The organism is Pelosinus baikalensis, from assembly GCF_020819555.1.
Taxonomy (GTDB): Bacteria; Bacillota; Negativicutes; order DSM-13327; family DSM-13327; genus Pelosinus; species Pelosinus baikalensis.
Genome location: NZ_JAJHJB010000021.1, coordinates 57672 through 100336, shown reverse-complemented (window position 1 = coordinate 100336; position 42665 = coordinate 57672). Strand labels below are relative to the sequence as shown.

The 42665-nt window shown below is 39.8% G+C and carries 15 protein-coding genes (1 of these 15 only partly in view); 13 read left to right on the top strand and 2 right to left on the bottom strand.

Annotation, left to right across the window (positions count from 1 at the left end; genetic code table 11):
* From LMF89_RS15125 to LMF89_RS15095, 6 genes are all read left to right on the top strand, one after another.
* A partial coding sequence (locus LMF89_RS15125) for a beta-ketoacyl synthase N-terminal-like domain-containing protein (RefSeq protein WP_229535825.1) occupies nucleotides 1–4382 on the top strand: 4382 nt, incomplete at its 5' end.
* A 6-nt stretch (nucleotides 4383–4388) separates the two neighbouring features.
* Nucleotides 4389–19922 carry an SDR family NAD(P)-dependent oxidoreductase gene (locus tag LMF89_RS15120; RefSeq protein WP_229535824.1) on the top strand — a complete coding sequence of 5178 codons (15534 nt, stop codon included), beginning with the start codon at nucleotides 4389–4391 and terminating at the stop codon, nucleotides 19920–19922.
* Between the two features lie 78 nt (nucleotides 19923–20000).
* The gene (locus tag LMF89_RS15115) at nucleotides 20001–20750 is read left to right on the top strand and encodes a polyketide synthase (protein ID WP_229535823.1); all 750 of its coding nucleotides are present in this window, start codon (nucleotides 20001–20003) and stop codon (nucleotides 20748–20750) included.
* A gap of 81 nt (nucleotides 20751–20831) precedes the next feature.
* Nucleotides 20832–32258 carry an SDR family NAD(P)-dependent oxidoreductase gene (locus LMF89_RS15105; RefSeq protein WP_304622608.1) on the top strand — a complete coding sequence of 3809 codons (11427 nt, stop codon included), beginning with the start codon at nucleotides 20832–20834 and terminating at the stop codon, nucleotides 32256–32258.
* A 282-nt stretch (nucleotides 32259–32540) separates the two neighbouring features.
* Nucleotides 32541–33398, top strand: coding sequence for an SDR family NAD(P)-dependent oxidoreductase (locus LMF89_RS15100; RefSeq protein ID WP_229535822.1), 858 nt, complete (start codon nucleotides 32541–32543; stop codon nucleotides 33396–33398).
* Between the two features lie 330 nt (nucleotides 33399–33728).
* On the top strand, nucleotides 33729–34292 hold the full coding sequence (locus LMF89_RS15095) for a flavodoxin family protein (RefSeq protein ID WP_229535821.1): 564 nt from the start codon (nucleotides 33729–33731) through the stop codon (nucleotides 34290–34292).
* A gap of 603 nt (nucleotides 34293–34895) precedes the next feature.
* Here the strand turns inward: LMF89_RS15095 and LMF89_RS15090 are convergent.
* Nucleotides 34896–35087 carry a hypothetical protein gene (locus LMF89_RS15090; RefSeq protein ID WP_229535820.1) on the bottom strand — a complete coding sequence of 64 codons (192 nt, stop codon included), beginning with the start codon at nucleotides 35085–35087 and terminating at the stop codon, nucleotides 34896–34898.
* Between the two features lie 408 nt (nucleotides 35088–35495).
* Between LMF89_RS15090 and LMF89_RS15085 the strand changes: the two genes are divergently transcribed.
* From LMF89_RS15085 to LMF89_RS15075, 3 genes are all read left to right on the top strand, one after another.
* The gene (locus LMF89_RS15085; protein WP_229535819.1) at nucleotides 35496–36044 is read left to right on the top strand and encodes a LytTR family DNA-binding domain-containing protein; all 549 of its coding nucleotides are present in this window, start codon (nucleotides 35496–35498) and stop codon (nucleotides 36042–36044) included.
* Between the two features lie 20 nt (nucleotides 36045–36064).
* Complete coding sequence (locus LMF89_RS15080) at nucleotides 36065–36499, top strand: hypothetical protein (RefSeq protein ID WP_229535818.1); 435 nt, start codon at nucleotides 36065–36067, stop codon at nucleotides 36497–36499.
* Nucleotides 36500–36690: 191 nt separating this feature from the next.
* Nucleotides 36691–37401 (top strand): 4'-phosphopantetheinyl transferase family protein, encoded by a 711-nt coding sequence (locus LMF89_RS15075; protein WP_229535817.1) that lies wholly within the window; start codon nucleotides 36691–36693, stop codon nucleotides 37399–37401.
* A 702-nt stretch (nucleotides 37402–38103) separates the two neighbouring features.
* Here the strand turns inward: LMF89_RS15075 and LMF89_RS15070 are convergent.
* Nucleotides 38104–38868 (bottom strand): transglycosylase domain-containing protein, encoded by a 765-nt coding sequence (locus LMF89_RS15070; RefSeq protein WP_229535816.1) that lies wholly within the window; start codon nucleotides 38866–38868, stop codon nucleotides 38104–38106.
* 198 nt (nucleotides 38869–39066) lie between these two features.
* On the opposite strand from LMF89_RS15070, the gene LMF89_RS15065 reads away from it, so the two are divergent.
* The 4 genes from LMF89_RS15065 to LMF89_RS15050 all read left to right on the top strand — a co-directional run.
* The gene (locus LMF89_RS15065) at nucleotides 39067–39783 is read left to right on the top strand and encodes an N-acetylmuramoyl-L-alanine amidase (RefSeq protein WP_229535815.1); all 717 of its coding nucleotides are present in this window, start codon (nucleotides 39067–39069) and stop codon (nucleotides 39781–39783) included.
* 131 nt (nucleotides 39784–39914) lie between these two features.
* Complete coding sequence (amrB, locus tag LMF89_RS15060; RefSeq protein WP_229535814.1) at nucleotides 39915–40772, top strand: AmmeMemoRadiSam system protein B; 858 nt, start codon at nucleotides 39915–39917, stop codon at nucleotides 40770–40772.
* 190 nt (nucleotides 40773–40962) lie between these two features.
* Nucleotides 40963–41421: a YbaK/EbsC family protein gene (locus LMF89_RS15055; RefSeq protein ID WP_229535813.1), complete on the top strand. Its 459-nt coding sequence runs from the start codon at nucleotides 40963–40965 to the stop codon at nucleotides 41419–41421.
* A gap of 355 nt (nucleotides 41422–41776) precedes the next feature.
* Nucleotides 41777–42665 carry the start of a diguanylate cyclase domain-containing protein gene (locus LMF89_RS15050; protein WP_229535812.1) on the top strand. 1427 nt of this gene lie beyond the right edge of the window, so only the first 889 of its 2316 coding nucleotides appear in the window; the start codon lies at nucleotides 41777–41779; the stop codon falls past the right edge of the window.

Here is a 42665-nt window from a genome sequence, read left to right as displayed (position 1 = left end):
TGCAGGAAGCCATTAACAAGTGGATTCAACGCAGAAAATATGCAAAATTCCTCGAATTATGGGTAAAGGGTTTAAATATTGATTGGAACAAACTATATGGTGATCCTAAACCTCGTCGAATTAGCCTACCCACCTATCCGTTTGCCAAGGAACGCTATTGGGTGCCTGAGATTAATATCAAATCTGTAGAAGGTATCACAAGGGGACCAGCAGTGGCAGCGTCGATTCATCCTTTGCTGCATCAAAATACCTCTACACTGTCGGAACAGCGTTTTAGTTCCACGTTTACAGGGCAGGAATCTTTTCTGACGGATTATGTAGTGAAAGGTCAGCGGATTTTGCCGGGAGTTGCTTTTCTGGAAATGGCTCGCGCGGCAGTAGAGCAGGCAACAGAGAATTTAAAGGAAGGTAAAAATGGAATTCAATTGACTAATGTTGTTTGGGCTCAACCTGTTATGGTAGGAGATCAGCCAGTTGAGATACATATCGGACTTATTCCTGCAGAAAATGGAGAAATTACCTTTGAAATTTATAGCGACTCTAAAGAGGGTGATACAGAACCAATCGTATATAGCAAAGGTAATGCGATATTAGGCTCGATTGTGGAAGTACCCAATATAGATATTGCAGCTTTAAAGGCCCAGTGTTGTCAAGGCAATATAGACCACCAGGGAATTGAGGAAGTATATACCGGCCTAGGTCAAGTATTGGCAAAGATTTCATTATCTTCTATCGATTGCAACTTGAGTGATCAATTGATTCTGAACCCGAAGCTGCTAGATTTTATATTACAGGAATTAATCGAGTTAAAAGCAAACACAATTGATTTGCAGTCTTCTAACAGTACAACTCTTTATAAGCCAATTTTGCCTTTTACATTGCAAGAACTCAAAATCTTTAGAAAAATCACTTCGGAAATGTGGGTTGTAATTCGTTACAATACTGGCAGTAAAGCAGGGAATAAAGTACAGATTATTGATATTGATGTGTGTGACAGAGACGGGATAGTTTGTATACAGATAAAAGGATTGGAGATTCATTCTATAGAGTGGGTGGCAGAACATGAAGATCATCCAATACAGCGATCTAAGGGTTTTATCCAAAAACAATGGGAACTTTGTTCAGCTATTCCAACCAGAAGTTTACATCGAACTGTTGCAATATTAACAACACAAGAAACTAGAGATTTGGCGGCAAAACTTGCTCAGCAGTTTATGAAATGTGAGATTCTGGATATTTATGATTTGGCACGACAAAGCCAGCAAGCGGAACAGGAATGGAAAAATTATGATGGTTGTATTGACTTAACGGGATGTGGAACAGAAAACCACACTTCAATTAATTGGATAGCATGGCTGCAAAATTTGATTGAAGAAGGTCATAAAGAGGGTTTGATATTACTCGCTGTGACAAAAGGATTAGAGTCTTATCAGAATATAGATATTAACTTGTCTGGGGCTTCTCGTGCCGGGTTGTATCGCATGCTGCAAAGTGAATATAGCCACTTGCGGTCAAGACATATGGATGCAGAACGGTATACTGATGATGATACGCTTGTGGGGCAGATTGTCTCAGAATTTTTCTTGGAAAGTGAAGATGCAGAGATTTGTTATCGGAATGGGAAGCGATATCGCGCCATTTTTGAAGAAGTAAAGGATAGTGGCGAAAGCCAAGGAAATGTCAAATTTCCAGAGGATCATGTGCTATGGATTACAGGCGGGACAAGAGGTCTCGGATACTTATGTGCTGAACATTTTGTAAGGAAATATGGTGTTAAGCGTTTGGTTCTTAGCGGACGAGAGCTTATGCCTAAGCGGGAACAATGGGATTTTTATAAGGACAATGATTCCATAAAACACAAGATCCGAGCTATCCAAGCCCTAGAAGAGAAAGGCGTACAAGTGCAAGTGCTATCTGTTGCCTTGACAGATAAGGATGCTGTTCAAAAAAGTCTGCAAGAGATTAAAATTAGCATGGGACCAATTGGCGGAATCATTCACTGTGCAGGAATAGCTGATGTGGAAAACCCTGCTTTTATTCGTAAATCTATTGAGGGTGTTCAACAGGTATTAGATCCTAAGATTGTCGGATTGGACATAATGTATCAAAGTTTTCGAGCTGAACCTTTACAGTTTTTTGCCTTATTTTCCTCGGTATCGGCGGTTATTCCTACTTTAGCTTCAGGGCAAAGTGATTATGCAATGGCTAATGCCTACATGGATTATTTTGCGGAAGCGTATAGGGGTTCCTGCCCAATTGTTAGCATCCAATGGCCCAGCTGGAAAGAGACAGGTTTGGGAGAAATTAAAAGTAGAGCCTACATGCAAACAGGCTTACTAAGCCATACAAATGACGAAGGTCTGCAACTGTTGGATCAGATTCTCTCTAGAAAGATGGGACCTGTAATCCTGCCAGCGATAGTCAATCTGGATTTATGGAACGCTGCGGAATTGATGAAACGTACAATACAAAAAAACTCTTTAATAGCAAATAGACAACCGTACCATCCTGTTATGACAAAGCCGTTAACGGCTTCAAGTGATCTGGTAAATGCAACTCAAGCATGGTTAATATCTTTGATTTCAAATGAATTGAAGATTGATCCTGCAAGAATAGAAGCAGACACAACGTTTCAAGACTATGGCATGGATTCAATTTTGTTAGCACAGGTTATTACCAAGATGGAGCGTGAGCTAAAAGGTATATCAATTGATCCTTCGGTTATTTTAGAATATCCTACATTGAATACCTTGGCTGTTTATTTGATGCAAATCTATCCAGAAGCGTTAGCATCCTTATTTTCTATTAAGAGTGCAAACACAAAAAGTACTGTTAACCAGCCTACATGCAACCAGCCAACGACGTTCCCTGTCTTGCAACGGGAAAGAAGAAGAGGACGACAAGAGAATAACGTCAACAGTCAGAAGGACAAGGTTGCCATAGTCGGAATGGCCTGCCATTTTCCGGATGCAATGAATACTAAGGAGTATTGGGAAAATTTAAAACTAGGAAAAGATAGTATTCGTGAAGTATCAAAATCACGTTGGGATTGGGAGAAATATTACAATGCTCACGAGTATAAGGAAGGAAAAAGTATAAGTAAATGGGGAGCATTTTTAGACTCCATTGAAGAGTTTGACCCTGGCTATTTTAATATTCCAAGGTCACTGGCTCCACAAATAGATCCTCTTCAACGACAATGGTTGGAAGTAAGTGCAGAAGCTCTGGCAGATGCAGGTTATGACAAAAAAGATTTGTGGGGAAAACGTGTAGGCGTCTATGCAGGTGCGAGGATGGGCAATTTCGCCAATAAACTTAAGGGTGCTAAAAAAGACAGGATTGTTGGCACAGGACCTAATTTTATTACAGTTCATTTAGCTCATATTTATAACTTTAAAGGACCTAATATGGTTGTGGATGCAGCGTGCGCAAGTTCGTTAGCTGCAATTCATTTGGCTGTGAAGAGTATTCAGAACGGTGAAGCAGAAATTGCGCTGGCTGGAGGTGTTGAGATTTTATTGGATGAATCCCCATTTATTACGTTAAGTGCCGAAAAAGTATTATCCCCTGATGGACGCTGCAAAACCTTTGATGCGGAGGCTAATGGAATCGGATTAGGAGAAGGATGTGGGGTACTGATTTTAAAACCATTGCAAAAAGCTATTCAAGACAATAATAAAATCTATGGAGTGATTGATGGATCAGCAGTAAATTGTGATGGGAACACGATGGGGATAACAACGCCTAATCCTGATGCACAGCGGGAACTTATTAAAACGGCGATAAGTGATGCAAACATAAATCCTGAAACAATAAGCTATATGGAAACACATGGCACAGGAACGTTAATTGGTGATCCAATAGAATTAAAAGCCTTAACCCAAATATTTACAGAACATACGACAAAAAAACAGTTTTGTGGGGTAGGTAGTATAAAAAGCAACATTGGGCATTTACTCAGTGCAGCAAGTGTAGCGGGTATTATTAAAGTATTGCTGGCAATAACCCATCAAGAACTTCCTCCAACATTGCACTGCAAGAATCCTAATCCACGTTTTAATTTTCAAGATTCACCTTTCTATCCTGTACAAGGCTTAAAGAATTGGACAAGTGATAATAATATTTTGCGAGCAGGAGTTAGTGCTTTTGGGTTAGGAGGCAACAATGCCCACATTATTGTTAGTAATGAGGGAATACCAAATACACATAAAGCATCACTTGAACCAAAGGGAAAAAGAGTAATATTTAATCGTAAGCACTATTGGCCTGAGGAAATAAAAAACTATAACGAAAAAAATGACTTAGTGCAGGAAAGGTTTAATTATTCGAACGATGATGAAGTAGATGAATTCATTGAACTTTTCAAAATTGAGGAGGCGTAAATTGAGATGAATATAGAAAGAACGCAGAAGAAGACGTTTTTGCAAAAAATTAACCATTCTAATTTCATTGTCCGTGATCATAATGTTCATGGTGTTCGCACTCTTCCGGGTGTAGCCTTGTTAGATATGATTTATCGATTATCAGCTAATTATCTAGGGACACAAGCCATTGAACTCAAGCAAATTTTATTTCAGCATCCAATTGTTACATCGGAATACTTTGACAAAAACATAGTAGTAACATTTACGCCACAAGAATCACATTGGAAAGTGACAATCACAAGTCAAAAAGTAAAAGATAATTGTGTTATAGATACACAGCATGATGAAAATATGGAGTGCTTACTTTTCTTGACAGAACACACAAAAAACGAAAAGAAAATAGATGTGCAGGCCTTTATAAGCAGTTCTAAACAGCAATGGGATATGGATGCTGCTTATGGGTTGCTCCGAGAAATTGATATATATCATTTTGTATTTATGAAAACACAAGGAACAATATATCAGCATAACAATGAAGAATTAATAAAACTTCATTGTAGTGAGCTAGCAGAAAAATATCGTAATAAATTTTATGCCCATCCGGCTTTTTTAGATGCTTCAACCTTTGCTGGATCTTCTTTTCAATTAAGCGGGATACAAAATCATTTATTTGAAAAAAACACGCCTTATATTCCGTTCATGATTGAACGATTTTGCATCTATCAACCTCTTCCCGCTACCATCTATACACACACTAAAAAAACAGAGATTGCAAAGGAGAATATATCTATGCCAGTAGATATATTCTCTACTGATATTACAATTTTTAATGAGGCGGGTCAGGTATTAGTAGAATTTGATAGATTAACTTTAAAGCAGATTAGAGAGCCGTATTTAATTAAAAAATTAATTGAGCCAAATAACAGTACTGCAGTAAACATAAGAGAACCGCAAGGATCAATACAGATAGAAGCAGAACAACAAGCTAGCTATAAAGGTCTGGAAAAACAAACCCATGCAGAACTAGGGAAAAATAAGCAGCTTGATAGTGATTCCAGACATGTTATTATTTCATATTTACAAAAAGTAATTGGTAGAGTGTTAAAAAAGAGTGCTGACGAAATTGACACAAACAACGGATTTTATGATTTAGGGTTGGATTCTACACACTTGATAGGCCTCGTCAAAGAGCTGGAACAGAAACTGGCTGTCCAACTTTATCCAACGCTTTTATTTGAATATTCTACGATTCAAAGTTTATCAGGCTATTTGTTAGAAAACTATGAAAGTGCCTTTTTAAATGCAAATAGTCAAGAAAATGAACAACCTCCAGATTCTGTTGAGGATATAGATAATTCAAAAATGCTTTTCTTTGAACCTGTTTGGCATAAGCAAAATATTATAAAGCAGCCGGGTTATATTGCAAAAAAAATCCAAAATTTAATCATTCTTTTCGATGGATCAACAGCAATGCAATCAGAAATTCAACAAAATATCAGTGCTGCAGATGTTATTACATTGAATTCAGAGGAAGAACACATTCCATATCAGGTAGAAGATAAATTCAAACAGCTACTAGAATTGATTCAAAAACAATTACAGCAAAAAAATCCTGGAGAACTTTTGATACAAGTTGTAGCAGATTCAGAAAGTAAATACGTTTACTCATTAGGTGGATTACTACAAACTGCTTGCTTGGAAAATCCCAAAGTTCACAGTCAAATTATTACAATTGAACGTTTCGCATCACAATCAATACATACTGTCATTCAGCATCTAAAGGATGAAGCTTATTACCATGATAGAGGAACAGCTGAGATTTATTATAAAGGAAAGTCACTTCAACGATATGTAAAACAGTTATTTGAAATGAATTTTGCATCTAAAAATAAGGCAGTTTTTTGTAAAGAAAATGGTGTGTACGTTGTTACAGGTGGACTAGGTGGGCTGGGCTTCTTGATTGCCAATCATATTGCAAGTCAAGCTGCAGTTAAACTTGTGTTAATTGGTCGATCTAAGCTAAATGCAATAACGGAAGAAAAAATACGCCAATTGATGCAAAAAGGCGCAGAAGTATTATATTTAGAAGCGAACATTAGCAAAAGAAGTGATGTGGTACATGCTTTTGCATCAATCAAAGATAAATTTGGGTCTATCTCGGGCATTTTTCATAGCGCGGGCGTACTAAAAGATCAAGTGATTATCCAGAAAAATTTGTCTGAAATACAAGATGTATTTAATCCCAAAATACGAGGACTTTGGCATGTAGATGAGGTTACTCAGGATGAGAATCTGGATTTCTTTGTAATGTTTTCATCCATTTCAGCAATTACTGGAAATATAGGGCAATCCGATTATTCAACTGCTAATGCTTTTATGGATAACTTTGCTATAATGCGGCAGAAAAAAGTAAAACAGGGTAACCGGCATGGTAGAACGATTACGATTAATTGGCCTTTATGGTCTGAAGGCGGTATGCATATTGATAGTGGGCTTGAACAAGTAATGTATATGTCGTCGGGACTGAAACCCTTACCGACGATATTAGGAATACAAGCCTTAAATGCCATACTAAATGGAAATAACACACAAAATATTGTTCTTTATGGCGAAGAAAATAAAATACGAAATTATTTCAGTGCAAGGATTTTTTCTGGAGAAAATAAACTTGAAAGTAAAAAAGTATATGTAGATACTGCCACACAACCTGTAGATAATTCCACCTCAGCCAATTCTCAGTCGGGGGATATTGCAATTATAGGTTTATCAGGTCGCTATCCAATGGCCAATACAATGGATCAATTTTATCAAAATTTAAGAAATGCTAAGGATTGTATTACACATTTTCCTAAGGACAGGTGGAAGGATTATCAATTTACGTTCGATGTGGAACAATTCTACAAGTATGGTGGGTTTATTGATCACATTGACCAATTTGACCCTCTTTTTTTTAATATTGCTCCTCGTCAAGCAGAAAATATGGATCCACAGGCTCGACTATTTTTAGAAATAGCTTGGGAAGCGATGGAAGATGCGGGATTTTATCAAGATAGATCAAAACACTACTACTCATCATCTAGTGATAAAAGTGTTGGTGTCTTTGGTGGAGTATTTTGGAGTCATTATGAGTTGTTCGGAGCTGAAATGACGCAACGCGGCGTACCAACTTCTTTGGGAGTTAGTTCAGCATCTATTCCCAATATGGTATCTTATTGCCTAAATTTTCATGGACCTTCTATGGCTGTTGATACAATGTGTTCATCAGCATTGACATCCCTCCATTTAGCTTGTGAAAGTATTCGGAAAGGCGAATGTCATTACGCTATTGCCGGTGGAGTTAACCTTGTTACTCATCCTCATAAATATATGTTCCTTAAACGAGAGCATTTCTTAGCATCAGATGGTCGCTGCCGGAGTTTTGGCGAAGGCGGGGATGGATATGTGCCGGGAGAAGGGGTAGGTGCTGTACTATTAACAAGCCTTGAGCGTGCTGAAAAGGAAGGATACTCCATATATGGAGTCATAAAAGGATCGGCATTAAATCATGGGGGGAAAACTTCTGGGGCAATGGTTCCAGATCCCGTTGCCCAGTCTGAGGTTATAACAGATGCAATAAAAATGGCTGGGATTGATCCACGAACAATTAGCTATGTTGAAGCCCATGGGACAGGTACTTCATTAGGTGATCCAATAGAATTTCAAGGACTATGCAAGGCATATAAGCGATGGACTGATGATAAACAATATTGTGCGATTGGTTCATCAAAATCAAATATTGGTCACTTAGAAGCGGCAGCAGGTATTGCAGGTCTTACAAAAGTTTTACTGCAGTTTAAACACCAAGAAATATTTCCTTCATTGCATTCTGATACATTGAATCCGTATATTCCTTTTAATGATACTCCGTTTGTTGTTGAACATAATCTTAAAGAATGGAAACGACCAGAAATAGAGATAGATGGGGAAAAGAATATCTATCCTAGACGCGCAGGTTTAAGTTCTTTTGGTGCTAATGGGAGTAATGCCCACATCATTATTGAAGAATATGTTCCCAAAAAACTTAAAAAAGAAGCTATCACAATTAATAAAACAGGTCTAGTTATTGTACCGCTTTCGGCTAAAAATGAAGAGTGTCTCAAAGTGTATGCGCAAAAACTCTTAGATTATTTGAGAAAGGACAAAAAACCTTTAAATGTTATTTCTAATGAGAATCTTGAGAAAATAATTCAAGATGAAATCATTAAGATTCTTTCAAAGCTCATTTGTGTGGAAGAAGTAGATATTGATCCTAGTCAAGACTTTGCTGAAATAAATGCTGATTTGATTCACCTTAATACACTTTATCAAAACCTACAAGTCCAATGGGGAATGGATATTGACCAAGAAATCATTAATCAATCCCATTCGATTAATCACTTAGTGGCGCAATTCATCTTGCAATATCAAAAAGAACTTGAAAAAATATATATTATAACTAAAGAATCCGTAATTGAACCAGTTGGTGTACGTGAAATAAACTTAGCGGATTTAGCCTATACACTCCAAGTTGGAAGGGAGTCCATGGAAGAACGCCTAGGTTTAATTGTAGGATCGATTAAGGAACTTGAAGAAAAACTGCAGGATTTTGTGGAAGGTAAAGATGGTATTGATGATTTATATCGCGGTCAGATCAAACGCAATAAAGAAATTCTGACTGTTTTTGCAGCAGACGAAGATATGGAAAAGACAATTAGTGCTTGGATAAACAAAGGGAAATATGGTAAAGTACTGCAATTATGGGTCAAAGGCATGATTTTTGACTGGAACAAGCTTTACAGTGATGTTAAGCCATGTCGTATTAGTTTACCGACCTATCCTTTTGCCAGAGAACGGTATTGGGTATCCGAGAGCGAGACTAATTCTCTTAGCTGCATAACTACAGCCTCAGCAACAACAGTTTGTGATCATCCGTTGCTGCATAAAAACACCTCTGATTTTTCGGAGCAAAGATTCAGTTCTACCTTTACGGGTCGTGAGTTTTTCCTGAATGATCATGTTGTAAAGGGAAGACGCGTTCTGCCTGGGGTCGCTTATCTTGAGATGGCTCGCGCAGCAGTGGAACAGGCAGTCGGAGTATTAGCGGATGGTCAGATTGGGATGCGGCTCAAAAACGTTGTTTGGACCACACCTATTGCTGTAGGGAATCAGCCAGTACAGATACACGTCGGACTTTATCCTGAAAACAACGAAGAAATAGCCTATGAAATCTATAGTGAGTTAAAAGATATTGATGCAGAACCTGTTGTACATAGCCAGGGGAGTGCCGTGTTAAGTGCGGTTGAAAAAGTTCCAACTTTAGATCTTCAATACGTGAAAGCTCAGTGTAGCCAAAGCAATTTGAGCGCAAATCAATGCTACGAGACCTTTGCAAGAATGGGGATTGAGTATGGTCCGGGGCATCAGGGGATTGAAATGGTGTACGTAGGAACAGGTCAGGTGCTGGCCAAGCTTTCCTTACCTTCTATTATCTCTGATACGAAAAATCAATTTGTCCTTCATCCCAGCCTGATAGATGCTGCTTTTCAGGCATCCATTGGATTGGTATTGAGCATGGATGATTTGCAGGTTTCCAATAGCATGACGCCGCCTAAATTAATCCTGCCCTTTGCCCTGCAGGAACTCGAAATCCATAGTAGATGTACTGCTGACATGTGGGCTCTGGTTTGCTACAGTGACTGCAGCAAACCAGGAGATACGGTACAGAAACTTGATATTGATATATGTGATGAACAAGGGAATATTTGTATACGTATAAAGGGTTTATCTTCGAGAGTGCTGGAAGGCGAGGTAGGATTGATCGGAGATCCAGTAAGCATCGGGACTCTGATGGTCACCCCTTACTGGAAAGAAGAAGCGATTGCCCAGGAAGTCATAGCGCCTAACTATGACCAGTATCTGGTGATGCTCTGTGAATTTGGTGAAGTTGCCCAGAGAAATCTTGAATCCTACATGAATGGAGCACGTTGCCTCCTATTACAATCTACTCATAAAGGTATTGAGGAACGTTTTCAGACTTATGCCATCCAAGCTTTCGAGGAAATCCAAAATATTCTTAAAAACAAATCGATGGGCAAGACGCTGATTCAGATTGTGGTTTCCACCCAGGATGACAAGCAGCTCTTCGCCGGACTCTCCGGAATTTTGAAAACTGCCCAATTAGAAAATCCTAAACTCATAGGGCAGTTAATTGAAGTGGAACCCGATAAAGAGGAAGAAGAAATAGTAGAGATACTAAAGGAGAACAGTCGAAGTTCCATAGATCAGCAGATTCGTTACCAAGGCGGTAAGCGGTATATTGCTGACTGGAGTGAAATTCAAAATTCACAGGAAGAAACAATTATCCCCTGGAAAAACCAGGGGGTTTATTTAATAACTGGTGGTGCCGGTGGTCTGGGATTAATTTTTGCCAAAGAAATTGCACATAAAGTCGAGAATGCGACCATAGTTCTAAGTGGTCGCTCTCCGCTTAGCGAGGGCAAACAAACTGAACTGAAGGAATTGAATTCCTTGGGTGCCCAGATAGCATACAGGCAAGTAGATGTAACCCAAAAAGAGGCGGTCGCGAATCTAATCCAGAGTATTCGAGAAGACTTTGGAAATCTGCATGGCATCATCCATAGCGCGGGAGTGATCCGCGACAACTTCATTTTCAAAAAAACTAATGAAGAATTACAGGAAGTTCTGGCTCCCAAGGTTGCTGGACTGGTAAACCTGGATCAGGCGAGTAAGGACTTGCCACTCGACTTCTTCATTTTCTTCTCTTCCGGAGCAGGAGTTATGGGTAATATTGGTCAGGCCGACTACGCTGCTGCTAACGCTTTTATGGACAACTATGCTAAGTATCGTAATACTATGGTGCGAGCAGAACAACGGCGAGGCAGGACGCTCTCCATCAACTGGCCGCTGTGGAAAGACGGTGGTATGCGCGTTGATGGAGGAACTGAAGATATGTTGATGCAAAGCATGGGCATGGTCGCTATGCAGACTTCAACTGGTATCAGAGCTTTATACCAAGGATTAGCCTCCGGCAAGGATCAAGTCATGGTGATGGAAGGGGATACCAAAAGGTTCCGTGCAGCGCTTCTAAGGCAGCAATTCGGCAGCAAAGGCGCAAAAAATCCTTCTCTTGTCGAGGAGAGCAACGTAGTTCCAGGCATTGGACAAGATATTCTTCGGGAAAAAGCAGAAAATTACTTTAAAAAACTGCTTTCCTCTGTCATTAAGCTGCCGGCGCACCGCATCGAAGCAGATGCTCCTCTGGAGAATTACGGAATTGATTCGGTTATGGTGATGCAATTAACTAATCAATTAGAAAAGACATTTGGATCGTTATCGAAAACGTTATTCTTTGAATACCAAACAATCAAAGAGTTAACCGAATATTTCCTTCAATCCTATCGGGATCAACTGATAGATAGTCTAGGGATTGAAGAGAAAACAGCAAGCAGCGGGATTGTCAAAGACTCCATGACTGTGAGCGGAATTGAAAAAACGCTTCTTAGTAGCCGTAGACGCTCGCGATTTGCATCGCTGCGTATTGCGTCTCAAACAGAAAAGGAAAAAGAGGCCTTAGACATTGCCATCATTGGCGTTTCCGGACGCTATCCGCAAGCGGGAAATATCGGAGAATTTTGGAATAACCTACGAGATGGTAAGGATTGTATCACCGAAATTCCCAAAGAGCGTTGGGATTACAGCTTGTATTTTGATGAAGACAAGAATAAAGCCGGAAAAACCTACAGTAAGTGGGGCGGTTTTATAGACGATGTGGATAAATTTGATCCGCTATTCTTTAATATCTCACCGCGGGATGCGGAAATTATGGACCCTCAGGAGCGCTTGTTTTTGGAATGCGTCTATGAAACATTAGAGGATGCGGGCTATACCCGGGAAGTTCTCGGTTCCTATCAGGACTTTGGTTTGACAGGCAATATAGGAGTTTACGTAGGAGCGATGTACGAAGAGTACCAGCTTTACGGAGCCCAGGAACAAATTCAAGGCAGACCAGTTACTGTTGCCGGGAATCCATCGTCAATAGCCAATCGAGTGTCGTATTTTTGTAATTTTCATGGACCCAGTATGGCTGTGGATACCATGTGTTCATCCTCACTGACCGCAATCCATTTGGCCTGCCAAAGTTTGCAGCGGGGCGGATGCAAGATGGCAATTGCTGGCGGTGTTAACGTATCCATTCATCCCAATAAATATCTATTACTTGCGCAAGGTAAGTTTGTATCAAGCAAGGGACTATGTGAAAGCTTTGGACAAGGCGGTGACGGCTATGTGCCGGGAGAAGGCGTAGGAGCGGTATTACTGAAACCTCTATCCGTTGCAATTGCTGATGGTGATCACATTTATGGGATCATTAAAGGAACAGCAGTCAATCATGGGGGAAAGACCAACGGTTACACTGTCCCTAATCCCAATGCCCAAGCTAGTGTCATTGGACAAGCTATTAAAGAAACAGGGATTAATCCAAGGACAATCAGCTATATAGAAGCCCACGGCACTGGTACTTCCCTTGGGGATCCCATTGAAATTGCGGGTTTAACAAAAACCTTAGAGGAATACACGCAAGATAAACAATTTTGCGCTATTGGCTCGGCCAAGTCAAACATTGGTCATTGTGAAAGCGCGGCAGGTATTGCTGGGGTGACGAAAGTACTGTTGCAGCTCAAGCATCGGCAATTAGCGCCGTCACTGCATTCCGAAGTGCTGAATCCTAACATCGACTTTGAAAATACTCCCTTTATAGTTCAGCAGGAACTTACAGAATGGAAACGTCCTGTGGTTGAGATTAATGGTGAGAGTAAAGAATATCCGCGGATAGCCGGTATATCATCCTTTGGTGCGGGCGGATCGAACGCTCATGTAGTGATAGCAGAATATATTCCTGATAACCAGAAACAGCCTCAAATCACGACGTCCCAATCCCCGGCAATTATCGTACTGTCGGCTAAGAATGAAGATCGTCTCAAAGTGCAGGCACAACAATTGTTGGCTGTTATCCGGGAGCAGCAATTCACAGATGCCAGTCTGAGCGATATGGCCTACACTTTCCAAGTAGGACGGGAAGCCATGGAAGAACGCTTGGGGTTAATTGTGGGATCTATTAAAGAGCTTATAGAGAAACTGGAGGGTTTTGTTGAAGGTAGGGATGATATAGAGGATCTGTACCGCGGACAAGTTAAACGTAATAAAGAAGCTTTGGCTATATTTACTGCTGATGAGGAAATGCAGGAAGCCATTAACAAGTGGATTCAACGCAGAAAATATGCAAAATTCCTCGATCTATGGGTCAAGGGTTTAAATTTTGATTGGAGCAAGCTTTATGGCGATACTAAACCTCAACGTATTAGCCTACCCACCTATCCGTTTGCCAAGGAACGCTATTGGGTGCCTGAGATTAATATCAAATCTGTAGAAGGTATCACAAGGGGACCAGCAGTGGCAGCGTCGATTCATCCTTTGCTGCATCAAAATACCTCTACACTGTCGGAACAGCGTTTTAGTTCCACGTTTACAGGGCAGGAATCTTTTCTGACGGATTATGTAGTGAAAGGTGAGCGGATTTTACCGGGCGTCGCTTTTCTGGAAATGGCTCGTGCGGCAGTAGAGCAGGCAGCAGAAGATTTAAAAGATGGTAAAAATGCAATTCAATTGACAAATGTCGTTTGGGCTCAGCCTGTTATTGTAGGGGATCAGCCAGTTCAAGTACATATCGGACTTTTTCCTGAAGAGAATGGAGAAATCGCCTTTGAAATTTATAGCAACTCTGAGACGATTGGCAGAGAACCAGTAATACACAGCCAAGGTAGTGCAATACTGTGCGCAATTGGCGAAGTTCCAGCCTTTGATCTTAAAGCCTTGCAGGCTGAGTGCAGCCAAATAATCATTTCGTCCCTCCAATGCTCTGATGCCTTTAGGATGATAAGTATCGATCGCAGTCCGGGGCTACATGGGATTGAGGCAGTGTATGTGGGGGCAGGAAAGGTATTGGCGAAGGTGTCCGTGCCTTGTGTTGCATCCAATATGGGAGATCAATTTGTCCTGGATCCTAGTTTAATGGATTATATTCTACAGGCGTCGGTAGATCTAATGATGAGTGATGGTAATACAACGTCTACTTACAACAGAGCATCCTTTAAACCAATGTTACCATTTTCCTTACAAGGTGTTGAAATATTAGGTAAATTATCCTCTGATATTTGGGTTATTATTCGCTGTAGTAACAAAAGCGTAAGCGAAGATCAGATTAGGACAATTGATATAGATTTGTGTGATGAGCAAGGGAATGTGTGTATACGTATGAAGGGATTCTCATCACAAGTACTTGAAGGTGAAATGGATTCGTTAGGAGCCACAGCAACTTTTGGAACTGTAATGTTCCATGGTTGTTGGCAAGAACAAGCTGTCACCCCAATAGTTACACCGCCTATTTATGAGCAGCACTTGGTAATCCTTTGTGAACCTGGTGATGCTAATCGGGAAAGCATCGAAACTCAAATAGGAGGAGTGCGCTGCCTTATCTTAGAATCTGAACAGCAGGATATAGCAGAACGGTTCCAGGCTTATGCAGGTCAGGTTTTTGAGAAAATTCAGAGCATCCTCAAAGATGGATGTAAGGGTAAGGTGTTGATCCAGATTGTAATTCCTACTCAGAATGAACAGCAACTTTTCTCTGGACTATCTGGATTGTTGAAAACTGCTCAATTAGAAAATCCGAAACTCATAGGACAGTTAATTGAAGTGGATCCAGGAGAAGAACCCGATGGAATCATAAGAAAAATCAAGGAGAATGCTCAAAGCCCTAGAGATAATCGAATTCGCTATCAAGATGGTAAACGTTGGATTTGTGGCTGGAGTGAGGTGGAACCTTTACAGGAAGAAGTAAGCCTCCCTTGGAAAGACCAGGGTATCTATCTTATTACGGGAGGAGCCGGTGGTCTGGGATTCATTTTTGCTAAGGAAATTGCACATAAAGTCAAAGATGCAATATTGATTATTACGGGTCGATCATTGCTGAATGAGGACAAGATAGCGCAATTAAAAGAGTTTGAGGCATTGGGCACTAGGATTGAATATAGACAGGTGGATGTGACCCAAGAGCAGGAAGTTGCGGTCTTGCTTCAAGATATTCAAGAGGAATTCGGAAGTATCAATGGCATTATCCATAGTGCGGGTGTAATTAGTGATAACTTCATCCTTAAGAAAACCAATGATGAACTACAGAAAGTTCTAGCTCCTAAGGTCAAAGGACTAGTGAACATAGACCAGGCAAGTAAGGATTTATCTCTTGACTTTTTGGTCTGCTTTTCTTCTGTAGCGGGAGCCATGGGTAATCCAGGACAGGCCGATTACGCACTTGCTAACGCTTTTATGGATGCTTATGCTACGTATCGTAATACTCTGGTGGATTCAAAACAGCGGCATGGTAGGACATTATCGATTAATTGGCCATTGTGGAAAGATGGCGGAATGCATATCAATGAAGAAACCAAAGAAGTGCTGATGAAAAACATGGGTATTATCGCTATGAATACTTCAAGCGGCATCCGTGCTCTGTATCAAGCTTTAGCCTCTGGAAACGATCAGGTGATGGTGGTGGAAGGTGACTTGCATCGAATAAAGCAATTGATTTCGATGCCAAATTCTGCTCCTTTAAAACGGGGAGAATCTTCAGCAACTGGAGTTGATACCAGTAGTTTCATCGAACCTTTACAGGAAAAAACCTTACATCAGCTTAAGGTATTGTTCAGAGGCATTACTAAGCTGAATATTTCTAGGATTGATGCTGACGAGCCATTAGAAAGCTATGGGATTGATTCAATTATGATTACCAATCTCAATCAAAAGCTCGCTGTTGTTTTTGGAGAATTGTCTAAAACTCTATTTTATGAATACCAGACTCTAGGATCTTTAGCAGAATATTTCATAATAGAGCACCCACAAGAGTGTATGAAGTGGACTGGACTGGTAAATCAGGTACAATCCCTTATGGAAGTTCCTTCAGTATCGTTGCATCTCAATAGTAAATTTCCTGTTTTAAATTCATGGAAAGCAGAGAAGAAGCAAGCAAGAACTTTGCCTACTAAGACTTTAAGCAAGGAAGATAGGGAACCGGTTGCCATCATTGGTATAAGCGGACGATATCCGCAGGCGAAAAACTTAAAAGAATATTGGGGTAATTTAGAAGCAGGCAAGGATTGTATTACTGAAATTCCTCAAGAGCGCTGGTCTTTGGAAGGATTCTTCCATCCAGATCCCCAAGAAGCGGTAAATCAAGGGAAGAGCTATAGTAAGTGGGGGGGATTTGTAGAAGGATTCGCTGATTTTGATCCTCTCTTTTTCAATATTTCGCCACGGGAAGCACTCAGTATAGATCCTCAGGAACGTTTGTTTATAGAATCTTGTTGGGAAGTATTTGAAGATGCGGGATATACAAAAGAGCAACTTACAGCGAAGTGTAATAATCGGGTCGGTGTTTTTGCCGGAATTACTAAAACAGGATTTGAGTTGTATGGTACTGATGTGTGGAAACAGGGAGAACGAATTTTCCCTCGCACTTCTTTCAGTTCGGTTGCAAATCGAATATCCTACCTATTCAATTTAAAAGGTCCCAGCATGCCAATTGATACGATGTGTTCTTCCTCATTAACTGCGATTCATGAAGCCTGTGAACATATGTATCGTGGAGAATGTGAAATGGCGATTGCAGGAGGGGTGAATCTGTATCTTCATCCTTCGAGCTATACCGGGTTATGTGGGCAGCAAATGCTATCTGTAGATGGACAGTGTAAGAGTTTCGGAGAAGGAAGTAATGGATTTGTAGCTGGTGAAGGCGTTGGAGCCGTGCTGCTCAAACCACTATCTAATGCCATTGCCGATGGGGACAATATTTATGCTGTTATCCGATCTACTAGTATTAACCACGGCGGCAAAACTAACGGATATACGGTACCAAACCCAAATGCTCAAGGCGAACTCATTCGGGCAGCGCTGGATAAAGTAGGGATAAATGCCCGGACAGTCAGTTATATAGAAGCCCATGGAACGGGGACCAAATTGGGCGATCCAATCGAAATTACAGGACTCACTCAAGCGTTTCGCAAAGATACCCCAGATACAGGGTTTTGTGCCATTGGTTCTGTAAAAACAAATATAGGACATTTAGAAGCATCAGCAGGGATTGCAGGGGTTACAAAGATTATATTGCAAATGAAAAATCAAAAACTTGTTTCAAGTCTGCATGCCAAAAAATTGAATCCCAATATTAATTTTGCCAAAACACCATTTGTAGTACAGCAAGATCTTGCGGAGTGGAAACGACCGGTTATTGAAATTGATGGAGTCATCAAAGAATATCCGCGAATCGCTGGTATTTCATCTTTTGGGGCAGGAGGTGCAAATGCCCATATAGTGATTGAAGAATACATTCCAAAAGGTTTTGAACATCCTCCGGTAAACGTTACCTCGCAGAACCCGGCCATTATCGTCCTATCGGCTAAGAATGAAGAGCGACTCTACGATCAGGCACAGCACTTGTTGGTTATGATCGAAGAGCAGCAATTCACAGATAGTAAGTTGGCCGATATGGCCTTTACGCTCCAAGTAGGGCGTGAAGCGATGGAAGAACGCTTAGGTTTAATTGTTGGATCCATTCAAGATCTTGTAGAAAAATTGAAATCTTTTGTGACAGGTAAGGATAATATTGAAGATCTATATAGAGGTCAGGTTAAGCGAAATAAAGAAAGCATGGCTATTTTTGCAGCGGATGAAGATATGGCAAAAATAGTTGAGGCATGGGTAAGCAAAAGAAAATATGAAAAAATCCTCGATCTTTGGGTCAAAGGTTTGATTTTTGATTGGAACAAGCTACATAGAAATGTAAAACATCGGCGTATCAGTTTACCTACTTATCCTTTTGCCAAGCAACGCTATTGGATAACCGGGAGCACAACAAAGTCAAGCAGCACGATGAAACCAACTATTGCAGTCTCAAATCAGCCATTGCAACAACCAAATGCGGCGTCTGATCTCCCTAAACAGCCAGTTGCACAAATTTCACTTAGCAAACCAGCAAGTCAAATCCGACAAGCAATTACATTGTTGGCGGCCACCAATTCTTTATCATATCGCAGTAGTAACGGTGAATCTAAAAAGCCAAGGGAGATTTTATTACGACATTTGCCAGATCCTCAAATTCCACTACGTAAACCAACAAGTCAATGTAGACAATCAATGACATTATCCTCAGCCAGCAGTTCTTTATCACAACCTGGAAATAATGACGAATTTATAGGTCATGTAGCTATTATGACAGAAACATTGCAAGACGAATTAACAACAAGTTTGGCAGAAACTTTATACTTGCAGCGGAGTGATGTTGATGTGGATCAAAATTTCGTTGAAATGGGTTTGGACTCAATCATAGGGGTAGAATGGATTAAAGCTGTCAATAAACAGTACGGTACATTTATTTCGGCTACTGAGGTCTATGATTATCCAAATATTCGTCAGTTTACTGAATTTTTGGCAAGTGAATTAAATAAGGAAGGCAACAAAATTCCAAGCAGTACAACGCTTGCAGCTGCTGAACAGTCTTCACCAAAGATTACCCTGCAAAGTAGTGAATTACTATCCACAGGAACAGCAATAACTTCACATGCTTCGGCGCCTAAGCTGATCGAACTACAAGGGCGGGTTAGTTCTTTGCAGCCCTACATCGCAGTCGAAACATTACGAGAAGAGTTGATAACAAGCTTGGCAGAATCTTTGTACATGGAGCGGAGTGATGTCGATGTGGACCAAAATTTTGTTGAAATGGGTTTGGACTCAATCATAGGGGTAGAATGGATTAAAGCTGTCAATAAACAGTACGGCACTTCCATTTCTGCCACCAAGACCTATGATTATCCAAATGTCCATGAGTTTGCTGAATTTTTGGCAAGTGAATTAAATAGGGAAGGCAACAACATTCCAGACAGTACAACTATTGTAGCTAACGAAAATTCTTTACCAAAGATTACCTTGCAAACCACTGAATTGCTATCCACAGGGACAGCAATAACCTCATATGTTTCGGCACCTGAGTGGATCGAACGCCAAGGAACGGTCATTCCATTACAGTCTTATATTGCAGTGGAAACATTAAAAGAAGAGTTGATAACAAGCTTGGCAGAATCTTTGTACATGGAGCGGAGTGATGTCGATGCGGACCAAAATTTTGTTGAAATGGGATTGGACTCAATCATAGGGGTAGAATGGATTAAAGCTGTCAATAAAAAGTACGGCACTTCCGTTTCGGTCACCAAGGCATATGATTATCCAAATATCCGTGATTTCTCGCAATTTTTGGTAAGCGAGCTTAATGTACAAAATAGAGAATTGTATCAACCCTTATTAACATCAACTCCATCTCTTTCCTTTACTGAAATATTGCAGCAAGTACATCAGGGTACTTTAGATATTGATCAGGCTGATCAATTATTAAATCAATTACGTTCAAAAGATAAATAAAAACTGCCCTCGTTTGAGGGCAGTAAATCCAACGTTTTGAATTTTTCGAAAGTACGCAAAATGATAGGGAGAGAAACAATGACACAATCTGTGGTTAGTTTACATGAAATCGAACCGGGAATTGTTCAAGTAACAATGCAAGACAGGGTTTATAAAAATACATTTTCCAAAGAATTGATGAGTGGTCTAATGGAAGCATTTACTTCAATTCAAGATAATTCAAGCTATAAGGTAGTTATCCTAACCGGCTATGACACCTATTTTTCCTCTGGTGGAACCCAGGATTTGTTATTAGGCATCTATGATGGAACACTTAAATTTACCGATGGGAACATTTATAGCCTTGCATTGGATTGTAAAATTCCTGTGATTGCAGCGATGCAGGGTCATGGAATTGGAGGCGGTTTTGCTTTAGGATTATTTGCTGATTTTGTGATATTGGGTCGAGAAAGTGTTTATACTTCTAATTTTATGAAATATGGATTTACACCTGGCATGGGTGCAACCTGCATTTTTCCTGAAAAGTTAGGGTTAAGTCTGGCAGAAGAATTATTGTTGAATGGAGGTACTTATCGTGGAGCGGATCTTGAAAAACGTGGGATTCCATTTCCTGTTCTGCCTCGGGCAGAAGTATTGAACTATGCATATGAATTGGCTCGGCAACTAGCTGAAAAACCAAGGCTGTCATTAATTACGTTAAAAGATTATTTAGTTGCCTCCTTACGGGAAAAACTTCCTAAAGTGATTGAGCATGAGATTGAAATGCATGACAAGACATTTCATCAACCAGAGGTTAAAGATCGAATTATTTCCTTATTTGGGAAGTAACACTTTAATTTACAACCACAAAATGATAGGCAATGCTCCTTGTAATTAATTTTATAGGAATTTCAAAAAGGAGGAATATGGATGAATTCGAGAGATGTTTTACGTGCACTTCAAGCGGGGGAGATTAGTTATAAAGATGCAGAAATAGAATTGCTGAAAAAGGGAAAAAATGTATCAGAGAAACCCGAGATTGTTCATTCCTTAGAGTTTTCTAAAGAGCAGTTAGCTCCGTTATCATACCAAGTTAAGGAAGGATCAGTTCAAGAAAAAAAGGAACCTAAGAGAGAAGAATATCGTCCTGCATCATCAGAGTATAAGGAAGCCATCGCCATAGTCGGGATATCCGGAAGATATCCTGATGCAAGTGATTTGGATCAATATTGGGATAACTTAATTCATGCTAAAAATTCGATCAAGGAAATCCCAAAGGATCGTTGGGATGTAAATCAATATTATGATCCGCGGCCTTCCCAGATAGGGAAAATATATTGTAAATCGTTAGGGTTATTAGACGGCGTCGACTATTTTGATTCATTGTTTTTTAATATCTCTCCAACAGAAGCCGAAACTATGGATCCGCAACATCGTATTTTTTTACAAGAAGGATATAAGGCATTTGAAGATGCCGGCTATAGCCAGCAATTATTGAGTAACAAAAGATGTGGTGTGTATCTCGGGATTATGAGTAATGAATATGGTATGATGTTGTATAAAAATCAAACTGGACTAACGAATATAACTGGTAACAGTTACGCTATTGCAGCGGCGCGTATCCCCTATTTCCTGAATCTGAAAGGACCGGCAATACCGATTGATACGGCATGTTCCTCATCGCTAGTAGCAATACATTTGGCTCGCCAAGCGTTATTAAACAAGGAAATTGATATGGCATTGGTTGGTGGTGTCAGTCTATATCTGGCGCCAGAGTCGTATATCAGTATGTGTTCGGCAGGGATGTTATCACCTGATGGTCAATGCAAAACCTTTGATAATAGTGCCAATGGCTTTGTTCCAGGAGAAGGCGTCGGTGCATTGGTATTAAAAAGAGTAAGAGATGCTGAAGCTGATAATGACCATATATATGGCGTTATCATTGATTCAGGAATCAACCAGGATGGTAAAACAAATGGGATTACCGCTCCCAGTGTGAATAGTCAAATTGAATTAGAACGAAGTATATACAATAATATACATCCTGAAAGCATTAGTTATGTTGAAATGCATGGGACGGGAACAAAGCTGGGGGATCCTATTGAATTAGAAGCATTATCAAAAGTTTTTAAAGAAAGAACAAATCAAAAGAAATATTGTGCAATAGGCTCGGTAAAAAGTAATATTGGACATACTTCTGGGGCAGCTGGGGTAGCGAGTATTCAAAAAGTATTGTTATGTTTGAAACATAAAAAGCTTGTACCTACTTTAAATTTTAAAACTCCTAATGAACATTTTAATTTCGAAGAATCTCCGTTTTATGTCAACACTAGATTACAACCTTGGAAAGTAGCTTCAGGAATTCCTCGAAGGGCGAGTGTAAGTGCCTTTGGTTTTAGCGGAACGAATGCTCATGTTGTTATTGAGGAATATATTCCAAAGGTGTCTAACGATAGAACATCTATTGCTGTTATTCCAAAAAACTCCACAATATTCGTATTATCGGCAAAAAGCGAGCAACAATTAAGAGCTTACGTGGAATCCATGAAAAGCTTTATTGAAGCCCATGAAGAGCTTTCCGTGGAGAATATGGCCTACACGTTACAGGTAGGTCGGGAGGCAATGAATTACCGCCTGGCTTTCTTAGCAGATTCGCGCAAAGCATTATTAAAAAAATTAGAGGGGTTTATTGATAACAATACATCGGTGGGAGTTTTGACTGGTCAGGTAAAAAAGAGCAGAGAGGGGATAGTGATCTTCGAATCAGATGAAGATGCGAACACTTTACTGCAAACTTGGGTCAGAAAGGGAAAACTCATCAAAGTTGCCGAATTATGGGTAAAGGGTTTAAATATTGATTGGAACAAACTATATGGTGATCCTAAACCTCGTCGAATTAGTTTACCTACCTATCCATTTGCCAAGGAACGTTACTGGATACCTGAAGGCATTACCCAATTTAGCAATACAATAAACCAAGATACTGTAGTAGCAATCCATCCTTTGCTGCATAAAAATACCTCAGATCTTTCTGAACAGCGGTTCAGTTCAATATTCACAGGTAAGGAATTTTTCCTGGCTGACCATATCATGAAGGGGCAAAAAGTCTTGCCTGGGGTGGTCTATCTTGAGATGGTGCGGGCAGCAGTAGAACAAGCCACGGGAGCATTTGGAGATGGTTCTGGGATGAGGATCAAAAATGTGGTTTGGGCTCAACCTATTGTGGTTGAGCAGCCAGTGCAGGTAAACATTGGTCTCTTCTCTGAGCATCATGGAGAAATTAATTATGAAATCTATAGCGGAGCGGAAGAAATTGATGTAGAACCCGTAGTGTACAGTCAAGGCACCGTAATCCTAGGCAGGACCACCGAGGCTCCCATTGTAGATATTGTAGCCTTGCAGGGTGAGTGTAGTAAGAATACTCTTACTGCCAGCCAATGCTATGAGGTCTATAAGGGGGTAGGGATCGATTACGGTCCAACTTACCAGGGGATTGAGAAGGTGTATGTAGGATCCGGTCAAGTATTGACGGAATTGTCTTTACCTTCTTTCGGTTTTGATTCCTTAGATCAATTCGTCCTGCATCCTAGTATAATGGTTTCAGCATTGCAGGCTACAGTAGGTTTAGTGGAGGACTTTGGTGATCTTGAGCTAAGTCTGCCTATTTCTCTGCAAGAACTTGAAATTTTTAATAAATGCTCTTCTGCAAAATGGGCTGTAGTTGGCTACAGTGAAGGTAGTACAGCAGGAGATAAGATGCAGAAAATTGATATTGATTTTTGTGATGCGCAGGGGACGATTTGTGTACGGATGAAGGGGATTGAATTTTATACAATAGTTGAAGAGAACTTAACATTAAATACAAGTAGTAGCAAAGTACAAACTGAAGGGAATCCCGATGCAATCATTAACACTGATATTGAAACTTTAAAAGTAGCTTCAATAGAACATGTAAAAGATTTAATGGCAGGAATTACAAAAATTCCGATTCATAGATTGGATACAGAGGTATCTTTTGAAGAATTGGGATTGGATTCTATAATGATTGTTCAGCTTAATCAAAAAATTGAGCAATGGGTAGGAAAATTAGATGCTACCTTATTTTTTAAATATAATAATATTCAGGCTTTAGGGGCTTATTTTGTAGAAGAATATCCAGATGCAATCTCTGTATTGGCTAATAAGACTAACTTATCTACATCAACGCAGAAACGAAAATTCTTAAAAAAGATTCCAACTCCGGTTTCAATGCGTTCCACGACACGTTCCTCAAGGTCTATGGCTTCATCTGTTTCGAATCTTCACGCATATAATACCGATATCGCAATTATTGGAGTTGCCGGACGTTATCCACAAGCCGCAACCCTGGATCAATTTTGGCGTAATTTGTATATAGGTAAGGATTGTATCGAAGAAATTCCTGCCAATCGTTGGTCATTAGATGGATTCTTCGAACCTGATCGCACTAAAGCTGCCGCTCAAGGTCTCAGCTATAGCAAATGGGGTGGTTTTTTAGAAAATATTGATTGTTTTGATCCTTTATTTTTTAATATTTCGCCAAGAGATACTATGTATATGGATCCGCAAGAACGATTATTTTTAGAAGTGGCTTGGGAATGTATCGAAAACTCTGGATATACCCGGAAAACTTTGAAACAAGATGGGTATGGTAATCAAATTGGTGTATTTGTTGGTGCATCATTTAATAATTATCAGTTACTGATGATGGAAGCCGCACAGAGAGCTAAGCAAGATATGTTTCCAGTAAACAGTCAGATATTTTCTATTGCAAATCGAGTATCTTATGTAATGAACTTTACTGGTCCCAGTTTGACTGTGGATACTGCTTGCGCATCATCACTTTATGCAGTTCATTTAGCTTGTGAAAGTATACGTAGCGGACAGTCACGTATGGCAATTGCTGGAGGAGTTAATTTATCTCTTCACCCAAGTAAATATATTACAATTTCTCAAGGACAATTTAACGCTTCGGATGGGCGCTGTCGGGCATTTTGTGAAGGGGGGACAGGTTATGTTCCTTCAGAAGCAGTAGGCGCAATTTTCTTAAAGCCTTTGCAGGCTGCAATTGACGACAACGATATTATTTACGGTATTATTAAAGGAACTTCTGTTAGTCATGCAGGAAAGACCAATGGTTATTCGATTCCTAGCCCAGTATCACAATCTTTGGCAATTGAAACGGCATTGAAACAAAGTCGAATTAACCCTCGCAGTATTAGTTGTATTGAAGCTCATGGAACAGGGACATCGTTAGGTGATCCAATTGAAATAACAGGATTAACTGATGTGTTTCGAAAATATACGAAAGATACGGGATATTGTTCTATTTCTTCTGTAAAGTCAAATATTGGACATACAGAGGCTGCTGCGGGGATTAGTCAAGTAACAAAAGTTCTTTTGCAGCTCAAACATCAAACGTTAGTAAAAAATGTAATGCATGGAAAAGGCTTAAATCCAAATATTGATTTTGGGCAAACACCTTTTGTGGTACAAGAAAATACGGAGTATTGGGAACGACCAACAATCAATGGAGAGAAAGTACCGAGAAGAGCTGGGATATCATCCTTCGGGGCGGGCGGATCAAACGCCCACGTCATCATTGAAGAATATATTCCTAGGAATCAGGAACGTCCCAAAATAGAAATCACGGCTACGAACCCAGCAATTATCGTATTGTCTGCTAAGAATGAAGGACGTCTTAAAGAGCAGGCGCAGCAATTATTAAGTGCGATTCAAGAGCAACAATTTTCTGGTAGTAGTCTGGCCGATATAGCCTATACACTTCAAGTGGGACGCGAAGCTATGGAAGAACGTCTAGGCTTGATTGTAGGATCCATAAAAGAACTGACAGAAAAGCTGAAAGGTTTTCTGGAAGGACAGGATAGTGACCTTTATCGCGGTCAAGTCAAACGCAATAAAGAGGCTATGGCTACTGTAGTAGCAGATGAAGACATTCAGGAAGCAATTGAAAAGTGGATTCATTATAAAGAAGCTGCAAAATTGATCGGATTTTGGATCAAGGGTATATCTTTTGATTGGAACAAGCTATACGGCAATACAAAACCTCAACGTATTGGTTTACCTACCTATCCTTTTACTAGAGAGCGTTATTGGCCGTCTGCAGAAGAAATTAAATCTAATGATAGGGTATGCGAGACTTTAAGTACCGCCTCGATTCATCCCCTGTTGCATCAAAATACTTCTAATCTCTCAGAACAGCGGTTTAGTTCAACTTTTACAGGTCGGGAATTTTTCTTATCAGATCATGTAGTGAAGGGGCAGAGGGTCTTGCCTGGGATGGCTTATATTGAGATGGCTCGAGCAGCAGTGGAGCAGGCTGCAGGAATTTTGGCAGATGGATACAATGGGATTCAGCTGAAAAATGTAGTTTGGGCTAGACCTGTTGCTGTCGGAAACCAGCCAGTTCAGATACACATCGGACTCTACCCAGAAGGGAACGGTGTGATTGACTATGAAATTTATAGTGAGTCGGGAAGTATTGACATAGAACCTATAGTGCATAGCCAGGGCAGGGCTTTATTAAGTACAGTTGGTAAAGTTCCAGCTTTGAATCTTAAGACCTTACAGGCTCAGTGCAGCCAAAGTAGTTTGAACTCGAATCAGTGCTATGAGGCATTCAAAGCAATCGGGATTAATTATGGACCGGGGCACCAGGGGATTAATATGGTCTATGTAGGTCATGATCAAGTCTTAGCTAAGCTGTCCCTACCAGTATCTGTCTCAGAAACAAAAGACCAGTTTACCTTGCATCCCAGTCTGATGGATGCTGCCTTGCAAGCGTCGATTGGGTTAATGATGAGCACAGGTGATTTAAAGATTGCGGGTAACATAGCATCACTTAAACCTTCATTACCTTTCGCCTTGCAATCGCTTGAGATTATTGAAAAATGTAGCTCCGCCATGTGGGCTCTCGTTCGCTACAGTGATGGCAGCAAAGCTGGAGATAAAGTACAGAAACTCGATATTGATTTGTGTGACGAACAGGGAAATATTTGTGTAAGAATGAAGAAATTCTCTTCAAGGGTTCTGGAAGGGGAAGTCGGCACGGCAGCATCTCTGACAAATAATGAAATGATGATACTTGAACCTTATTGGCAAGAACAAGGTCTATCAGAAGAAGCCAAATCCGCTGAGTATATTCACCATGTGGTGATGCTTTGTGAATTGGATGAAATGTCGAAGGAAAGCATCAAAAACCAGATTAACGGGGTACGTTGTCTTGTCTTGCAATCCAGCCAGAAAGGAATTGAGGAGCGGTTTCGGAGCTATGTCGTACAGGCTTTTGAGGAAATTCAACGGATACTAAAGGATAAACCTAAGGGAAAAGTGTTAATTCAAATTGTAGTATCAGACTTAGAAGGACAACAACTATTCTCTGGACTTTCTGGACTATTGAAAACTGCCCAATTGGAAAATCCGAAACTGATAGGGCAGCTAATTGAAGTAGAAGTCCGGCAAAATGCAGAGGAAATAGTAAAGGTCCTGAAGGAGAACAGCCAAAGCTCTAAAGATCAGCAAATTCGCTACTATGGCGGCAAACGATATGTTATCGGCTGGAGTGATATACAAGTTTCGCAAGAAAAAGCAAACATTCCATGGAAAGACCGTGGAGTCTATTTAATTACTGGTGGCGCGGGTGGTCTGGGACTCATTTTTGCTGAAGAAATAGTGCATCGAGTCAAGGACGCAACACTGGTGCTCACTGGTCGATCTCTGCTAAGTGAGGATAAGCAAGCACAATTGAAGGAATTAGAGACATTAGGTGCTAGGGTTGTATATAAACAAGTTGATGTGACCCAAGAGAAGGCGGTTATTGACTTATTCCAGAACATTCAAGAGGAATTTGGGAGTCTTAATGGCATTATTCATGGAGCAGGGGTAATTCGTGACAAATTTATTCTCAAAAAAAATGGAGATGAGGTGCAAGAAGTACTGGCACCTAAGGTCAATGGAATGGTTAATCTGGATCGAGTCAGCAAAGATCTGCCTCTTGACTTTTTTATCGTCTTTTCATCTGGTGTGGGGGTTATGGGGAATATTGGTCAAGCCGATTACGCTGCTGCTAATGCCTTTATGGACAACTATGCTAAGTATCGTAATAATATGGTGGCGTTAAATCAACGGCAGGGCAAGACCCTCTCCATTAATTGGCCTCTGTGGAAAGAGGGGGGGATGAGCGTCAATGCAGCGATAGAAAACATGATCTGGCAAAGCACAGGGATGATTGCCATGCAGACCTCAACTGGTATCAAAGCTTTGTATCAAGGATTAGCCTTTGGCAAAGACCAGGTGAGGGTGATGGAAGGGAATTCGGCACGAATCAAGCAAAAGCTGTTTTCGATGGCGACTTCTATTACTAAAATAACTGAAAAAGCTTCTGTGTCATCGACTAGTTCAGTAGGTATTGATACGGACAATTTACTGGAAAAGGTGCAGGTTTCTCTGACGCAAATTGTATCTAAATTACTCAAGGTTAAGTCCGAAGACATCGATCTCGAAACTGATTTGAGTGAATATGGATTTGATTCAATCACACTGACCGAATTTGCCAATATAATCAATCAGGAAAACAAAATTGAAGTGGCTCCCACCATGTTCTTCGAACAACCAACTCTCCATAATATCGCTGCCTATTTAATAGAAGAACATCAGTCTGTCTTTGCCACGCGATTTGGGGTACAAAAGAATCTGAAACTAGAGAAAGCTGTTGTGGCATCCGAGGATACAATAGAGATTGATACTAGTAATTTATTCGACAAGGTGGTAGCTTCTTTAATTCAAATTGTATCGAAATTACTCAATGTGAAGGTGGAAGATATTGATGTCGATACTGATCTGAGTGAATATGGATTTGATTCAGTCACGCTGACCGAATTTGCCAATATAATCAATCAGGAAAACAAGATAGAAGTGGCACCTACCATGTTCTTCGAACAGCCAACCCTTTACAGTCTTGCTACCTATTTGATCGAAGAACACCAGTCTGTGTTTGCTGCTCGATTTGGAGTACAAACCAGGACTAGAACTCCTGTACAAGCCGTGGAAGACGAGAAAGAAGAACGCCCACCAAGCAAAAGGCAACGTTCACGGTTTGCAAGAACGATGACGTTATTTCCAGAAAAAATGGAATCACTCACTCCTGAGCCTATTGCAATCGTAGGCATGAGTGGCACATTTCCTATGGCAAGCGATGTAAATGAATTTTGGGAAAATCTCGTTGAAGGCAAGGATTGTATCACAGAGATTCCTAAAGACCGCTGGGATTGGCGAGAGTATTACGGTGATCCGGCGGTGAATAAAACCAACATTAAATGGGGCGGGTTTATTGATGGAGTAGATAGATTTGATTCGCTGTTTTTCGGCATTTCTCCCCGAGAAGCTGAATTCATAGATCCACAACAGCGTCTGCTAATGACCTATATTTGGAAAGCTATTGAAGACGCGGGAATTACACCGAAAGCACTGTCACAAAGTACTACAGGAGTATTTATTACTGCCGGGCTTAGCGAGTATACAGATATAGTAAAGATGTCCTCAAATAATCCTTTATCTATAACAAATGCTATTCCGTCAATTATCCCTAATCGTATTTCCTACGCATTGAATTTACACGGACCGAGTGAATATTGTGAAGCGGCTTGCGCTTCAACATTTGTCGCCTTACATCGTGCAATTCAATCAATTTATCATCATGAATGTGAGCAAGCCATTGTTGGTGCCGTTAATTTACTGCTTTCCCCGAGAGGTTTCATTGGCTTTGAAGCAATGGGTTATCTAAGTCCGAAGGGGCAAGCTAAGTCTTTTCAGGCAAGTGCTAATGGGTATGTACGCAGTGAAGGTGCTGGCGCGATAATTATCAAACCTTTGCATAAAGCTATTGAGAATGGTGATCACATCTATGCGGTGATTAAAGGTACAGGGGTATCACATGGCGGCAAAGGTATGTCCTTGACTGCTCCCAATGCAAATGGGATGAAAGCTGCTATGCTTCAGGCCTATCAGGAAGCAAATATTGATCCGCGGACAGTAGCCTATATTGAAGCGCATGGGATTGCTTCTCCCTTAGGAGATGGTATTGAAATCAATGCGTTAAAAGCAGGATATCAGGAACTCGAAACGGCATACTCACGGAATTCAAAAGAAGCATCTCCCTGCTATATTAGTAGTTTAAAACCTTGTATTGGGCATGGGGAAATCGTTTCTGGTATGGCTGGATTGTTTAAGGTGGTCTTGGCTATACGTAATAAAATCATACCGGGAGTTCCTGGATATAAAATTTTAAATGAAAACATTTCACTAAAAGGGAGTTCATTTAAAATTACTGCAGAGAACCAAAATTGGAATGCATTTACAGATGAAAAAGGAAAGAATCTACCACGACGTGCCAGTATTAATAGCTATGGATTTGGTGGAACGAATACGCATGTGGTTTTAGAAGAATATATTTCTTCGCGAGAAAAAATGAATCAAATGACTGCGGAAATCCAGCCTCATGTTTTAGTATTTTCAGCTAAAAATGCAGATCGATTGTTGGAATCTGTTCAACAAATGCTTGATTTTATAGAGCTTAACAAAGAAATTTCCTTACCTGATTTTGCTTATACACTGCAAGTTGGAAGAGAAGCAATGGAATTTCGTTTAGCAATGATAGTAAATAACCAAGAAGAAATAACGCAAGGTCTAAAAGAATATCTGAGAACGATTAAAGAAGATGGAGAAGTAGATACTTCCATACGCATCTTTACAGGAAATCTGGAAGAAGACCATTCTAAGATTAAAAGCTTGCTTTCAGGCAAAATTGAGGAGACTGTAGTTCAAATGTTATTGGCGGAAAAAGATCTTGGGAAAATTGCGCTATATTGGACGCAAGGCGGCAAGATTCCATGGGAAACACTCTATGAAGGGCAAGAAGCTCGACGAATATCTCTGCCTACTTATCCCTTTGAAAAACGACGGTGTTGGATCGAGTCTGGGCATAAATCCAAATTAATAATAGAACAGCATAGATTGCAGGATAGCATTGTCAGCGCTGCTGCGCCTGCATCTAGGCAAGTAGTCAATATAATATCTGGTTTACTGGGACTGACGCCAGCAGAGATAAATCTTAATAAACCCATAAATGAATATGGGTTTGATTCAATAATTTTGATGCAATTATTACAGCAATTGCAAGCGCAGGTAGATCCGACAATTGATTTGGTCAAACTACAGGAAAGTAGAACAATACAAGATATCGTTAATGTTGTACAACTGCAAAGTGAAAACAGATCAATGTTGTTAAGACAACACACCAATCTTGCCCTGCTATCCACCTGGTCGCAATTTCCTGAACTCATCCGCCTCAATCAAGGCTCTAAAGGACGACCTGTATTTTGGTTTCACGATGCGCAAGGTGGAGTAGTAAACTATAAAGCAATTGCGCAGAAGAGTCAACGACCTTTTTATGGGATTCAAGCCCAGGGCTGGGTTAATAATCAATCCTTCTTACATGGTATCCAACAAATAGCTTCATATTATGCTCACATTGTTCAAACAGTTCAACCAGAGGGACCATATGATTTGGGTGGATATTCTTTAGGTGGATGTTTAGCATATGAAGTAACACGTCAACTTCAAGAGCTAGGACAAGTCGTTGATACGATTACTATAGTGGATACATTTGATAGTTTGGGATTGAAACACATAAATTTATCACAAAAATCTAGGATTTTACAAGGCGTTAACCTGGAGTTGGCAGCTACAATTCAACAAGACTCAGGGAATTTAGCCCAAACGCTTGTTCATAGGGATGAAGTGACCTCAAATATGGAGGATGAGGAGTTCTTACAGCAATTGATCATGCTTGCTACAGGACGTGGGCTGACCAAAACAAAAACACAATTATATACTCTGATTCAGCGATTTGTAAAGATTCAGCAGTCCTATGAATTAGATAGTTATTCTGTTTTGCCGTTACCTGACCCCCAAGCAGTAACCTGCTACTATTTTCGTAACAAGAGCAGATTATTCATGGGAGAATTAGAACCCTATTTAACAATCGCAACTGGTGAAATTTCATCAGACCACGTGAATTATTGGGAAGAATGGAAGCAACTGTTTCCTAAATTTTATTTAATGGATGCAGATTCTTCCAATCATTTTATGATACTATCTGAACCTAAAGCGTATGAAACAATTCTTGCGTTTTGTGAAAAACTATATTCTGGAAAAGTACTTTCGACAACGTTTCTAAAATCTTTTATAAAAAAACACATGGCGATTCAGGAGGTTCAAAGAGAAGAAATGGTAACCAAGAAAACTGTTAAAAAGGAATAGAAATTAAAAGAAGTATTATTAAGATGTACGAAGAAGTGCAACGGGTAGGAAAAGTACAAACTGATTTGTGTAATGCAATGAATCAATGCCTAAAGAGTGTGGTGCTGGAGATTTGGGGGTATGGGCTACCACTATGGTAGTCCTACCCAACTAGGCATTTTTACTAAACTGACTAGGGTTTACCCAAAGTAATAGTTAAAAAGTTAGTTGTAAGAACACTTCAATATGTTCAAACAATCTTTTGAGACAGTATGCTCTAAAATGTTTTTATGGAGGTTCTATATGAAATTGGACAAAAAAAATGGAGTTTTTAATGGATCAGTTGCGATTATTACTGGTGGTGCATCTGGGATTGGTGCAGCTTTTGGTAGGGAACTAGCAAGACGGGGATGTGAAGTCATTCTTGCTGATTGCCAAATAGATTTGGCGAAAGAAGTTGCTGCTGAGATTCGGGAAGCGGGGGGGGAAGCAACCGCAGCGGAACTCAATATTGTCGATTACTGCGCCGTTGAGGCCCTGATCTATGAAACTGTCAAACGTACGGGCAGGTTAGATTATATGTTTAATAATGCCGGAATTACTATGTCAGGTCCTGCTTCTGCTTATGGAATTGAAGACTGGAATAAAATTATTGATGTCAATCTCCGCGGTGTGATCCACGGAGTACAGGCGGCGTACCCGGTTATGCAGGAGCAAGGATTTGGGCATATCGTCAATACTGCCTCATTCGCTGGCTTGTTAGCTATGCCGGGTAAGATCGGTTATACTACCACTAAACATGCCGTTGTTGGACTTTCCAAGGCACTGCGGATGGAAGCTGCACAAGCAGGAATCCGTGTAAGTGCTCTATGCCCTGGTTATGTTCAAACTCCAATTCTTGATCAATGCGGGAAATATGGAAAAGTCCTTCAGGAGCGATCACCGGAGCAAGTCGAGAAGACACGACAAATGATTAAGAAATTTAAACCGATGTCTCCGGATATTTTTGCTGCTAAAGCATTAGATGCAATTGGCAAGAATGAAGCAATCATTGTTATGCAGTGGAAGTACAAATTTCTTTGGTGGTTTGACCGATTATTTCCGACGTTAAATTTACGCCTATTTCAAAGGACGGCCGCCGAGGATTTTAGACAAGCATAGCAGCGATCTATACATACATAGGCTGGAACGTAGTGTTTGCTTATGCCGCTGATGGGACCAGAGGTGGTAAGTTCGTTATTATATTTGGATCATCTAAAGAAATAATAGCTGGAAAATTATCTCCCGCCGAAGCTTTTCTAAGCGCTACGTTGTCTTTTACTTCTATTACAAGCAGGTTATCTGTATTTTTCTACCACTCACCATACTAAAATTGTCATATATGTAAATAGTTGTTATAATAAAAGCATTATTGGGGGGAGGGAAGTTGCAAGTGCTCGGGGAGTAGAAAATAAAAAATTGAAATATAAAGGAATTGAAAGGGGAATTTTTATGAAGGTAGTAACGCTTCTAGGAAGCCCGAAAAAAAATGGCAAAACTGCAGAGGCACTTAGTATGTTTGAAGAAAATATCCTTTCCAAAGGTCATGAAGTGGAAAGGATACACCTTACTGACTATACTATCAAAGGATGTGTTGGGTGTTTAGCTTGTATGCAAAAACAGGATGAACTTGGCTGTGCACTAAAAGATGATGCAGTATCCATATTTGAGCGAATGATATCAGCAGACGCTATTGTTTATGCATCTCCGATATATGCTTTTGACTTTACTTCACAGATAAAATCTCTGATTGACAGGCATCTATGCCTGACGATAGATTATGGCTCTCCCAATCAGACATCATTTATTGACGGCAAACGTGTTGCGCTTCTAGTTACTTGCGGAGGACCAACCGAGGGGAATGCAGACCTTGTGCAGGTAATTTTCGACAGGTCAATGATGGGCGTACTGAAATGCAATTCCGTTGGGAAATATATCATCTCGCTTAGTAGTGAACCTGATTTTAACGATAGAGCCAAAGAAGTTACTGATAAATTGGCAAGAGCGATTATTTAGTATTAGTAACTCAATTTTAACAGAGCAAGAATTAACCCTTTATTAATATGGATAAGAAATGGAACTGTGATAAAACCGAATCCCTAATTTCAGACAATAAAGAAAAAGACTCCTGTTGTAGACAGAAAGCATGGTGGAGAACATAGTGTGCTACCCCCTTAGTAGACAGGAAGTATGATTAAACGTATAACTTGTTTATTAAGGGGGTATTTTTATGCCTAGAGCGTTAACAGGGAGTATGTCCCTTTGAGGAAGGCTAAGTATTAACAAAGAGGGGAAAAAAGTTGGGATGAGTTCTTTTATAAAACCGAGGTACAGGACTATTGAAAAGTAGAGAACTAGGTAAAAAAAACGTATTCGAATACATCGAATATTTATAATAGGCAGAAAAAATATTCTGCCTTGGGGATAAATACCCCAAGGCAGTTTGAGCAAGAACCATTCATTTAACTATTCCAATTGTCTATCAAAAGCGGGGTAGTCCCAAACGATATTTTTTCTTATGTGAGTTTTTCATTACCATCATGTTTGAACAAATTTCCATAAATATTTTCGGTATAGTCAGAATTTAGGTCAGCTTTGTGATATTGAAAAGCAAAGTTATTACCTAAACCAAATGTTACCATCATATTCTGTGCTATTTTTCCCATCAAAATTTTTAGGCCAAGGACTAGTCTTTTCAGTCATTTTTAAATTGGGATTTGGTCTTAGTGAAATATCAATGGCAATCTTCCCTTGTGAAAAGTCATTTAGCGGACTTGCAAATCCCACCGATGAAATTGTTAATAATACCAACAAACCACCTCATAAGCCTTAACTTCGTTTAAATTAGTATATTACTTTCAGGGAAGAGTATTAAATTATAATAGACCTTCTGCGCTACTAAAAAATTTCAATTCTTGCCATAAGCAAGTTACTAGCGTTTTTTCGCCACTTATCAAGGGGAGTTTGCTATATTTGGATATATTTGTTAAGATGAAGGCGAGTCACTGGGGGGGGGAGTAAAGTTGCAATTATTAGTATTAAACAGCAATCGAGAATGCGAGAACCGTGTAACCCTGCATTATACGAGTTGTTCAATAGCCGGAATTATTTACCATCATTACGTTGGTATTCTAGATGTTATTAATTGGATAAGGAAACCTTCGGGCAGCCTTGTTGAATTGGCTGGAAGAAGCGGTGAGGATGAAGGGGGGGAACACGATGAATATTCGACTGTCTTGCTCTCGCTCCATTGACCAGCTGTTGACAGAACACCTGACTGCTCGGGGGTTAGTGGTAGGAGAAAAAGGTGAGGTGGCGCTGGTAGAACGGGGGCAGGAGGAGCCAGACCAGGGAGTGGTGATCATCTTTTCGCCGAAAGACTTGGAACATTTGACGGATCTATTTGATACATTGGCTGGTCGACGGGAGGGTCTACGTCAGGTGATTGGTGGCTGGCGCGAGAACAAGGACACTTATGAACTTATTCCTCATGACCGAATTTTGTATTTTGAGGCTATGGGGAATTTGGTGTATATTGTAACGCCTGATCAGCGATTAATTGTCAAATTCAAGCTCTATGAGCTGGAACATTCGTTGCGCTCGAAAGGGTTCATCCGCATCAGCAAGTCTCTTTTGGTCAATATTGTAAACGTTCGGGAAATTATTCCTTGGTTTGGTGGTCGGTATATTATCCGGCTGGTAAGTAACAAGGAGATGGAAGTATCGCGAACATATGCAAAGGACTTTCGGATGTTTCTAGAACTATAATTAACATGGGAGTGTGAAGTATGGATAGAACAGAAAATATCAAGGCATATGGTTGGACAGCAGTCGCGTCAGGGGTTATTGGATTGCTAGTGGGAGTGACTGCGCTCTTTGTGCGGCTTTATGAGCCAGTGATGTTGCATATTCTACTGGCATCAACTTTGGCTGGAGCAATTATTGGAACTTTTAGCCGAAGTATTTGTCTACTGCTGATCAATTATAACTATCGACACCCGATATTACTATGGATTCTAGTACTTGTGTTAGTCGGGGTGGGCACAATAGTCACGACTGAGTACATTGGCAGGTTGCCTTGGGGACAGGTGGTGATTTTGGTGGCGGTGGCCGAAATATTTGGGATGATGGTGGCTTATGTGAATTATCGACAATTCATCTATGTCAATGAAAGGTTACGCCAAAAACAGGAACAGCTCCGTGATGGTTCTCTGCTAGAGTAGAAGAAAAGCAAGGAAAGAGTTATTTTCTTTACAACCTTATTTAGGTACTGTGAAATTCTTTACATATTCTTTCATTTTCGATAGATTCTAAATAAAAATGGATAACCAAAGTAAGGAACAAAAATGGAGGTATCAATTAATATAAGATGCACAAACCTAATGTTTATATTGATGAGGTAATCTTAACTAGATTGGAGAATACATTTAAGGCAACTATATGTTGTTGTTGTTTTTCAAGTACAGTAGAATATGAAGGAATAATTCAGTACTTACATAATCAGGAACGTAATTATTATGATACATTAAAATTTGAAAAGCGAATCAGAAGTTACCTCATTGGGCGCTTTGTTGCCAAACAGGCGGTAGCTAGTCTAATTAATGAAGAAAACTTAACAAATATTATAATTAAATCCGGTATATTTGGCCAACCTATTACAATATCTAATAAACAGAATATTCAAGTTAGTATTACCCATTGTGATGATTTTGGGGTAGCAATTGCTTTTCCGGAGGCTCATCCTATGGGAATTGATCTCGAAAAAATAAATTTAAAAAACAGAGATGTTTTAGAAAGACAAATAACAGAGGATGAAAAAGATCTGATTAACGTTCTGCCGCTTTCTTATGAAACAGGTCTCACACTTTTATGGACAGCCAAGGAAGCCTTATCCAAAGTTCTTAAAACGGGTTTAATGACTCCGTTTGAGGTTTTGGAGATTTCCAAAATTGAACTTCAAGACAATGATATTATGTGTTATTATAAAAATTTTCCTCAATACAGAGTTATTGCATTTACGATTGGAGGCTATATGAGTGCAATCGCTTATCCTTCAAGAACCCATATGAATTTGGATATTTGTTCTCTCAAAGAAAAATTTACATTTGTTAATCTTAACGAGTAATCATGTTTAGAAAATTGCACGATTATATAAAAGGAATGAGCCCTGTTATTATAGAACTAATTTCAAAAAAAATTGCCTAATTAATATTGTTTTTCATGAATAACATAGATTATATTGGGAATTGTAAAAAGGTAGTTCTCATAAACCATAAGAGTGTGGATTTTTCTACCCCCAATATTCAGTAAAGATAAAACTTAGTAATTATTGTATCTAATAATGAATTTCTTTTCTCGGACTTCTTCCGGAAGTTGCTTTGCTAAGATCAATTCTTAGAATTGGTGACAAACTTTAAGCCGCTATTATTTGCAAGATTGGAGATGTAAGCAGTTAGTCACTTATGGAGTGAATCTCAGAGTGTAAAGCTCGGGAAATTGTCAGGCGGTAAATATTATACATTGGTTGCCTTCAACATCCAAGATGAAGGTCGTCTGATTAAAGATATTGAGAATATTGATGAAGATACATATATTAGGGAATTTATCATTGAACGCGCTTCACGCACGACAGTACATGACAATATGGATACAAGCAACCCAGAATGGAAACCTATCAAAAATTATTTTAACTAAAAAAGAGGCCGTTGGCCTCTTTTTTTTTAGACCACTTTGTGTCCTTTGCGTCTTTGTGGTTCCTTTCGATTCGTTTAATATATTTTAGTTTTTTTATTTTGCTGATTGCAAGGAATAGTGTAAAAAACATCAATTATTTCGCCAGTTTAATCGGCGTAAGTCTTGCTTCTTCTGCTGTTTGGGTACCGATATATCCTTGCCGCGCCATTGCAGATAGCACAATGGCTTGTCTTTGTTTTGCTGCATTAAAATCCACGTATGGAGAATTAAGGGAAGGAGCGGTGGGGAGACCTGCTAATAAAGAACATTCTGCTAACGTAAGATTAACAGGCGCTTTGTCAAAGTAAATTTTTGCTGCATCCCCTATGCCATAGGCACCAGATCCAAAGTAAATGGTATTCAAATACATTTCTAAGATTTCTTCCTTTGAATACCGCAGTTCCATATTCATGGCGAGAATAAATTCTTCGGCCTTGCGGCCATAGGTTTTTTCTTGGGTAAGAAATAAGTTCTTAATCAGTTGCTGTGTGATCGTACTGCCGCCTTCAGAGAAGCCTCCTGCTTGCATATTGACTAACATGGCTCTTAGGATACCTTCAATATCAAAGCCGTAATGGCGGTAAAACCGGTTGTCTTCTACTGCAATAATACTTTGCTGCATGGCTAGAGGAATATATTGTATGGTAATATAATTTGTCTTATTGAGTTTTTCATTGACAGCACTTTTTAGGGCAATCATGCGATAGGTGCGTTCCCATGAACTTGCTAAATGAGTAGTTATTCTTTGGGAAGAGGGGAGCGCAGGGAGAAGTCCAGTTATGTAATCGGTGCCGCCAGCCCATCCAAAGGATAGAGCAAATAATAGTATCGATAGTAATATCAATCTACGAAACCTCATTGGTAGCCTCCTTATATGTCATTAGTGTTATTTTACCTCACTATATGGGGTTTGGCTATATGTGCTTTCCTTGTATAATTCTAAAAAGGGAAGCATAAGGATATAAAGAAGACTTGATTGGTCGCACTTATCCTTATTCTTAGAGCGGCTTAGTCATCGGATAGAGGAGTTTTTGAAAGCAGGGAGTTGTTCGTGTATATGAGACTCATTTTGGTTCGAAAAGCCAGTGTGAAGAGAGTCATCATGTTAAGCGTTACTATGGTTGTACTTCATTTTTTAGCAATGCAGTATATAATAGGCGATGATTTCGAAAATGTGGACATGTCAGTATTGGCTGGGCATACGATTGCGATTGATCCTGGGCACGGTGGCATTGATAGTGGGGCAAATGCGAATAACGTAGATGAGAAAGAGATTACCTTAACCATTTCTACAAAATTAGCGAGCCTTCTGCAGCAATATGGAGCGAAGGTTATACTCACAAGAGAAACTGATGTGGATTATTATACGAAAGGTAAGGGCGGTAAACGCAATGATTTATTAGAACGTGCTAAAATCATTAATCATTCAGGTGCAGAGCTGTATGTAAGCATTCATTGCAATGCGTATCGAGGAGCTAGTTTATCAGGTGCACAAGTATTTTATAATCCTAAATTTGAAATGAATAAGGCATTAGCAACACGGTTGCAGCATGTATTAAAAGAGTTTCCCCCAGGAAATAAACGTCAGGTAAAAGAGGATTTGCACATTTTATTATTGAATGAAATCAATATACCAGGTGTGTTAGTTGAAGCAGGATATTTAACCAATCAGGAAGAAGCATCTTTATTGACAGATGATCATTACCAACAGAAGATGGTGGAGAATATTGCAAAGGCATTGGCGTATCATTTCTATAAAAATGCGGCAAGATAAAGAAGAGTAGTGCAGGAGAGATCAATTTTAGCAGTGGTTACAGCTGCGCGTATCCTTTGGACGTGATGTTTAAGATGCATGGTAGATTCAGCGATGATTAGTATTTTCTAAAGACGAAAAGGAGCCGTTATATGAAAAATTTAGAAATTTGTGCTCTTATGCCTCATCCTTCTAGTATGATTCCTGAAGTGGGGAATGGCGAGCTGGATAAAATAAAAAATACAATTGCTGCTGCTGCGGAAGCTGCAAAAAAGATTAAGGAATGTAATCCTCAAACGATTATTTTAATTACACCCCATGGTCCTGCGTTTGAAGATGCTGTAAGTATCAGTGTTCATCCCAGGCTTAAAGGGAGCTTTGCCGCTTTTGGTGCTCCTGATGTTGTTCTAGGATTTGAAACAGATGGATTACTTGTGCGGCATATATTAAAAAAAGCCGATCGCTTAGGTGTGAATATTGTCGAATTGACGGATGATGAAGCCAAGAATCATGGAATCCGTTTAGAATTAGATCATGGAGCACTTGTACCTCTCTATTATTTGACGAAAGCCGGGTTTAAAGGGCAATTAGTACATATTTCAGTAGGGATGTTATCCTATGAAGAAGTGTATACCTTTGGCAAAGCTGTGCAAGCTGCGATTAGTTCTGTAGATAAACGGGTTGCAGTCATTGCTTCTGGTAACTTGTCTCATTGCGTACCAGCCGATGATGCATTAAGCGATCATGCTAAGGGGCGTGAATTTGACCACAAGGTTATGGAGGCAGTTGAAAAGCTAAATATAAAAGCACTATTACAAATGGACCGAGAGGTAGTAGCAGCTGCAAAAGAATGCAGCTTGCGGTCGATCTTTTTCCTAATGGGAGTGGTGGGTGGTCTTAATGCTACTGGAGAAACCCTATCCTATGAGGCACCCCTTGGTATTGGCTACGGTGTGTCCTTAATCACCCTTCAACACAAGCCAAAAGAGACACCCAGTACAAAGCATTGAGGATGGAGAAGGAAATATGGAAATGGCGGTCAAATACTCTATAATCTTTTAGATTATAGAGTATTTGCTATAATGAAAATAAAGGTATATGATACGATATAATGCAAGTATTTAACATTTTTTATATAATCATTAAAAAATGATTTGGATGCCTGCTCATGTTGTTGCTTAAAAAAGGAGAGAAGAAGCGATGTCATTAGAACGTGTTAAAGAATTCGTAAGTCACTATCCTGACTTAGAAATAGTTTTATTTGATAAAAGTACGCATACAGCGGATTTAGCTGCTCAGGCATTAGGAGTTGCGCCAGCACAAATTGCTAAAACCTTGGTATTTCTTGCAGATGGACAACCTGTATTAGTAGTAACTTGTGGAGATAAGAAGATCAATACAAAAAAACTAGCAAAAGAATTAGAGGTTAAAAAAATTCGTTTTGCAGATGCGAAGACGGTGGAAGATGCTACTGGTTTTTTACCAGGTGGTGTATCACCGATTGGGTTAATAAGCGATATTCCCTTGTATCTCGATCAAAGTTTATGGGATTTTGATACGGTGTATGCAGCTGCAGGGACTGCTAATTCTGCCCTGCCTGTGAGTCCAGAGCGTTTATGTGAAATTACAGGAGCCAAAATTATCGACGTTTGTTGTTAAAATCGATTTATGCACTTATATTTGTCATTGCCTAGGAAGATATTGTATAATAATGGCTAGTAGTTGATATGAAGTATGAAGCACGGATACTTTTAGTTTATTGTATAACACATATGATAAATTTCAGTTTAGGAACTACTCTTCATGTGAGAGTGGTTCCTTCATTTTCATGAGAATAAAACCAATGGCATACTATTTTTTTGCCTGAAAAAAACGCAGGGTTTTAGGGAAAATTGTCGAAAATAGAGCTTATGTGCGACAGCTTATTAATTCTATCAATATTCTATCAAACGTCGTGACCTTATTCTTTCGATTTAAATGACAGCAGAGACTATAAATTGTTGTGGAGGCGAAGATGAAACTAAAAGCTTCTTTTTTAGCTTTCCTAACTATGGCTACCATTCTTTTTGGCGTGTATGTTTTTACAAAGAGTGAACAACAGCAATATCAAGAAAAGGTCCGGGCAGAAGTGTTAGGTCAGTTGAGAGCTAGCCAGGCTAGATTAGAAGGTGGATTGCATGCGAGGCTGTTTCTTGAAAAGGGACTCATTGCTTTTATATTGACTCGCCTTGAAATGGATCCTCAGCACAAGATTACCCAAGAAGAGGTGAATCGGTTTGGTGCAGAATTTATGCCTCAACTTTCTGGAATAAATAATTTTACCTTAATTCAGAACAATAAAATTACTCATATCTATCCTTTGGAAGGTAACGAAAAGATGATAGGAATTGATTTGTCTTTACTGCCAGATCAAAATAGAGCGTTGCAGCAGGTGATAGAGAGTAGAAGTATGATCATTGCAGGTCCCATTCAGCTGATTGAAGGTGGAGTAGGACTTATTAGTCGTACGCCCATTTATTGGACTCCCCAAGGTAAAACCGAAGCGGTTTATTGGGGACAGGTTAGCTTAGCCTTGTCTCAAGAACGGTTGTTTGCAGAAGCCGGACTATATGATCAGTCGTCTATGCTGAAGTTTGCTGTACGCGGTCGTGATGGACTTGGTAAAGATGGCGGAGTCTTTTGGGGTGAGGAAGGAATCTTCTTAGAAAATCCAGTGATTATAAATGTAAAAGTTGCTAATGGACTTTGGCAGTTAGCTGCTGTACCGACTAAAGGCTGGGAACGATATAGCCCAGCCTTTATCTGGATTTGGCTGATTGGCGGATTCCTAGCGATTTGCTCCGCTGCCTTAGTATGGTTTTTAATTTATTCTCGAGAAGTCCAAACATCCCTTCATTGCAGTG

Bases quoted from the DNA above. Each gene is read 5' to 3' on its own strand.
- LMF89_RS15120 (WP_229535824.1), top strand. From the start codon at position 4,389: ATGAATATAGAAAGAACGCAGAAGAAGACGTTTTTGCAAAAAATTAAC.
- LMF89_RS15115 (WP_229535823.1), top strand. From the start codon at position 20,001: ATGACACAATCTGTGGTTAGTTTACATGAAATCGAACCGGGAATTGTT.
- LMF89_RS15105 (WP_304622608.1), top strand. From the start codon at position 20,832: ATGAATTCGAGAGATGTTTTACGTGCACTTCAAGCGGGGGAGATTAGT.
- LMF89_RS15100 (WP_229535822.1), top strand. From the start codon at position 32,541: ATGAAATTGGACAAAAAAAATGGAGTTTTTAATGGATCAGTTGCGATT.
- LMF89_RS15095 (WP_229535821.1), top strand. From the start codon at position 33,729: ATGAAGGTAGTAACGCTTCTAGGAAGCCCGAAAAAAAATGGCAAAACT.
- LMF89_RS15085 (WP_229535819.1), top strand. From the start codon at position 35,496: ATGAATATTCGACTGTCTTGCTCTCGCTCCATTGACCAGCTGTTGACA.
- LMF89_RS15080 (WP_229535818.1), top strand. From the start codon at position 36,065: ATGGATAGAACAGAAAATATCAAGGCATATGGTTGGACAGCAGTCGCG.
- LMF89_RS15070 (WP_229535816.1), bottom strand. From the start codon at position 38,868: ATGAGGTTTCGTAGATTGATATTACTATCGATACTATTATTTGCTCTA.
- LMF89_RS15065 (WP_229535815.1), top strand. From the start codon at position 39,067: ATGAGACTCATTTTGGTTCGAAAAGCCAGTGTGAAGAGAGTCATCATG.
- amrB (WP_229535814.1), top strand. From the start codon at position 39,915: ATGAAAAATTTAGAAATTTGTGCTCTTATGCCTCATCCTTCTAGTATG.
- LMF89_RS15055 (WP_229535813.1), top strand. From the start codon at position 40,963: ATGTCATTAGAACGTGTTAAAGAATTCGTAAGTCACTATCCTGACTTA.